Raw genomic sequence first — 57,671 nt, forward strand, 5'->3', positions numbered from 1 at the left:
CTCGCGCTCGTGCTTCTTACGCTCGTGCTCCTCGCGGTCGTGCTCCCTGGGCTCGTGCTTCCCGCGCTCGTGGTCCTCGCGCTCGTGCTTCCTGCGCTCGTGCTCCTCGCGCTCGTCCATACGGCCGTCTCCGTAGCCGTGCCCGTAGCCGTCCTTGTGGCCGTGCCCGTAGCCGTCCCAGTAGACGTGCTGCACCTTGCCGTGGTGGTCTCGCCAGTCCGCCGCGCCCGAGACGCCGGCGTTGGCCGCCATGGCGGTCGGCGTCACCAGCAGGACACCGCCGAGAGCGGCGGACAGGACACCGGTGACGGCCATTCGTTTCATCATCTGAGCCTCCCAGCTCATTTCGGGAAAGTTTGCATTCCTGCGAGGCGCAGGGCACGACTAGAGATAGCCCGGTCTTCGGAGAGTCATGCCACCGGCCGGGGAACGAACTTCGCCCTTGGCGAGAACATTACCGCTTTCCGGACGCGGAGCGCGAAAAAACGCGGAATGTCCACTTTTGGAAAATGGTGGAACCATGGATCATGAGTGCCATTCGCCCCGGCCCGATCAGGGGAATGACGCTTTTTCGACGAAGCCGGGTGCGGCGGCCGGGGCGAGGCCGGCGGCCGCGTCCGCAGCCTGCCGCCGTACATCGTCCGGGCCCTCGGTGGATGCGTCGCCCGGCTCGGGCGGCGCCCACGCGCCCTGCGGCACGCCCCCGGACCCGGACCGCAACAGGGCCGTCATTCGCGCCGCCCCGATTCCGATGGCGCCCGGCGATGACCGGGAGAACCTCACCGCCGATCCTTCGTGTCGGCCAGTTTCACCGGGGCGGCACGGATCCCCACCAGGGCGAAATGTGGCCGGCTACCCGGCCCGGTGTGGGAGAACATCTACCGATAGCACTCATATACTCATGACCCGGGTCCGTCCGGGAATCCGGTGAATTCCCCGGCGGTCCGTATATTTGGATTCCATCGGGCATTCTTCCCGTCTTTCCTGACGCCCTTTCCCGGCCGGCCGCCGCATGTCCGGCAGGTCCGTCTGGCCGGGCACGCTCATCGCGTGTGGCCGGCCCCGCCCCACGCGATGAGCGACGTCTCGGAGCGCGCGTACGGGCGACCCCGGGGCCAGGCCGTACGGAACCGTTGGCGGTGGCTTCCGACACTGGGGCGCGCGGGGACCGGACGCGCCCACGAGCCGGCCGGCCAGTCCTGCTCCGAGCGGCTGTTCCGGGTACGGGGGACCGGGCACCCACGAGCGCGAGCGGCCTGGCCAGGCCGCTCGCGCTCGTGGGGCGGCTTCGCCGCGGTCCTCAGATGCCGGGTCCTCGGATGCCGCGGTGCTCAGATACGGCGTTGGGCGATCCAGGAGGCGTGCAGGTCGGCGTAGACGCCGGGTTCGGCGACCAGTTCGGTGTGCGGACCCCGCTGGACGATGCGGCCGTGATCGAACACGATCACCTCGTCGGCGGCCTCGGCGGTGGACAGCCGGTGGGCGATCGAGATGGCGGTGCGGCCCCGGGTGACCCCGTCCAGCGCCCGCTGCAGGCGCACCTCGGTGGCCGGATCGACCGCGGAGGTGGCCTCGTCCAGCACCAGCAGGTCGGGGGCGGCCAGGTAGGCGCGGGCCAGCGCGACCAGTTGCCGCTCGCCCGCCGACAGCGACTCCCCGCGCTGCCCGACCGGGGTGTCCAGCCCGCGCGGCAGGCCCTCCAGCCAGTCGGCCAGCCCCAGCTCGGTCAGCGCCAGCAGCAGGTCCTCGTCGGTGGCCTCCGGGCGCCCGTAGCGAATGTTGTCGCCCAGCGAGGCGTCGAACAGGAACCCGTCCTGTGGCACCATCACGATCCGCTCCCGCAGCGAGGAGAACCGCACCCGGTCCAGCGGCACCCCGTCCACCAGCACCCGGCCCTCGACCGGGTCCATCAGCCGGGTCAGCAGCTTGGCGAACGTGGTCTTGCCCGACCCGGTCTCGCCCACCACCGCGATGCGCGAGCGGGGCGCGATGTCCACCGACACTTCGTGCAGCACGGTCGGCCCGCCCGGATAGGCGAACGAGACGTCCTCGAAACGCACCTCGATGGGCCCGCGCGGCAGCTCCCGCCCGGCCGGGCCGGGATCGGCCACGTCCGGTTCGGTGTCCAGCACGCCCAGCACCCGCCGCCAGCCCGCGACGGCGTTCTGCGCCTCGTTGAGGACCTCGGTGGCGACCTGCATCGGCCCCACGAACAGCGTCACCAGGAACAGGAACGCCACCAGCTCACCGGCCGTCAGGTGCCCGCCCACGCCCAGCAGCGTCCCCGCCACCACCACGGCGGCGGTGGCCAGCGCAGCCACCAGCTCGCTGGAGGGGAAGGTCAGCGCCACCAGCCCCTGCGCCCGGGTTTGCGCCCTGCGGTAGGACTCCACCGACTCGTCGATGCGCCGCGCGGTGCGCTCCTCGGCGGCGTACGCCCGGATGACCGACGCCCCCACCACCGACTCGCCGACCGCCGCCAGCATGTCGCCGACCCGCTCGCGCACCGTGGTGTAGGCGCCCGACAGCAGCCGCTGGAAGTACCGCAGCGCGAACGCCAGCGGCAGGAACGAGGCCCACACCAGCAGCGCCAGCTGCCAGGAGTAGACCGCCATCAGCACGCTGGCCACCACCAGCTGCCCCATCGACACGATGATCATCAGCCCGCCCCACTGCATGAACTGGCTGATCTGGTCCACGTCCCCGGTCACCCGCGACACCAGCGAGCCGCGCCGCTCACCGCTCTGGGTCAGCATGGACAGGTCGTGCACATGCCGGAACGCCTTGATCCGCAGCGTGGCCAGGCCGCCCTCGCTGGTGCGGTACAGGCGCACGTTCATCAGGTACGCCGCCAGCGCCGTCACCAGCACCACGGCCGCCGACAGCAGCACGGCGGTGCGGATGAACGCCACGTCCGGCCCGCCCTCGGCCTGCAGCCCTCGGTCGATGGTCTGCTGGACGGCGATCGGCACGACGACCCGGCCCACCGTCGCCACCAGCCCCAGCAGCAGCGTGACCGGCAGCCCCACCCGGAACTCCGGGCTCAGCCGCAGCCCCCGCCGCAGTGTGGCCAGCGCCCCGTCCCGGTTGGCGGCGCCCTCGTCCAGCCCCGTGCCCACCTTCTCCACCGTGCTCACGGCGCTCACGCCGTCACCTCCTCGCCCTCGATGGCGTCCCGGCCGTCCTCGACGGCGTCGCGTTCGGCCTCGGCGCGCTCGTAGGCGTTCACCAGGTTCCGGTAACCCTCGGAGCGTTCCAGCAGCTCGGCGTGGGGGCCGCGGTCCAAGACGCGGCCGTGTTCGATGTAGACGACCTCGTCGGCCAGCGAGATCGTGGCCTTGCGGTAGGCCACCACGACCACCGTCGAGCCGCCGTCCTCGCCCTGGGCGGCCCGCAGCCCCTGCAGGATCCTGGACTCCACCTGCGGGTCGACGCTGGAGGTCGCGTCGTCCAGTACCAGCAGCCGGGGACGGCGCACCACCGCCCGGGCCAGCGCCAGCCGCTGCCGCTGCCCGCCCGACAGGGTTGCGCCGCGTTCCCCGACCCGGGTGTCCATACCGTCCGGCAGCGCCGCCACGAACCCGTCGGCCTGCGCCAGTCGCAGCGCCTGCCACACCTGTTCGTCCGGGATGTCGGCGCCCAGCGTCACATTGCCGCGGACGGTGTCGTCGAACAGGAACGTCTGCTGCGGCACCAGCGCCGCCGTGGCGGCCACCGCGCCGCGCCCGGCCTGCCGGGCGTCGATCCCGTCCAGCAGCACCGCCCCACCGGCCGGATCCACCAGCCGCACCAGCAGACCGGTGAGCGTGGACTTGCCCGACCCGGTCGGCCCGACCACCGCGACCGTGCGGCCGGGTCCGGCGGCGAACGACACGTCGTGCAGGACGTGCGTCTTGCCGTTCCCAACGCCGTTCCCGACGCCGTCCCCGTCCCCGTCCTCGTCGGTGGGCTCCTCGTAGGCGAAGCGCACCTCGCGGACCTCCAGCCCGGCCGGGCCGTCGCCGTCCAGCGGATGCTCCCCGTACGGCAGCGAGCCGGAGGCGTCCAGCACGGCCCGCACCCGGTTCCAACCGACCACGCTGCGCGGCACCTCCGCCAGCACCCAGCCCAGCGCCCGGATCGGCCAGGCCAGCAGGGTGAACAGGAACGACACGCTCACCAGGTCACCGGCGTTCAGCGCGCCCGCCTCCAGCCGCATCGAGCCAACCAGCAGCACCGCCAGCACGCCCAGGTTCGGCAGCGCCTCCAGCAGCGGGTCGAACAGCCCCCGCACCCGGCCCACCGCCACGTTGGCGTCGCGCAGCGCGCGGGCCCGCTCGGCGAATCGCTCGGTCTCCGCCCGCTCGCGGCCCAGCGTCTTGACCACCAGGCCGCCCTCGAAGCTCTCGTGCGCCACCTCGCTGACCTCGGCCCGCAACTGCTGCGCGCGGGCCGCCAGCGGTGACAGCCGGCGCTGGTACACCACGTTGATCAGCGCGATCGCCGGGAACACGCACAGGCCCACCAGCGCCACCGGCACGTCCACCAGCAGCAGCGACACTGTGGCCACCACGAGCATGAACACCACGCCCACGGCCATCGGCAGCGGCGCGATCGGCGCCCAGGCGGCCTCCACGTCGGCGTTGGCGTTCGACAGCAACTGGCCGGTGGGATGCCGGTGGTGCCAGGCCAACGGCAGCCGCAGGTACTGCCGGGTCACCGCCCGGCGGTAGCGCGCCTGCATCCGGTACTGCATGAGCCCGGCGAAGAACCGCCGTCCGCCCACGCCCAGCGCCTTGAGCACCGCCACCCCGACGATCGCCAGCGCTCCGGCGGTCAGCGTGCCCGCGGTCGTGCGGCCCTCCCGGAACGCGGGGAGCACGACGTGGTCGGTGGCCCAGCCCAGCACCCACGCGCTGGCCACGGTCATCGCCGCGTACAGCCCGCTGGCCGCCACCGAGAGGGTGAACACGGCGGGCTCGGCCCTGACCGCGACCCACAACACCCGCATGCCCTCGCGCAGGATATGGGGCTCGACCTTCGGTGGCCCTGCTGGCACGATGTCCTCCCATCGGATGGCGGAGCCCAGGACGGGCCCGTTCGGCCGGACCGCGGGGATGCGGATGGTTCGGCCCGATCATCCCTACCATCTGGGGGTGACGGATTATTCCCCGGAGCGGTCTCGGCCGTCCCCGCCCCGCGACAGTGGGAGCGTGACCAGGCGTTCGTCCCCGGGCGCGGTGGGAGCGCGCCCACCGCGACGTCCGGACGCCGCGCCGGGGCCGCGTTGGCGTCCCGCTGTGCGGGGTGCGCCGTCGAGCGCCGGATTCAGCGCCGTGCCCGCGGCCGGGCCACCGGATCCGTCAGCAGTGGACCGGGATGTCACCGTTCACGCGGGCCGGGATGGAGGCCGGGGCGGCCGCTACATTTGTCGTCGGTCGTAGTTGAAAACTGCACGGTTTCCCCTGCGTAAAGTTTCGGTCGAGATGTCGCGTCCGTGCCCTGCGGAAACACCATACGCATGACAAACGATGACAACAGGGGACACCAGGGCACCTGTGTCGAGGGCTGTGCGGACCGGCGGGGAACGCCCGCCGCAGGGCGCCCGCGGCGCCCTGGCGGCGTTCCTCGGGCGGCGGAATCCGGCCCCCTTGTGTCCTCCGCTTTGCTCCCGACCGGTGATACGGTGGGGGCGTCGGTTGCAGTCGTGGTTCTCGATCGTTTTGTATGAACGCCCGCGGACTGATGGCAGCGGGCGTTTTGGCTTTTCCGGGACGGTGCCGGAGGCGAGAACGTACCGCAGTGACCGCACCGGGCCCGCGAGGTGCGGACCCGAGTTTTGCCGCAAGGAGAAAGACATGCCCCAGCAGGGCACCGTGAAGTGGTTCAACGCCGAGAAGGGCTACGGCTTCATCGCCGTGGACGGTGACGGTCCGGACGTGTTCGTGCACTACTCGGCGATCCAGAGCTCCGGTTACCGGACCCTCGACGAGAACCAGCGCGTCGAGTTCGAGGTGACTCAGGGTAACCGGGGTCCGCAGGCCGACCAGGTCCGCCCCCTGTAACACCTGAAGACGTTCCGCGGGACCCGCACCCTCCAGGTGCGGGTCCCGTCGCGTTCGCACGGCTTCGCCGCGCCCGGCGGCGGGCCGTCCGCCCCGTGCGTTCCGGCTTCCGGCGCCGGAGGCCTCGCGAGTCGGCATGCCGGGCCGCGCCGCAGGGATCCCGTACGCCAAGGCAGGCCCGCCGCTTGGTGAAGTGAGGCCATGCACACGCGTGTGCCGACGTGGGCATGCGAGGGTGCGGGCACAATGGGGGCATGTCCCAGCGACCGTCCGATCTGGACCCGAAAATCGCCGCGCGCCTCAAGCGCGACCCCAACGGGCTCGTGCCCGCCATCGCCCAGCAGTACGACACCGGTGAGGTGCTCATGATGGGCTGGATGGACGACGAGGCCCTGCACCGCACCCTCACCACCGGCCGCTGCACCTACTGGTCCCGCAGCCGCCAGGAGTACTGGGTCAAGGGGGAGACCTCCGGCCACCAGCAGTGGGTGAAGTCGGTGGCGCTCGACTGCGACGGCGACGCCATCCTGGTGAAGGTCGACCAGGTGGGGGCCGCCTGCCACACCGGCGACCGGACCTGCTGGGACGCCGACGTGCTCGACGCCGTCATCGGTGAACGTCCCGAGAACTGACCGTGAACCCTGGCCGTGAGCGAGCCGTCGCCGCGCTGCTGTGCGCGGTCGGCGCCGGGCTGGTGCTGCTCGCCGGAGGGCGGGAGTGGGCCACCGTCCGCGCCTCCGGCGCCATCACCCCGATCGGCCGGACGCTGACCGGCGGCGACCTGGCCGGCGCGACCACCGCCCTCGGCTGGGCCGGGCTGGCCGCGCTCGCCGCGCTGTTCGCCACCCGGGGACGGGTCCGCGCCGCCGTCGGGGCGCTGCTGGTGCTGCTCGGCGCGGGGGCGGCCTACACGGCGGCCACCGGGATCGGCCGCGCCCACGTCCTGGCCGTCGCCGAGGAGCGCAGCACCCTGCTGAGGCTGGGCGGCGACCTGGTGGTCGCCACCTCCTGGTGGTGGGCGGTGTCGGTGGCCGGCGGGGTGCTGCTGGCCGTGGCCGGCCTGCTCACCTTGGCCCGGGGCGGCCGCTGGCCGGGCATGTCGGCCCGCTACGATCGCCCCGGCACCGGCCGCGCGCCCGCCGGAGCCTCCGGTGCGGCGGGGGCCGCCCCCGGTGATCCGGCAAGCCTGTGGAAGTCGCTGGACCGCGGCGAGGACCCCACCCTGGACGGTGACCCGCCCGGGCCGGGCCGGGCAACGAACGACTAGGAGCCTCGATGTCCCCCCATCCCGGCGGCGCCCCCGCGGCCTGGGCCGCCGTGACGATCGTCCTCCCCGGCCCGCACCCGGCGTGCCCGGCGTGCCCGCCCACGGCCGCGGCCCCCCGGAACTGCCCGCCATGAGGGAGGGCGGCGGCGGACTGATCCTGGTGGCCGAGCACGAGCCCGGTGTGGCCGAGCTCGGGCGCCGCTACCTCGTTCGGGCGGGTTTCGAGACTGAGATCGAGCCGGACCCGGCCCGGGCGCCCGCCACCGTCGCCCGGCTGCGGCCCGACGCCGTCGTGCTGGACCTGTCGGCTGTGCAAGGCCCGCCCGGCGAGTTGTACCGCAGGGTGGCCGAGGCGGCCGGGGGCGCGCCCGTGGTGTGCGTTGTCAACGGCGGCCAGGCCGCCGAGGCGGGCGATCCGCGGATCCCGGCGCTGGTCCGCCCCTTCGGGCCTCGGGTGCTGGTGGACGCGGTCGTCCTGGCGCTGCGCGGGCGCGGCCGCGTCGACGACTCGCACGTGCTGCACGCGGGAACGGTCAGCCTCGACCCGCACGCCCGGTCCGTCACCGCCGGGGACCGGCCGGTGGCGCTCACCGCCACCGAGTTCGACCTGCTGCAGTTCCTGATGGGCAGGCCCGGCCGGGTGTTCACCCGCGAGCAGCTGCTGGGGGCCGCCTGGGAGCCGGGGGCCAGCGCCGGCAACCGCACCGTCGATGTCCACATCGCCCAGCTGCGCGCCAAACTCGGCGACGCCAGCCCGATCCGCACCGTGCGCGGCGTCGGCTACGCGGTCGATCCTTGATCCAACCGTGGACCCGCCCTGAACCGGCCGTGCGCCGGCCCTGGGCCGGCCGTGACGTTCCGTAGGCTGGGGGCATGACTCAGGTCGCGGGCCCGCGGAACGGCGCCGCGCGCAGGCTGCTGGGGCCGGCCGCGGTGCTCGGCGCGGTGGCGGCCGGGGTGACGCTGGTCGCCGTCGTGGACCCGCACGAGCCCGGCCACTACCCGACCTGCCCATTGCTGTGGGCGACGGGGCTGTACTGCCCCGGCTGCGGCACCCTGCGCATGGTCAACTCCCTGGCGCACGGGCACCTGGCCACGGCCTTCGGGCACAACCCGCTGGTGTTCGCCCTGCTGCCGGTCTTCGGCTACTTGTGGGGCCGCTGGACGGTCCGTTCGGCACGGGGCGAGCCGATGACCTCGCTTTTGCTGCGGCCACGGGCGGCCTATGCCCTCGTCATGGTCGTGACGGCGTACTGGGTCCTCCGGAATCTCCCCTTCGCGGCGGTTCTCGCTCCGTGAACGGCTCCGTTCCCGGGTCGGGTGACGAGGCGGGGGACGGCTCGGGCTACGATCGGATCACGCGCAGTCCGCAGACGAGGGGGCCCTACCCGTGAGTGTGCTCGAGGAGATCCTGGAAGGGGTCCGAGCCGACCTCGCCGAACGGCAGGCGGCGGTCCCTCTCGAAGCACTCAAGGAGAAGGCGGCCGCCGCGCCGCCGCCCCGCGACGCGCTCGGCGCGCTGCGCTCCGACGGTGTGTCGGTGATCGCCGAGGTCAAGCGCAGCAGCCCGTCCAAGGGCGCGCTGGCGGCCATCGCCGACCCGGCCGCGCTGGCCCGCGACTACGAGGCCGGCGGCGCCAAGGTGATCAGCGTGCTGACCGAGCGCCGCCGCTTCGGCGGCAGCCTGGCCGATCTGGCCGAGGTACGCGCCAACGTCGACATCGCGGTGCTGCGCAAGGACTTCATCGTCACCGCCTACCAGCTGTGGGAGGCCCGCGCGCACGGCGCCGATCTGGCCCTGCTGATCGTCGCCGCGCTGGAGCAGGACGCGCTGGTGTCGCTGGTGGAGCGCGCCGAGTCGATCGGCCTGGTCCCGCTGGTGGAGGTGCACACCGAGGAGGAGGTCGCCCGGGCGCTGGAGGCGGGCGCCAAGGTCGTCGGGGTCAACGCCCGCGACCTGAAGACCCTGCGGGTGGACCGGGGCGTGTTCGCCCGGCTGGCCCCGCTGATCCCCCGTGACGTCGTCAAGATCGCCGAGTCCGGGGTGCGTGGCCCGCACGACCTGCTGGCCTACGCCTCCTCCGGCGCCGACGCGGTGCTGGTGGGGGAGAGCCTGGTCACCGGGGGCGACCCGCGCTCGGCCGTCGCCGACCTGGTGGCGGCGGGCGCGCACCCGGCGCTGCGGCAGGGAAAGTAGGCTTTGCGACATGCTCAGTGAGCCGTTGCGCGAACGATGGCGCGCTTATCCGATCCTGATCCAGCACGGGTAAGCCCACCTACTTTCTCGACAGGAACGACCGATGACCATCGACGCCGCGCGCGGCGCTGCCAGCGATCCCGCGAACCTGCCCGACCCGACCGGACACTTCGGCCGCTTCGGCGGCAGGTTCGCCCCCGAGGCCCTGACGGCCGCCCTCGACGAGCTGACCCGCGAGTTCGAGGCCGCCAAGACCGACCCGGCCTTCACCGGCGAGCTCAACGAACTGCTGGCGAACTACGCGGGCCGGCCCAGCCTGCTCACCGAGGCCCGGCGCTTCGCCCAGCACGCCGGGGGCGCCCGGATCCTGCTCAAGCGCGAGGACCTCAACCACACGGGCTCGCACAAGATCAACAACGTGCTGGGCCAGGCGCTGCTGACCCGCCGGATGGGCAAGCGGCGGGTGATCGCCGAGACCGGCGCCGGCCAGCACGGCGTCGCCACCGCCACCGCCGCCGCCCTGCTCGGCCTGGAGTGCACCGTCTACATGGGCGAGGTCGACACCCGGCGCCAAGCCCTCAACGTCGCCCGGATGCGGATGCTCGGCGCCGAGGTGGTGCCGGTCAAGACCGGCAGCCGCACCCTCAAGGACGCCGTCAACGAGGCGTTCCGCGACTGGGTCGCCACCGTGGACGACACCCACTACTGCGTCGGCTCCACCATGGGCCCGCACCCGTTCCCGATGATGGTCCGCGACTTCCAGCGGATCATCGGGGTCGAGGCCCGCGCCCAGGCGCTGGAGCTGACCGGTCGCCTGCCGGACGCGGTGGTCGCCTGCGTCGGCGGCGGCTCCAACGCCATCGGCACCTTCCACGCGTTCGTCCCCGACGAGGGCGTCCGGTTGTACGGGTTCGAGGCCGGCGGCGACGGCGTGCAGACCGGGCGGCACGCCGCCACCCTGAGCGGCGGCTCCCCCGGCGTCATCCACGGCATGCGCACCTTCCTGCTGCAGGACGCCGACGGCCAGACCATGGAGACCCACTCGGTGTCGGCCGGCCTGGACTACCCGGGCGTCGGCCCCGAGCACTCCTGGCTGTTCGACACCGGCCGCGCCGCCTACCGGGCGATCAGCGACTCCGAGGCGATGGACGCCTTCGCGCTGCTGTGCCGCACCGAGGGCATCATCCCGGCCATCGAGTCCGCGCACGCCCTGGCCGGCGCGCTGCAGCTCGGCCCCGAGCTGGTCGCCGAGCTCGGCGGGGAGGCCACCCTCCTGGTGTGCCTGTCCGGCCGCGGCGACAAGGACATGCACACCGCGGCGCAGTGGTTCGGATTCATGACCGGCGAGGAGAGTGCCCAGTGACCACGGCCATCGCGTTCGAGAAGGCGAAGGCCGACGGCCGCTCCGCGCTCGTCGGTTACCTGCCCGCCGGATTCCCCTCCCTGCAGGGCGCCGTCAAGGCCGCCACCGCCATGGTCGAGGCCGGCTGCGACGTCATCGAGATCGGCCTGCCCTACAGCGACCCGATGATGGACGGCCCCACCATCCAGGACGCCGTCCACCGGGCGCTGACCGGCGGCGTCCGCGTCGCCGACGTGTTCCGCACCGTCGAGGCCGTGGCCGCCACCGGCGTGCCCACCCTCGTCATGACCTACTGGAACCCGGTCGACCACTACGGCGTGGACGCCTTCGCCCGCGACCTGAAGTCCGCCGGCGGCGCCGGGCTCATCACCCCGGACCTGACCCCGGAGGAGGCCGGGCCCTGGCTGGCCGCCTCCGACGCCCACGACCTCGACCGGGTCTTCCTGGTCGCGCTCAGCTCCACCACCGAGCGCATCGCCAAGATCGTCGACGTCTGCCGGGGATTCGTCTACGCCGCCTCGCTGATGGGCGTCACCGGTGCCCGCCGCGCCGTGGACACCGGGGCCCCGGCCCTGGTGGAGCGGACCCGCGAGGTGATCTCCCGGCGCCTGGAGGGCGCCGCCCCGCTGCCGGTCGGGCTGGGCCTGGGAGTCGGCAGCGGCGCGCAGGCCGCTGAGGTCGCCGGGTTCGCCGACGGGGTGATCGTCGGCTCGGCGTTCGTCCGGCGGCTGCTGGACGCCCCGGACGAGGCGGCCGGAATCCGGGCGATCCGGGAGTTCACCGCCGAACTGGCCGAAGGCGTACGCCAGGGCGGGTGAGCACCGCCACCGGCGGGTGCCCGTGGCAGGATGGGGCCCGCGCTGACGGCCGGTTTATACCGGGCGGGCTAGCGTGCGGTCGCAGGACATTCGCACCCGGCCACAGGGGGGACGACGCCAAGGTGGTCACAGACAGGGTCCACGACGAGGTGAAGGACGCGTCCGTCACCTCGTCCTCGCCGGCGGGCGGCCTGCCGCGGTGGCTGCTGCCCGCCGTGACGTTCGCACTGCCGGTGCTGCTGGCCTGGACGGCCTGGGCCAAGGTCACCCAGCAGTGGGTCGGGATCGCCGGGGGGCTGGCGATCGCCGCCCTGCTCGGCTGGGCCGCGGCCACCGGCCGCACCGATCCGTGGACCACCACCGCCGCCCGGGCCGGGCTGGCGGTGGTGCTCGGCTGGGCCGGCCTGGCCAAGGCCACCGAGCCGCCGGCGCTGCAGGAACTGGCCGTCGAGGCCTACCGGCTGCTGCCGGACGCGATGATCACCCCGGTCGGCGTCGGGCTGCCGATCGTGGAGATCGTGCTGGCCGTTCTGCTGCTGGCCGGATTCGCCACCCGCTTCACCGGGGCGCTGTCCGGGCTGCTGATGGTGGTGTTCATCGCCGGAATCGCCTCCGCCTGGGCCCGCGGGCTCAAGATCGACTGCGGCTGCTTCGGCGGCGGCGGCGAGGTCGCCGACCCGCCCTACCTCAGCGAGATCGTCCGGGACCTGGGCTTCCTGGCCCTGGCCGCCTGGATCACCGTCCGGCCGCCCGGCCGGCTCGCGCTGGACCGCAAGATCGGCCTGTACGAGGACTGACCGCCGTCCGCACCGCGGCTGCGCCCCGGCGGGAGCCGCAGGCCACGTCCGATGCCATGAGCGTTCGAAGGAGACGTCGATGAGCAAGGCCACGCGCCACCGCAACGCACGCGAGCGGCTGGCCGAGGAGCGCAGGCGCCAGGAGCAGCGCGGCAGGCGACTGCGCGCCGTCCTGGTCAGCGGGGGCGCCGTCCTGGTGATCGGCATCGTGGTCGCGGCGGTGGTGCTGATGCGCTCCGGCGGGGACGACGGCGAGGCGACGGCCACCGCGCCGCTCACCCGGCAGGCCGACGGCTCGGTCGTGATGGCCCAGCCCGGGGTGAGCGGCCCGGTGCTGGAGATCTACGAGGACTTCCAGTGCCCGGCGTGCCAGAAGTTCGAGGAGGCCACCGGCAAGACCATCAAGGAACTGGCCGCCGAGGGCAAGGTCAAGGTCGTCTACCGGCCGTTCTCGCTGTTCCGCGAGTGGCCCGAGCCGACCAAGGGCAACTCCGCCCGCGCGCTGAACGCCTCGCTGTGCGCGCCGGCCGACAAGTGGATCGCCTACCACGACAGGCTGTTCGCCGAGCAGGGTCCGGAGAACTCCAAGGGCTTCGAGAACGACGACCTCGTCGGCTGGGCCAAGGAGGTCGGCATCACCGGCGCCGCCTTCGAGGGGTGCGTCCGCGGCGCCGAGAAGGAGCCGATGATCGCGCAGGCCAACGCCGCCGCGACGAAGGCGGGCGTGCAGAGCACCCCGTGGGTGACGTTGAACGGCCGCAAGCTCGACCAGAACGAGGCCTTCACCGCGGCGGGCCTGCGCAAGGCCGTCGAGAACGCCCCCGACACCGCCACCACCTCCCCGGCCACCTCCTCGGGCTGAGGCCGCGCCCTACCGTTCCCCCGGCCGCCCGACAGGCCCCTACCTGCGAGAACATGGACCAGGGGGAGCCATGGGCAGGAACAGGCGGGACAGCGCGCGGAAACGGATGGCCGAGCTGCGGGCGCGGGAGGCGGCCCGCGCCCACCGACGACGGGCCCTGGCCACGGTGCTGGGCGCCCTCGTGGTGATTGCGGTGACCATCCTGGCCGTGGTGCTGCTGCGCGGCGGCGAGAACTCCCGAAGCGGTTACCGGGGAAGCTTGGCCCCGCTCACTCGGCAGGCCGACGGCTCGGTGGTGATGGCTCGGCCCGGGGTGAGCGGCCCGGTGCTGGAGATCTACGAGGACTTCCAGTGCCCGGCCTGCAAGAGCATGGAGGAGGCCACCGGCAAGACCGTCAAGGAGCTGGCGGCCGCGGGCGAGGCGAAGGTCGTCTACCGGCCGTTCTGGCTGTTCCGCAACTCCCCGGAGCCCACCCGGGGCAACTCGCTGCGGGCGCTGAACGCCTCGCTGTGCGCGCCGGCCGACACGTGGATCGCCTACCACGACAGGCTGTTCGCCGAGCAGGGCCCGGAGAACTCCCCGGGCTTCCGCGACGAGGACCTGATCTCCTGGGCCCGGCAGGTGGGCATCGGCGACGGCGGCTTCGCCTCCTGCGTGACCGGAGTGCGCAAGAGCGCGCAGATCGACCAGGCCGACGCCGCCGCCACGAAGGCGGGTGTGCAGAGCACCCCGTGGGTGACGCTGAACGGCCGCAGGCTCGACCAGAAGACGGTCTTCACCCCGGACGGACTGCGCAGGGCCGTACGGGAGGTCGCCCGTTGATCAGTTCCCGCGGAGCGGCCCTGACCACCGCGCCGGAAGCGGTAACGTCAGGGCTCATGCACCCGGTTGCGACGATTCCCAGCCCCGCCGAGGGGGTCTGGCACCTCGGTCCCTTCCCGCTCCGCGCCTACGCCCTGATGATCATCGCGGGCATCGTGGTGGCGGTCTGGTTGGGCGAACGGCGCTGGGCCGCGCGGGGCGGCACCCCCGGCACGGTCATCGACGTGGCGGTGTGGGCGGTGCCGTTCGGCCTGATCGGCGGACGGCTCTACCACGTCGTCACCGACTGGCAGCGCTACTTCGGCGAGGGCGGTGACCCGGCCCGCGCCCTGCGGATCTGGGAGGGCGGCCTGGGCATCTGGGGCGCCATCCTGCTGGGCGGTGTGGGCGCCTGGATCGGCTGCCGCCGCCGCGGCATCTCCGTGCTGGCGCTCGGCGACGCCATCGCGCCGGGCCTGGCGCTGGCCCAGGCCATCGGCCGCTGGGGCAACTGGTGGAACCAGGAGCTGTACGGCCGCCCGCTGGACACCTGGTGGGCGCTGGAGATCGACCCCGAGCACCGGCCGCACATTCCCGGCACCGGCGTGATCGACCCCCGGTACGCCGACGTCGCCACCTACCACCCGACGTTCCTGTACGAGTCGCTGTGGTGCGCGGCCCTGGCGATCGTGGTGATCTGGGCGGGCCGGCGTTTCGCGCTCACCCACGGCCGCACCTTCGCCCTCTACGTGGCCGGCTACACCCTGGGCCGCTTCTGGATCGAGTGGCTGCGCATCGACGAGGCGCACGTGATCCTGGGGCTGCGCCTCAACGACTGGACGTCCCTGATCGTCTTCACCGGAGCGGTGGCCTATCTCTGGCTGGCCCGCAACAGGACGTCGCCGGAGTCCGTCACCGTGAGGGACGCCGCCGACCCGGACGCCCCGGCGGTGCCCGGCCCCGAGGCCGCCCAGGAGGGCGCCGCCACGGCACCCGCGCCCGAGCCCGAGGACACGGCCGAGCCTGTGTCGGTGGCCAAGGCGGGAGCGGAGCCCGCAGCGCAGGCCAAGCCCGCAACGGAGCCCTCGGCAGGAGCCGAGCCCCCGGCGAAGACCGAGCGTGACGCCGGGCCTGTGTCGGTGGCCGAGCCCGAGGCGAAGCCCGCGAGTGAGACGGAGCCTGAGCCCGTAACGGAGCCTTCGGCAGGGGCCGAGCTCCCAGCGGGGACCGAACGCGATGCGGGACCTGTGTCGGTGGCCGAGCGCGAGGCAAAGCCTGCGGTAGAGGCGGAGGCCAAGTCCGTGACGGAGCCTTCGGCAGGGGCCGAGTCCCGAGCGGAGGCCGAGCGCGATGCCGGGCCTGTGGCGGTGGCCGAGCCCGAGGTGAAGCCCGCGGGGGAGACAGGGCCTGAAACCGTGGCGGAGGCAGGGGCCGAGACGGAGCCTGCGGCAGAGGCGGGGGCGGATCCCGAGGCGGAGCCTGCTGCGGTGGGCCAGCCCGAGCCCGCGGCCGAGGTCGACGCCGAGCCTGAGCCCGTGTCGGCGGCGGCCGGGGCCGGCGACGCCCCCGGCGAGGCGGAGCCGGCGGCGGCGGCCGGTTCCGAGGAGGCCGTGGAGAAGGCGGAGGAGGGCCCCGGCGTCGGGGTCAGCTCACCGTGGTGGGCCACGGAGAAGGTCGAGCCCTGGCCCGAGCCCGCCGGGCAGGAGCCGCAGCCGGGCTCCGACGCCACCGACGAGACTCGTGACCAGCCGGCCGACGAGGGCAAGGACGAGGGCAAGGAGGACGAGACGGCGGCCGGCCGGCAGGCCCGGCCCGCCGGGGACTCCCGATGACCTCCACGGAGGGCGCCGTGACCTCATCTGACCCTCATCACGTGCATCGTGATGTCACCGGTGGCTGGCTGCGGCCGGCGGTGTTCGGCGCCATGGACGGGCTGGTGTCCAACTTCGCGCTGATCGCCGGGGTCGCCGGCGGCGGCGCGGGCCGGTCGGTGGTCGTGCTGGCCGGGCTGGCGGGGCTGGCGGCCGGCGCGTTCTCCATGGCGGCGGGGGAGTACATCTCGGTGGCCTCCCAGTCGGAGCTGGCCCGGGCCGAGATCGAGGTGGAGCGGCGCGAGCTGCTGCGCCACCCCGAGGCCGAGCAGGCCGAGCTGACCGAGCGGCTCAGGGCGCGCGGGCTGGAGCCGGGACTGGCCGCCGAGGCGGCCCGGCAGATCTCCGGGGACATCGACGACGCCCTGCGCGTCCATACCCGCGACGAGCTGGGCGTCGACCCGGCGAGCCTGCCGTCCCCGGTGCTGGCGGCCGGCTCGTCCTTCCTGGCGTTCGCGGTGGGCGCGGTGCTCCCGGTGATCCCCTACCTGGTGGGGGCCACCGCCCTGTGGCCGGCGGCCGGGGTCGCGGCCGTCGGCCTGTTCTCGGCCGGGGCGCTGGTGTCGCGGGTGACCGCCCGGCCCTGGTGGTTCTCCGGGCTGCGCCAGCTGGCGTTCGGGGCGGCCGCCGCCGCGGTCACCTACCTCGTCGGCGCGCTGATCGGCACCGGCGGGATCTGATGGCGGGATCCGGCGGGAGCCGATGGAGTACGGCAACCGGATGTAACGGCCTTTTCGGCACGCCGAGGCCCCCACTGCCGCTAGGCTCACCGCTGCTGATCCACGTTCGCGAACCGGAGGCGAAGTGAGCGAGTCGGGCTCGCGCATGACGACACGCAAGGCCGAAGAGGACTTCTGGCCGGCCGACCGGCCCCAGCCGTCCCGACCGGCCCGGTCCAGGAAGCTGCTGATCGGCGTCGTGGTCGCGGTGGTCGTCATCGTCGCCGCGGTCGCCACGGCGGTGCTGGTGATGGGCGGTGAGGAGGAGACGGGCGGCGGACGGTCGACCGCCCTGCCGACCGTCTTCACGCCCTCCATGGCCAACAGGGACACCGCCGGGCTCGCCAGGCGCACCGCCGATCCCCGGCCGCTGGCCGAGGGGGAGGTGTTCACGCCCGCCATGAAGTCCGTCGGCTACCGCAAGTACGCCTTCACGCTGGCCGGCTCGGACGTGTCGGCCGACTGCAAGGCCGTGACGTGGGGGGCCCGGCTGCAGGCGGACCTGGCCAAGCACGGCTGCAACCAGGTCGTCCGCGGCGCCTACGTCAGCCGCGACAAGGCGCACGTGGGGCAGTTCATCGCGATCAACCTGGCCGACCAGGAGGGCGCCGTCCAGATCGTCCGTGACCTGAACCCCGAGGCCGAGACCGGGTTCGTGGTGCCGCTGCAGGCCCCCGGCGTGCAGGACTTCGGCCGCGGCTTCAGCGCCGCCTACGCCCAGGTCTACGGCCACTACGTGGTGGTCGCGTGGGTGCAGCGGGCCGGTGGCGCCCAGCCGGCCAACCTGAACGAGATGATCGACGTCAGCCTGGCGGTGGAGAAGCCCGGCGACTTCGTGTGGGGCCGGCTCCAGTTGCTGCCCGACGCCAGAAGGACGAGCTGACGGTGCCGGCGCCCGCCCCCCGTACCGCGCGCACGTGAGGAACGACGAGTCCGGCGCACGCCGCGACAGGCCCACCGGCCCGCAGCGGGCCAGGCCCGCCGCGCCGGGTCCCCGGCGTACCCCGGACGGACGCCCCAGACCCCCCGGCGGGCAGCCCCGCCGCGGCGGTCCCGTGCCCGACCCGAGGCCAGGCGCGCCCCGGCGCAGTACGGACGGGCGCGGCACGGACGGGCGCGGTCCCGCCGAACGCCCCGTGGAGCGTCCCGCCGAGCGCGGGCGCGTCGAACGGCCTTCCAGGCAAGGCGGCGCCGGGCGTCCTGCCGAGCGCGGCGGCGCCAGGCGTCCTCCCGAGCAGCGCTCTTCCCCGCAGCGCCCCTCCGAGCGCGGCCGCGCCGGACGCGGCGCGTCCCGAGGCCCCGGCTCCGAACGACCCGCTGGACGCGGTGGGGCGCAGCGCCCCCGGGCCAAGGACCGCAAGGCCAGGGAGTCCGAGGACAGGGCCAAGACCACGGGCGGGTTCAAGGGCGGGATGCGGGGCGGACCCGAACCGGTCCGGCGCGACCACGACCCGGCCGGCCCCGGCGAGCCCCGGCCCCGGCCGGGTCGCCGGGGATTTCCGCCGGTGGTGCTCTTCGGCGCGGCGGCGGTGATCATCGTGGTCCTCGTCGCCGGGATCGCCGTGCTGACGGCCGGCGCGGGCGAGGAGGACACTGTCCGGCGGGCCGGGGGACCGCAGGCGTCGGTCGGGCGTCCCGCCGACAGCGGTTCGTCGCCGTCCTCCTACTCCAGCTCCCCGTCCACCGACGCCTATGCGGGGATCGACCAGCGCGGCGAGGACGGCAGCCCGCTCACCGAGGAGGAGGCGTTCCCCAGCTCGGCCCGCAGCCTCACCGTCAAGGAGGCGGGGAGCAGGCTGAAGCTGGTCGGTAAACGTCTGGACGGCGACTGCGCGCACGCGGTGTGGGGGCGGGCGGTCGGCGACGAACTGCGCCGGGGCGGCTGCCTGCAGGCGGTCCGCGGCATGTACGCCGACACCGGGCGGGGCTACGCGCTCAGCGTCACGATCTTCAATCTGGCCTCGTCCGCCGACGCCGACCGGCTCGTGGACGCGCTCGGCCGGGGCCGGGGCGGCGGCTTCGTCCGCCCGCTGACCGGCGCCGACGACGGCGTCACGGTGCGCCCCACGGCGTCGGCCACCGCGGGCGCCTCCGCTCTGGAGGGCTTCGGGCAGGGCTTCAGCATGGCCCGCGGGCTGGCGATGGGCCACTACGCGGTGATCTCCTGGGCGCAGCGCCTGGACGGAGAGGGCGACGAGACCGACGAGGCGCTGCTGGCCCTGCTGATCGAGGGCGGCAAGGCCCCAGCGGTGCTGGGCCGCGCGGCCGCCGCCGGGTGAGGAACGTCCGGTCCGCCCCCTCCGGTGAGGATGATCACCGGAGGGGGCGATTTGCACCGCTTCGCTCCCGGCTATGCTGGTCTAAACCACTTGTCGATGGTGCCGCCTGGATGCGCGGAAACGGGCCGATGCGCGCGATGTGGCGTGGGCTTCCGTGGAACCGGGTATATCGGGCGGGCCGGGACATCGCTGGCCGGTCGGGAGAAGCCTCGCGATCGTGGTCGATCGGGAGGAGTCTCGCGATCGTGCCCGGTCGGGATGATCTCGACATTGAGATAGTGTTCGTGTAAGGAAAGCAGCAGGGCCAACGCCGTCCCGGACTGCACTGACATCAGCAGTGACACGATGACGGGAGGGTTGATGACGGCTGCCGCCCTCACACCTGGCTTGCCCCCGCGCCAGGGCCTGTACGACCCCGCGAACGAGCATGACGCGTGCGGCGTCGGCATGGTCGCGGACCTGCACGGCCGCAAGAGCCACGACATCGTCGGCAGGGCCCTGACCGTCCTGCGGAACCTCGACCACCGCGGCGCGGTAGGGGCCGAACCCGACGACGGGGACGGCGCGGGCATCCTCACCCAGCTCCCGGACGCCCTCTTCCGCGAGGTCACCGGCTTCGAGCTGCCTGCGGCCGGCGCCTACGCCGCCGGGACCGCGTTCCTGCCCACCGACGGCACCGAACGCGCCGCCGTGGTCGCCCACGTCGAGGCGCTGTGCGCCGAGGAGGGCCTGACCGTGCTGGGTTGGCGCGAGCTGCCCACCGACCCGGCCTTCTGCGGCCCGGCGGCCCGCCGCACCATGCCGCACTTCGCCCAGCTGTTCGTCACGGCCGCGGCCGACGGGCCGCACGCCGGCAAGACCGGCCTGGAACTGGACCGCGTGGTGTTCTGCATGCGCGAGCGCGCCGAGCAGGACGTGGCCGTCTACTTCCCCAGCCTGTCGTCGCGGACCATCGTCTACAAGGGGATGCTGACGACCCCGCAGCTGGAGCCGTTCTTCCCCGACCTGTCGGACCGCCGCTACGACACCGCCATCGCGCTGGTGCACTCGCGCTTCTCCACCAACACCTTCCCGGCGTGGGAGCTGGCGCACCCGTACCGGTTCATCGCCCACAACGGCGAGATCAACACCGTCAAGGGCAACCGCAACTGGATGCGGGCCCGCGAGGCGCTGCTGAGGTCGGACCTGATCCCCGGCGACCTGTCGCGGATCTACCCGGTGATCGACATCGAGGCCAGCGACACCGCCTCCTTCGACGAGTGCCTGGAACTGCTGCACCTGGGCGGCCGGTCGCTGCCGCACGCGGTGCTGATGATGATCCCCGAGGCGTGGGAGAACCACGCCGAGATGGACCCGGCGCGCCGCGCCTTCTACGAGTTCCACTCCACCCTGATGGAGGCGTGGGACGGCCCGGCCAGCGTCACCTTCACCGACGGCACCGTGGTCGGTGCCGTGCTGGACCGCAACGGGCTGCGCCCGGGCCGGTTCTGGGTGACCGATGACGGGTTCGTGGTGCTGTCCAGCGAGTCCGGCGTCCTCGACGACATCCCCGCCGACCGGGTGGTGCGCAAGGGCCGGCTGCAGCCGGGCCGGATCTTCTTGGTGGACACCGCCGCCGGCCGCATCATCGAGGACGACGAGATCAAGGCCGAGCTGGCCGCCGAGCACCCCTACGCCCAGTGGCTGGCTGACGGGCTGGTGCGCTTCGGGGAGCTGCCCACCCGCGAGCGCAAGGTCGCCGACCACGAGGCGCTGGTCCGCCGGCAGCAGACCTTCGGCTACACGCTGGAGGAACAGCGGGTCATCCTGGCCCCGATGGCGCGCACCGGCGCCGAGCCGATCGGCTCGATGGGCACCGACACTCCGCTGGCGGTGCTGTCGGCACGCCCGCGGCTGCTGTTCGACTACTTCAAGCAGCTGTTCGCACAGGTCACCAACCCGCCGCTGGACGCCATCCGCGAGGAGCTGGTCACCTCCCTGCAGTCCACGCTGGGCCCGGAGGGCAACCTGCTGGAGCCGGGGCCCGACTCCTGCCGCCGGCTGGTGCTGCCCACCCCGATCCTGGACAACGACGAGCTGGCCAAGATCGTCCACATCAACGACGAGGGCGCGCTGCCGCACCTGCAGGCGCACGTCGTGCACGGCCTGTACGAGGTGGCCGGCGGCGGCCAGGCCCTGCAGGCGCGGCTGGAGGAGGTCTGCGCCGAGGTCTCGGCGGCGATCTCCGACGGCGCGCGGATCATCGTGCTGTCGGACCGCGGCGCCGACCGCACCCGCGCGGCGATCCCGTCGCTGCTGCTGACCGGGGCCGTCCACCACCACCTGATCCGGGAGAAGTCCCGCACCCGGGTCGGCCTGGTGGTGGAGACCGGCGACGCCCGCGAGTGCCACCACATGGCGCTGCTGATCGGCTACGGCGCCTCCGCGGTCAACCCGTACCTGGCCCTGGAGACCGTCGAGGACCTGATCGCCACCGGCACGCTGACCGGGATCGAGCCGGCCAAGGCCGTGCGCAACACGGTCAAGGCCTACGGCAAGGGCGTCCTGAAGATCATGTCCAAGATGGGCGTGTCCACGGTCGCCTCCTACACCGGCGCCCAGATCTTCGAGGCCATCGGGCTCGGCGGGCACGTCGTCAAGCGCTGCTTCACCGGCACCACCTCCCGGCTGGGCGGGGTGGGCTTCGACGTGATCGCCCGCGAGGTCGCCGAGCGGCACGCCCGCGCCTACCCGGCCGGCGGCAACGGCCCGGCGCACCGCACCCTGGAGGTCGGCGGCGAGTACCAGTGGCGCCGCGAGGGCGAGCCGCACCTGTTCAACCCGGAGACGGTGTTCAAGCTCCAGCACGCCACCCGCACCCGCCGCTACGAGATCTTCAAGGACTACACCCGGCTGGTGGACGGCCAGTCCGAGAAGCTGATGACGCTGCGCGGGCTGTTCCGGCTCCGGGAGGGCGAGCGTCCGCCGGTGCCGATCGAGGAGGTGGAGCCGGTCGAGTCGATCGTCCGGCGGTTCTCCACCGGCGCCATGTCCTACGGGTCGATCTCGGCGGAGGCGCACGAGACCCTGGCCATCGCGATGAACCGCCTCGGCGGCAAGTCCAACACCGGCGAGGGCGGCGAGGACCCCGCGCGGTTCACCCCCGACGACAACGGCGACCTGCGGCGTAGCGCCATCAAGCAGGTGGCCTCCGGCCGGTTCGGGGTGACCGCGGAGTACCTGACCAACTCCGACGACATCCAGATCAAGATGGCCCAGGGCGCCAAGCCCGGCGAGGGCGGCCAACTGCCCGGCCACAAGGTCTATCCGTGGATCGCCAGGACCCGGCACTCCACCCCGGGCGTCGGCCTGATCTCGCCGCCCCCGCACCACGACATCTACTCCATTGAGGATTTGGCCCAGCTCATCCACGACCTGAAGAACGCCAACCCGGCCGCCCGCATCCACGTGAAGCTGGTCGCCGAGGTCGGGGTCGGCACGGTCGCGGCGGGCGTGTCCAAGGCCCACGCGGACGTGGTGCTGATCAGCGGCCATGACGGCGGCACCGGCGCCTCCCCGCTCACCTCGATCAAGCACGCCGGCGCGCCCTGGGAGCTCGGCCTGGCCGAGACCCAGCAGACGCTGCTGCTCAACGGGCTGCGCGACCGGATCGTGGTGCAGACCGACGGGCAGATGAAGACCGGCCGTGACGTGATCATCGCCGCCCTGCTGGGCGCCGAGGAGTACGGCTTCGCCACCGCCCCGCTGGTGGTCTCCGGCTGCGTCATGATGCGCGTGTGCCACCTGGACACCTGTCCGGTGGGCGTGGCCACCCAGAACCCCGAGCTGCGCAAGCGGTTCAGCGGCAGGCCGGAGTTCGTGGTCAACTTCTTCGAGTTCATCGCCGAGGAGGTCCGCGAGTACCTGGCCGCCCTGGGCTTCCGTTCCCTGGACGAGGCCATCGGCCGCCTCGACCTGCTCGACACCGAGCGGGCCGTCGACCACTGGAAGGCCGCCGGGCTGGACCTCACCCCGATCCTGCACCGGCCCGAACTGGCCGACGGCGCGGCGCTGCGCTGCGTCACCGGCCAGGACCACGGGCTGGAGAAGGCACTGGACAACACGCTGATCCAACTCGCCGAAAGCGCCATCACGGGCGGCGAGAAGGTCACGCTGGAGGTGCCCATCCGCAACGTCAACCGCACCGTCGGCACGATGCTCGGGCACGAGATCACACTGCGGCACGGCGGCGCCGGGCTGCCGGCCGACACCGTCGACATCACCTTCACCGGGTCGGCGGGCAACTCCTTTGGCGCGTTCGTCCCGCGCGGCGTCACGCTGCGGCTGATCGGCGACGCCAACGACTACGTCGGCAAGGGCCTGTCGGGCGGGCGGATCTCGGTGCGGCCCGACCCGGCCGCCCCGTTCGAGGCCGAACGGCAGATCATCGCCGGCAATGTGATCCTGTACGGGGCCACCTCGGGCGAGTTCTTCGCCCGCGGCATCGTCGGCGAGCGGTTCTGCGTGCGCAACTCCGGCGCCACCGCCGTCGTCGAGGGCGTCGGCGACCACGCGCTGGAGTACATGACCGGGGGCCGGGCGGTGATCCTCGGCGGCACCGGCCGCAACCTGGCGGCCGGCATGTCCGGCGGCATCGCCTACGTGCTGGACCTGGTGCCGGCGCGGGTCAACACCGAGATGGTGGAGATCGAGCCGCTGGACGACGGCGACCGCGCCTTCCTGCGCGAGATCGTCGAACGGCACCTGGCCGAGACCGGCTCCACCGTGGCCGACAAGCTGCTGGTCGACTGGGAGGGCTCCCTGGACCGCTTCTCCAAGATCATGCCGCGGGACTACAAGCGGGTCCTGCGGGCCAAGGCCAGGGCCGAGGCCGAGGGCCGCGACGTCGACGAGGCCATCATGGCCGCCAGCCAGAGCTGAAAGGGGGGCTCCACATGGCCGACCCGAAGGGTTTCCTGACCGTCCCGCGGGAGCTTCCCGAACGCCGCCCGGTGGACGTGCGCATCAAGAGCTGGAGCGAGGTCTACGAGAGCTTCGGCCGCGACCGGCTGGAGAAGCAGGCCAGCCGCTGCATGGACTGCGGCATCCCGTTCTGCCACCAGGGCTGCCCGCTGGGCAACCTCATCCCCGAGTGGAACGACCTGGTCTACCGCACCGACTGGCGGGAGGCCGTCGAGCGGCTGCACGCCACCAACAACTTCCCGGAGTTCACCGGGAAGCTGTGCCCCGCCCCGTGCGAGACGGCGTGCGTGCTGGGCATCAACTCCGACCCGGTGACGATCAAGCGGGTGGAGGCCGAGATCATCGACCGGGCCTGGGCCGAGGGCTGGGTCGCCCCCCGGCCGCCGGCGGTGCGGACCGGCAGGAAGGTCGCCGTCGTCGGCTCCGGCCCCGCCGGGCTGGCCGCCGCCCAGCAGCTCACCCGCGCCGGGCACGAGGTGACCGTCTACGAGCGCGACGACCGCATCGGCGGGCTGCTGCGCTACGGCATCCCCGAGTTCAAGATGGAAAAGCGCCATCTGGAGCGGCGGCTGGAGCAGATGCGCGCCGAGGGCACCGAGTTCAAGACCTCGGTGAACGTCGGCGTCGACGTCACCGCCGAGCAACTGCGCGAGCGCTACGACGTGGTGCTGCTGGCCGGCGGCGCCACCGTCCGCCGCGACCTGCCGGTGCCCGGCCGTGACCTGGCCGGCGTGTACCAGGCGATGGAGTACCTGCCGGACGCCAACCGGGTGCAGGAGGGCGACTACGCCGAGCCGAAGATCACCGCCGCCGGCAAGCACGTGGTGGTGATCGGCGGCGGCGACACCGGCGCCGACTGCATCGGCACCGCGATCCGGCAGGGCGCCGCCTCGGTCACCCAGCTGGAGATCATGCCCAGGCCGCCGCAGACCCGCCCGGACAGCCAGCCGTGGCCGACCTACCCGATGCTCTACAAGATGGAAAGCGCCCACGAGGAGCTGGCCGGCCTCGGCGGCGAGCGGCTGTACGCGCTGAACACCGTGGAGTTCCTCGGCGACGAGGACGGCAACGTGCGGGCGCTCAAGGTGGTCGGCGTGGAGGGCCCGCAGACCGGGTTCAAGCCGATTCCCGGCACCGAGCGGGAGCTGCCGGCGCAGCTGGTCACCCTCGCCATGGGCTTCCTCGGCCCGCAGCGCGAGGGCCTGCTGGAGCAGCTCGGAGTCGAGCTGGACCAGCGCGGCAACGTGGTCCGCGACGCCTCCTACGCCACCTCGGTCGATGGCGTCTTCGCCGCCGGGGACATGGGTCGCGGCCAGTCGCTGATCGTGTGGGCCATCGCCGAGGGCCGCGCCGCCGCCGCCGGCGTGGACGCCTACCTGTCCGGGACGACGGCCCTGCCGTACCCGATCCCGCCGACGGCCCGCCCCATCGCCTGACCCACCCGCCGGGGCGCCCCCGCGGCACCGCGCCCGCCGTGATCTCGCTGTCACGACGAGATCACGGCGGGCGTTCGCCGTGCACGGCGCCCGCCGAGCCGCCCGCTCGGCGGGTGACGCCTCGGCCCTGTCAGCGAGGTGACAACGGCGTTCGCAAACCTTTGGGATCATGGACGGTCCTTCGCGCCGGGGGACGAGTACGGTGCAGCGAGTGCTGTGACCGGCCCACCGAGCGCGGGGGTGAGCAGCTTGGGCTCCCTGGAGGCAGACGACGGCAGGCAGCCGTGGCGCAACGTGCCGCGGGAGGTCGCCCTGAACTTCCGCCCGTTCGTCCCGCTGGTTGCCGAGGAGGCCGTGGCCGCCATCCGGCGGCAGGTGCCCGAGTACGTCCGGCCCGCCGACCCCAAGTACGACGAGGTGCTGCGCGGCGCGGTGGAGAAGGCCATCGGCCACTTCGTGGACCTCATCGCCGACCCCGACACCCCGTGGGACGACACTCTGGAGTTCTTCCGGGACGTCGGCTACGGGGAGGCCAGGGAGGGCCGCACCCTGGATCCCTGGGAGGTGGCGCTGCGGCTGGGTGCCCGGCTGGCGATCCGCGCGCTGGGGGAGCAGTCCGGCCGACTCGGCATCTCCCGGCAGACCCTCGGCCACCTGGCCGAGGGTGTCTTCGCCTACCTGGAGGTGCTGTCGGCCGCCGCCGTGCGGGGGCACGCCGAGGCCACCGCACGGGCGGCCGGGGAACTGCAGAACCGGCGCCGCCGGCTGATGGAACTGCTGCTGACCGACACCGCCGCCCCCCAGGCCGTGGAGGACCTGGCCCGGCTGGCGCGCTGGCCGATCCCGCGCACCCTGTGCGTGGTCGTCTTCCACGAGCGGGGGGAGATCGGGTTCCGCCCGCCGGCGCTGCCGCCGGAGGTGCTGGTCGACATCGACCGCGGCGACCCGTGCGCCATCGTCCCCGACCCGGACGGTCCGGGCCGCCGCGCGATGCTGAACGGCGCGCTGCACGGCTGGGTCGCCGCCGCCGGCCCCACCGTCGACCCCATGGCCGACCCCGCGCAGACCGCCCGCTCGCTGCGCTGGGCCCGTGCAGCGCTCGCCCTGGCCAGACGCGGCCTGCTGCCCGACGACCGGCTGGTGGTCGCCACCGAGCACATGCCGGCCCTGGCTGTCATGCGCAGCGAGGAACTGGTCGCCCTGGTCGCCGCGCGCCGGCTGGAACCGCTGACCGGCGTGCGCCCCTCCCAGCGGGTCCGGCTGGCCCGCACCCTGCTGGAGTGCCTGCGCTGTGGCTTCAACGCCACCGAGGTGGCCGGCCGGCTGCAGGTGCATCCGCAGACCGTCCGCTACCGGCTGCACCAGCTCCAGGACCTGTTCGGGGAGGAGCTGTACGACTTGGAGCGGCGGCTGGAACTGGAGATGACCCTGGTCGCCTGGCTGGCCCGCGCACTCCCCGGGGCCGCCTCCGCGGACTCTGAGGCGGACCCTGTCACATGACCGTTATTTGACGAATAATGTTTCATGTAACAGTCTTGGGTCATCTCAGGTCCGCCCGCCGACCAGGAAGGGATACCGCGCCCGTGCTCGCCGACCCGACCACACCGCAGTCCGCGCCGCCCGGCACCGATCTGCTCGTGGGCGGCGCGTCGGCCGAACGGCCCGCGGCGGGCCCGGTGGTCGGGTCCTTCCGGCGGGGACCGTTCACCGTGCTGAAGATGGCCGGTCCGCTGCAGGCCGGCACCGTGGTCACCGCCGAGGCCGAACTGCTGTCCACCATCGTGCTGGCCCCGCCGCCGCTGCACCTGGCGCTGGATCTGACCGAGGTCACCGCCATCGACGCCCGGGGCGCGGTCCTGCTGGCCAAGACCCGCTTCGCCGTCCGCGCCGCCCGCGGCACCCTGCACCTGGTCGCCCCCACCGACAGCCCCGTCTACACCGCCCTGCACCTGGGGACGACGGGGTCGGTGATGCGCTGGGCGACGGACCTGACCGACCTCCTCGCCCGGCACGCCGGCCAGGATCACCCGGCTCCGGCCGAACGCCTCGCCGAGGACGCCCGCGCCGCCGACCGAAATCCCGGCCCGCAGGCCGTTCGCCCGGTCCCGCCCCCGTCCACGGGACCGCGGGCGGGGGCGGCCGCGTCCGGTCTCTAGGCGCTCAGCTCGGTCAGCCCGGGATCCTCGCCGGAGAGGCCGTCACGGACGCCGATCTCCGGAGATAGGCCGGTCATCTCCAGCACTTGCCTCACGTACGGATGGGGCCGCAGGAGGACGAACCTCCCCGCGCGCCGCTCGACGTCCTGCCGCAGGTGGACGAAGGTGGTCAGGCCACTGGAGTCGCAGAACTCCACGCCTGCCAGGTCCAGCGCCAGCCGAGGTTCGTCGACTCCTTTCAGGGCGGCCTTGACCGCGGACTTGAGCTGGTCGACGGACGACAGGTCGAGCTCGCCGCTCACCTCGACGACGATCCAGCCCTCCCGCCGGCCGATGGTGATGGTGAGCTGGTCGCCTGGACCGTGGGGCACTACGGAGACCACTTGCCCCTCCTGTCGACTCGTCCTCTTGGTGACCCCAGTATGGCCGCAACATCCCGGGCGAGGTAAGGCGCCGGATGGCGGGCATACGGCGGTGAGCACGCCGACACCCCGAGTTCCCGACCGCCTTCCGGGTGCGGCGGCCCCCGGGGAAAGGGCGGTGGGAAAGGCGTCAGGTCACGGATGCGGCCGAACACCCGGCCGCGGAGAAAACATTCCTGCCCTGACCGTCCCGGAACGAATGACGCCCATGATTCATCGTCCGCTTATCTCCAAAAGGAGACATTCCGCGTTTTTCGTGCTGCGCGACCGGCACGTGGTAATGATCTCGCCAAGCATGGAGCTTGTTCCTCGTACCGCCGCATGAGTTTCCACGGGCCGGGTTATCTCTAACCGTGCCCTGCACCTCGCAGGAATGCGAACTTTCCCGATGATGAGCTGGGAGGCTCAGATGATGAAGCGACTGGCCGCGGCCGGTGTCGTGTCCGCCGCCCTCGGCGGTGTCCTGATGACGGCTCCGGCCGCCATGGCGGCCGGCACCGACGTCTCGGTCACGGCGGACTGGAGCGGCCACCACAAGGACCCCGGCTACTGGGAGGGCTACGGCGCCGGCTACGGCAACGGCCACAAGGACGGCCGCGAGGAGGGCTACGGCGCCGGCTACGGGGACGGCCGCCAGGACGGCCGCGAAGAGGGCTACGGAAAGGGCTACGGGGACGGCCGCCAGGACGGTTACGGGCAGGGCTACGGGGACGGCCGCAAGACGGGCCACGAGGAGCACGAGAAGCAGGAGAAGAAGGAGAAGGAAAAGAGGGAGAAGAAGGAGGAGCGCCACGAATACCGCTGACCGAGGCGGCTCCCGGCGCAATACTCGGCCGCGCCGATCGTGATGTGCCCCGTCCGCCCGCATGAGGACGGACGCCGAGGGGCAGGGACCGCGGGTCCTCGGCCCCTCGGCCATGCGGCCGGACCCGGCACACCCCCGGGAACACGCCGCCGACCCGCGGCCACCCTTCCCCCGCGGGGCCGGCGAAGACCGCCGGAAACGAGCGGCCCGCGCCGCGACGAGACGAGACCGCGCGACCTCAGGCCCGCGGACCGCCGCGCCGCGGGCGCGGCGAGGGACGCGCCAGTGACAGCAGATCGCGGGCCGGACCGGACGGGCGCCGCCCGGCCGGCCACACCGCCCGCAGCGGGCGGCGCAGATCCAGGTCGGCGACCGGCACCGCGACCAGCCGGCCCCCGGCCACCTCGTCGGCCACCGCCAGCTCGCTGACCACCACCGGACCGGCCCCCGACACCGCGGCCGCCTTGAGCGCCGTCGTGGAGGCCAGCTCCAGCAGCGGCGCCGCGGCCCCACCGAACGCGGCCAGCGCCCGGTCCAGCACCTCACGGGTGCCCGACCCCTGCTCCCGCAGCACCAGGGGAGTGCCCGCCAGCTCCCCGGCGGTGACGGCGCCGCGCCGCCGCGCCCACGGATGCCGGGGCGCCACCACCACGACCAGGCTGTCGGTGGCGACCACCGTCCCGCCCAGCCCGGCCGGGGCGCCGATGCCCTCCACGAACCCCAGATCGGCCTCGCCCGCCAGCACCCGCTCGGCGACCGCCGCGGAGTTCGCCGTGCGCAGCGTCACCGCCGTCCCCGGCCGGACCTCGTGCAACGCCAGCAGCCAGCCCGGCATCAGATACTCGGCGACGGTGAGGCTGGCCACCACCCGCAGCCGCCCGTCCCGCCGCTCCCGCAGCGCCCGGGCGCCCGCCTCCAGCGCCTGCGCCGCCTCGACCACCTGCGCCGCCCACCCGGCGACCAGCGCACCCGCCTCCGTCGGCCGCGACCCGCGCGGGGACCGCTCCAGCAGGGCCACCCCGAGCCGCCGCTCCATCGAGCGGATACGGGCACTGGCGGCGGGCTGCGTGATCTCCAGCTCGGCCGCCGCCCGGCCCACGCTGCCCAGCCGCACCACCGCCAGCAGCAGCTCCAGCGCGGCCAGGTCCGGGACACGACGGGACACCGGGGTCATAAACCCAGCTTATGACCTCATAGCGCGATGACCTCTACCGGCGGCCCCGGCGCGCTCCGACGATGGACCCCATGACCGCCCTGCGCCCCGCGCCGCCGCACGCCCCGGCCCGCCCCGCCGGAACGCTCCGGCACCTGGGACCCAACTGGTACGCCTGCGTGATGGGCACGGCGATCGTGGCGAACGGCGCGCACGCACTGCCCCTGAACCCGCCCGGCCTGCACACCGCCGCCGTGGCCTTCTGGGCGCTGTCGGCCGTACTGCTGCTCACCGTCATGACGGCCCGCGCGCTCCACCTCACCCGGCACTGGACCCAGGCCCGCGCCCACCTGCTGGCCGACCCCTCCACAGCGGTCTTCTACGGCTGCCCGCCGATGGCCCTCCTCGCGGTCGGCCACGGAACCCTCGTACTCGGCCGCGACATCCTCGGCCCGGCCACCGCCACCACCGCCGCCACAGCACTGTGGACGACCGGCGCCCTGTACGCCGTGGCCGTGGCGACCGGCATCCCCTACCTGCTGATCACCAGACCCGCCACCCGGACGGCCTCGCCCACCCCCACCTGGCTGCTGCCCGTCGTGGCGCCCGTGGTGGCCGCCGCGCTCGGCCCGCCGCTGATCCCGCACCTGCCGCCCGGCCAGGCCCGCGAGACCATGCTGTACGCCTGCCAGGCGCTGCTGGGCGCCGGAGTCCTGGCCACCCTGGCGCTCCTGCCCGCCGTCCTGGCCGCCACACCACGGCTCCCACAGCCGCTGACCCCCACCCTGTTCCTGGTGCTCGGCCCCCTCGGCCAGTCCACCACCGCCGTCGCCCACCTCGCCGACGGCGCCACCACCGCCGCCCCCCAGCACGCCGCCGCCACGCACACCCTGGCGATCGTCTACGGAGTGCCCGTCCTCGGCTTCGCCATGCTCTGGCTCGTCATCGCCGCAGCCGCCAACCTGCGCGCCCTGCACCACGGCATGCCCTTCACGATGACCTGGTGGGCCTACACCTTCCCGGTCGGCACCTGCGTCACCGGCGCCGCCGCCCTGGCCCGGCACACCGGCCACCCCGCCTTCACCGCCCTGGCCGCCGCCCTCTACCTCCTGCTCGTCACCGCCTGGACGACCGCCGCCCTGCACACCGCCCGCGGCACCGCCACCGGCAGGCTCCTCCAGCCGCCCACCCCATGACCGATTCCTACAAGACCCCCACCCGAGGAATCCCTAAGGTCGAGGTCATGAAGACCCTCACCACCGACCGGCTCACCGCCGCCGAACGATTCCTGTGGCTGAACGCACGAGTGCTCGAACGCCGCCGCTTCCAACTCCTGTTCCAAGGAGGAGCGGCCGAGCCCCTCACCGCGGCGCTACGCCCGTACGAAAACCCCGACGGCGGCTACGGCAACGCCCTCGAACCCGACCTGCGAGGCGACGGCAGCCAGCCCGTACCCGCCCAGCACGCCCTCGAACTCCTGCACGAGGCCGGACAACACGACGACCCGGCCATCGACCGCCTCTGCGACCACCTCACCACGATCACCGCACCGGACGGGGGAGTGCCGTTCGTGCTCCCCAGCGTGCGCGACACACCTCACGCTCCCTGGTGGCAGACCCCCGACGTCCCTCCAGGCTCCCTGGTCCCCACCGCCACCCTCGCCGGGCAACTCCACCGCATCGGCTCCCGCCACCCCTGGCTCCCACGCGCCACCGCCTTCTGCTGGACGGCCATCGACGCGCTGAACGAAGTGCCCCCCTACATCGCGTACGCCGTCCTGACCTTCCTCGACCACGTCCCCGACCGGGCCAGAGCCGAAGCCGCCTTCGAACGACTGCGCAAACCGATCCTGGACTCGGTCACCCTGGACCCCCACGCCACCGGCGAGGCGCACTTCCCGCTCGACTTCGCCGCCACCCCGCACGGATTCGCCCGCCGCCTGTTCGACGACGACCTCATCGACGACCACCTCGACGCGCTCATCGACGCTCAGACCGAAGACGGCGGCTGGACCGTCAACTTCCCGATCTGGACACCGATCACCGGACACGAATGGCGCGGCGTCATCACCGTCGACCGCCTCAAGACCCTGCGCGCCTACGGCCGCCTCGGCTGACCCGCCCCACGGCACGGCCGGACCGCCGGCTCACGCCGTACGGCGACCGACCCCGGGGAACTGCGCGACACGGCCACGCACCCGTCACACCCCGGCGGCCCGGCCGGTCAGCTCCCCGAACGTCACCCCGGCCAGCGACCGCACCTCATGCGCCAGATGCGCCTGATCGGCATAACCCGCCGCACCCGCCGCCTCCGCGGCCCCCACACCCGAACGGGCCAGCCCCAGCGCCCGCTGGAAACGCAGAATCCGCTGCAACGTCTTCGGGCCGTACCCGAACGCCGCCACCGCCCGCCGCCGCAACTGCCGCTCACCCAACCCCAGCCGCCCGGCAGCCTCCCGCACCGGCCACCTCGCCAGCGCCGCCACCATCGCGGCTGCACACGGATCAGGCCGCAACCCCGACCCGCGCACCCGCCCGGCCACAGCCTCCGCCAGCACCCCCACCGGATCGGCCGCCGACACCAGCCGCTCCGCCAAAACCTCCGCCGTGTCCCCCCACAACTCCGCCAACGGCACCCGGCCGTCCCGCACCGCATCGGCGGGCACCCCCAACGCCGGAGAAGCCAGACCCGGCCGGAACCTCACCCCCGCCATCCGGCCGCCCGCCGGCACCACGGCCCGCTGCGGACCGGTGTCCGGCCCGGCCACCAGCAACCCGCCCCCATCCGACCAGACCACGTCCACACAACCATCCGGAACGACCAACTGGACGAACGCCCCGTCCCCCCGCCCACGCTCATGCGTCCACAGGCAGGCGAACCCGAACCCCTCCGGCGCCGGCCGCTCCCGATAAGCCGAACGTGACATGCCCCCATGCATACCATCCGCCTGTGCGGGCAGGGCGAAAGAAGGCACACCGCTTATCGACGAAGGAGTTTGCCATGGCCGATGAACTACGCGGCAAGACCGTCGCCTTCCTCGTCGCCCCCGAAGGCACCGAACAGGTCGAACTGACCGAGCCCTGGCGCGCCGTCGAGGACGCCGGCGGCCGGCCCCTGCTGGTGTCCACCCAGTCCGGACGCGTCCAGGCGTTCAACCACCTCGACAAGGCCGACACCTTCGCCGTCGACACCACCGTCGAGGTCTCCGGCGCCGACGAGTTCGACGCACTGGTACTGCCCGGCGGCGTCGCCAACCCCGACTACCTGCGGACCCAGCCCTCCGCCGTCGCCTTCATCAAGGCCTTCTTCACCGCCGGCAAGCCGGTCGCCGCCATCTGCCACGCCCCCTGGACCCTCATCGAGGCCGACGTCGTCCGCGGCCGCACCCTCACCTCCTGGCCCAGCCTGCGCACCGACCTGCACAACGCCGGCGCCCACTGGGTCGACCAGGAGGTCGTCGTCTGCCACGACGGGCCCAACACGCTCGTCAGCAGCCGCAAGCCGGACGACCTCAAGGCCTTCTGCCAGGCCACCGTGGAAGCGCTGCGCGGCTGATCGTCACCCTGCGTCGATTGGTCTAGACCCCAGGGCTAGACCAATCGATGAATCTTTCGGGACGGTGTCCTGCATAAATACCCCTACCGAATGGTAACTACGTAGGGTTGAGGCCGTGACCCGTCGAGCGAAGATAGTCAGCACCATCGGCCCCGCCTGCTCCAGCGACGAGCAGATCCACGCCCTCGTCGAGGCCGGCATCGACGTCGCCCGGCTCAACATGAGCCACGGCGACCACGCCGACCACGAGGCCGTCTACCACCGCCTGCGCGCCGCCTCCGACGCCACCGGACACGGCGTCGGCATCCTCGCCGACCTGCAGGGCCCCAAGATCCGCATCGGCCGCTTCGCCGAAGGACCCGTACGCCTCACCCTCGACGACGAGTTCACCATCACCACCGACGACGTCCCCGGCACCCGCAAGGAGGTCTCCACCTCCTACCAGGGCCTGCCCGGCGACGTCGCCCCCGGCGACACCATCCTCATCGACGACGGCCGCGTCGCCCTCGAGGTCACCGACGTCGACGGCCCCCGCGTCCGCACCCGCGTCGCCGTCGGCGGCATGGTCTCCGACAACAAGGGCCTCAACCTGCCCGGCGTCGCCGTCAGCGTCCCCGCCCTCACCGAAAAGGACGAACACGACCTGCGCTGGGCACTGCGCCTGGGCGTCGACATGATCGCCCTGTCCTTCGTGCGCACCCCCGCCGACGCCGAGATCTGCTACCGCGTCATGGAGGAGGAAGGCGTCCGCGTCCCCCTCATCGCCAAGATCGAAAAACCCCAGGCCGTCGACGCCCTCCCCGAGATCGTCGCCGCCTTCGACGGCATCATGGTCGCCCGCGGCGACCTCGGCGTGGAACTGCCCCTGGAACAGGTCCCCATCGTCCAGAAACGCGCCATCGAACTGTGCCGCGAAAAGGCCCGTCCCGTCATCGTGGCCACCCAGATGCTGGAATCGATGATCTCCGCGCCCCGCCCCACCCGCGCCGAGGCCTCCGACGTCGCCAACGCCATCTTCGAGGGCGCCGACGCCGTCATGCTCTCCGGCGAGACCAGCGTCGGCCAGTACCCCATCGAATCCGTCCAGACCATGAGCCGCATCGCCCTGGCCGCCGAGCGCGCCAGCCTGCGCGCCGTCCACTCCCTCGAACGGATGCCCGAAACCGTCGGCGGCGCCATCGCCCGCGCCGCCGCCGAGGTCGGCGCCATCGTCGGAGCCAAGGCCCTGGTCGCCTTCACCATGTCCGGCGAGACCGCCCGCCGCCTGTCGCGCTACCGCTCGCCCATCCCGCTGCTGGCCTTCACCACCCTCCAGGCCACCCGCAGCCAGCTCGCCCTGGTGTGGGGCGTGGAGACCTTCATCGTCCCCCACGTCGACCACACCGACGACATGGTCCGCCAGGTCGAACAGTCCCTGCTGGAGATCGGCCGCTGCCAGAAGGGCGACCGCGTCGTCATCGTCGCCGGCTCACCCCCCGGCACCCCCGGCTCCACCAACGCCCTGCGCGTCCACCGCATCGGCGACGCCATCGCCATCCGCCACTGACCCCCGCCCCGGGCCACCAGCCCCGCCCCGGCACCCCGGCCAGAGCCCGGACCAGGCGCGTACGCGGTGGAAGTGCCCCGCCACCGCGCACGCGCCTGAACGCTTCCGGCCACCGGCTGGCGACACCACGACGGACGGCACGCTCACCGCCCCACCGGCAAAGACCCGGACGCGCCCAGCGCCACGGCCGCGCTTTACCGGGACCGGCCCCATGGTCTCCGGCAATACCGTGCGAGCGAGCGGCGGACCGGCGAGGACCGGTTCGCGACAGGCATGCCGTACCCGGTGGACGAAAACGCGGCCACCGCATCGGCCCGGTCCGCGCCGCCCCGGGCCGTCACGAAGCCGGAGACATCCCGGACACCGGCGGCACCGATCAGTACTTCGGCCCCACGAACTCGTCCAACCGCGCCACCGCGTCCTTCCGGGCGACGGAGATCTCCCGGGGCTTGTTCTGTTTCCATGCGATACCGAGCCGGTCGAGCGCGCCGGTGTAGATGTTGCGGATGTCGTCTGACAGGTTGGTGAAGAGGTAGCGCGAGTACTCGTACCAGCGTTCACCCCCTTTGAGAGGGCGTCGAATCCGATTGGCCACCCGGCATCCGTCCGAGTGAAGCAGTCCCCGGACGAGTTCTTCGGCGTGCTCGTCGACGATCTCCTGTTGCCAGAGCGACAGCTCAATTTTACGGGTGTGCTTCATGCCGGGGCCGTGCTGGGGAAACAAGCAGGGCCAGTGCCGGGACACGCTCTTGACCTCGGTACAGCCGGTGCACGGTATGCGGCGGACCTTGTTGTCTGGACGGATCGAACGGATCGCCCGCTCGCATTCGTCGATCAAACCGGGCCATGAGTTCGCGCACATGATGCGGAGAGCCCAGACGGCCTTCGTGGGGTCTCCGGCCGGACTGATGCAGCCGTCCCCCAGGTACAGGCCGAGGAGGTAGGCGTAGTCGGCGCGGGGCTCGGGGACGGACGGATTTTCCTGGCAGCGCGGACATGAGGCAACGAGTTTCGGGGCCAGGGTCCTTGTCGGATCGTCACGCCACTCTTTCACGGTCGCACGTGAAACGCCTGTGCGTCGGCTCACTTCCGAGACGGTGAGTCCCTCTCGGAGGAGTCCGAGCGCTGCCCGGCGAGTTGCGATGCCATGCATGAAGTAAGCGTTGCAGACCAATGAGAAAACCACCGCCGATATCGGCGGTGGTCATATAAATGTGCCCCGGGTGGGACTCGAACCCACACTGTTCACCTTTTGAGGGTGCTGCCTGTCTGCCGATTGGGCTACCGGGGCTTGCCGGCGTCAGTCTGGCTTACCGGGACCGCGCCTGACGCTAGCTTAGCGGGTCCTAGTAGTCTCGTGCGCGTGACCGAGAGCGTTCGACGTGTTGTGATCGCAGAGGACGAGGCCCTGATCCGCCTGGACCTCAAGGAGATGCTGCAGGAGGACGGCTACGAGGTCGTCGGCGAGGCCGGGGACGGGGAGACCGCCGTCCGGCTGGCCACCGAGCTCAGGCCGGATCTGGTGATCCTGGACGTGAAGATGCCCGTGCTGGACGGGATCTCGGCCGCCGAGCGCATCACTGCGGAGCGGATCGCGCCGGTGGTGATCCTGACCGCCTTCTCCCAGCGGGAGCTGGTCAAGCGGGCCACCGAGGCGGGCGCGATGGCGTATCTGGTCAAGCCGTTCACCAAGACCGACCTGGTGCCGGCGATCGAGATGGCGGTGAGCCGGTACGAGGAGATCCGGGCGCTGGAGGCCGAGGTCAGCACGCTGACGGAGCGGCTGGAGACCCGCAAGGTGGTGGATCGCGCCAAGGGCCTGTTGCAGGAGGCCAACGGCTGGAGCGAGGCGCAGGCGTTCCGGTGGATCCAGAAGACGTCGATGGACCGGCGGCTGACGATGCGCGCGGTGGCGGACGCGGTGCTGGCCGGAGGTCTCGGCGGGAACGCGGGGAACGCCGGGGACGGTGGGGGCGAGAGCGCCGCGGGCGCCGCCGGGGGGTGAGCGGGGCGGTCCCAATCCCTATTTGGGCCGGGGCCTGCCCCTTACTGGGACTGAGGGCCCAATTTGCTTACTTTCCGTAGTGGAATATGCCGCAAGCTGGTGTTCTTCGGGCACGGAGCTGTAACGAAGAAGTAACCCTTCTGTCCGAGAGTGCTGATCTTGACGGGGTGGACGGTGTACTACGGGTGCTGTCCGTACGGTTCGCCCCGCACGCCGGGGTGATGCCGCGGACGTCATGGGCATCCGATCCTCGGATCTTGATCGAAAGGTTGGGCACCTTGCGGCGCAACATACTGAGGGTGACTGGCGCTGTGGCGCTGAGCGCTGCGCTCGCGCTGAGCGCGGCCGCGTGCGGCGGGGACGATGAGGGCTCCGGCGGGGACGATGGCGTCGTCATCGGCTTCATGGGTGACCTGACTGGAGAGAACTCCGGCATCGTGATCCCGCCCAAGCAGGGCGCGCAGATGGCGATCGATGAGTACAACGCCACGAACCCGAAGACGAAGATCACCCTCAAGACCTACGACAGCCAGGGCCGGGGTGAGCAGGCCGTTCCGCTGGCCAAGAGCGCGATCACCAAGGACAAGATCGTCGGCCTGATCGGCCCGGCGTTCTCCGGTGAGTCGCAGCAGGTGGCGCCGGTGCTGGAGGAGGGCAAGATCCCCAGCATCTCGCCGTCGGCCACCAACACCGCGCTGGGCAAGAACGGCTGGAAGTACTGGCACCGCATCGTCGGTAACGACGAGATCCAGGGCGGTGGCGTCGGGGAGTTCATCACCCGGGCGCTGAAGGCCAAGAAGGTCTTCGTGATCCACGACAACTCCGAGTACGGCAAGCCGCTCGGTGAGAAGGTCGAGGCCACGGCCAAGACCGGTGGGGCCACCACCCAGGTCGACGCGATCAACCCGGAGGGCTCGGACTTCGCCGCGACGGTCAACAAGGTGAAGTCGTTCGCGCCGGACGCGATCTTCTACGGCGGGTACTACGCCGAGGGCGGCAAGCTGCTCAAGCAGCTGCGTGAGGGCGGCGTGAAGGCCCGGTTCCTGTCGGGCGACGGTTCGCTGGACAAGGGCCTGGCGGCGGGTGCCGGCGTCGAGAACGCCAAGGACTCGGTGATCGCCTGCCCGTGCCTGATCGACCCGCAGGGTACGGCCAGCCCGGCGTCGAAGAAGTTCTCCGAGGCCTACAAGGCCAAGTTCAACGCCGACACCGCGATCTACTCGGCGGAGGGCTACGACGCGGCGACCGCGTTCATCGAGGCGATCAAGGCCGGCAACACCACCCCCGAGGACATCAACTCGTTCCTGTCGAAGGTGGACGTGGCGGGTGTGTCCAAGCAGGTCAAGTTCCTGCCGACGGGTGAGCCGGCGGCTGCGGACGTGTACGTCTACAAGGTGGAGGGCGAGACGCTGCCGCTGATCGGCAAGGCCTCCGAGGCGACGGTCTGACGGCTGCCTCGTTCAGGCCTGACGGCTGCTTCTTCCCGGCCTGACCTCGGCCTGACCCGGCCTGGTCCGGTGTTCGGGTGACCTCAGGAACGCTCAGGAGCGGGAGTGCCCCGGCGCTCCCGCTCCTTGACGAAGGCGACTAAATGTTCGGTAACTTCATCGATCAGTTCTGGCCGTCCACCATTGACGGCCTGTCGCTGGGCGCGATCTACGCGCTCGTCGCCCTGGGCTACACAATGGTCTACGGCGTTCTGCGACTCATCAACTTCGCGCACTCAGAGATCTTCATGATCGGCACGTTCGCCGCGCTGGCGACGCTCAACGCGATCGGCCTGTCGGCCCCGGTGGGGGGTCTGGCGCTGATCGGGCTGGTGTTGATGCTGGCGGTGGTCGCCGGGTTGGTCTCGGGGGCCAGTGCGGTGGCCCTGGAGTTCGTGGCCTACCGGCCGCTGCGGCGGCGGGGGGCCTCCCGGCTGGCGGCGCTGATCTCTGCGATCGGCGCCTCTTTGTTTTTGCAGCAGCTTTTCGCGCGGGTGCTGATCCCCTGGTGGTTCGACCTGCCGAAGGAGAAGGGCGCGCTGCCGATCCCCAAGCACTTCACCGAGACCGTCGACCTGTTGTCGATCGGTGACTTCATCATCCGCAACGACAAGCTGTTCGTGATCCTGGGGGCGATCGTGATGATGATCGCCCTGGACCAGTTCGTGAACCGTACCCAGCTCGGCCGGGGCATCCGGGCCACCGCCCAGGATCCCGAGACCGCGGTGCTGATGGGTGTGAACATCGACCGGGTGGTGTCGGCCACCTTCATGATCGGTGGCGTGATGGCCGGGGTGGCCGCGGCGCTGTACCTGATGCGGTTCGGGGAGACCAACTACTTCGTGGGCTTCCTGCTGGGCATCAAGGCGTTCACGGCCGCGGTGCTGGGCGGCATCGGCAACCTGCGCGGGGCGCTGGTCGGCGGGCTGACCCTCGGGCTGATCGAGATGTACGGGTCGGTGATCTTCGGTTCGGCCTGGCAGGACGTGGTGGCCTTCTCGGTACTGGTCCTGGTTCTGATGTTCCGTCCCACCGGAATCCTCGGTGAATCTCTCCAGCAGGCGCGCGCATGACAGACAACGGCAACGGTAAGGGCAACGCGGTCCTGACGAAGACGGCCGCGGCGGAGAACGGCGGTAACGGCGGTAACGGCGGGTCCCGGGGACGGTTCGCCGGGCTCGGGGAGCGGGCGCGGCTGCGTGCGGCGCAGTCGCCGGTCTGGGCGCGGCCTGTGGTGATGGCCCTGAACCTGGTGTTCGCGCCGTTCGGCGTGGTCGCGGACGTGCTGCGCGACTGGTGGTCGGTGCAGGGCCGCGGGATGCGCTGGGTGGTCTACGGGCTGCTGGTGCTGTTCGCGCTGGTGCTGCCGTCGGATGTGATCGGTGACGTGATGTCGCCGCACACCGAGTGGCAGACGCTGCTGTTCTTCCCGATCGGCGGGTACATCCTGCTGGCGATCGGGTTGAACGTGGTGGTGGGCCAGGCCGGGCTGCTGGACCTGGGCTATGTGGCGTTCTTCGCGGTCGGCGGCTACACGATGGCGATCTTCGGCAAGTACCACGGCTGGAACTTCTGGGAGATCCTGGTCGTCGGGGTGCTGATCGCGGCGCTGTCGGGCATCGTGCTGGGCGCGCCGACGCTGCGGCTGCGTGGCGACTATCTGGCGATCGTGACGCTGGGGTTCGGTGAGATCATCCGGATCAGCGCGCAGAACTGGGACTACGTCAACGGCCCGAACGGCATCTCGGGCATTCCGCATCCGCCGAACCTGTCGGAGTGGTCCTTCCCCGACGGGCAGCCGTGGGAGTTCCTGGGGGTGGCGGGGATGAGCCCGTTCACCTACGGGGCGCTGGACGGGCGGCCGTACTACTACCTGATGCTGGTCGTCATCATCGCGGTGATCATCTTCTGCAAGCGGCTGGAGAACAGCCGGGTGGGCCGGTCGTGGGCGGCGATCCGGGAGGACGAGGACGCGGCCGAGCTGATGGGCGTGCCGACGTTCAAGTTCAAGCTGGCGGCGTTCGCGATCGGTGCGGCGATCGGCGGTGCGGCCGGGGTGGTGTACGGCAGCCAGGCGACGTCGATCATTCCGAACAACTTCCCGTTCATCCTGTCGGCGACGATTCTGGCGGCGGTGGTGCTGGGCGGTTCGGGCAACCTGCCGGGGGTGATGGTGGGCGCGTTCCTGGTGGCGTGGCTGCCGGAGTACTTCCGCGGGCTGGCCGAGTACCGGATCCTGATCTTCGGTGGGGCGCTGGTGGTGATGATGGCGCTGCGGCCGGAGGGCATCCTGCCGTCCCGGCGCAGGCAGGCCGAGCTGGCCGAGGGCACGGGCGGCATGGGCAGCCTGGGCGCCGAGGTCGGTGGGCCGGACACGCACGCGGCGGCCGTCGAGGGGGCGAAATGAGTGAGGAGAAGCCGACCTCGGTCGCGTCGGCGGAGCCGGCGGAGGCGGCGTCGATCGGCGCTCCGCTGCTGGAGTTGCGTGAGATCACCATGCGCTTTGGTGGTGTGGTGGCCATCAACGGGCTGTCGCTGGAGGTCCGGGAGGGTGAGATCTTCGCCCTGATCGGCCCGAACGGCGCGGGCAAGACCACGGTGTTCAACGTGATCACCGGTGTCTACCGGCCGACCGAGGGGCAGGTGCTGCTCGGTGAGCAGCGCATCGACGGCCAGAAGCGCTACAAGGTGACCAAGCTCGGGATCGCCCGCACGTTCCAGAACGTCCGGCTGTTCCACAACATGTCGGCGCTGGAGAACGTGATGGTGGGCGCGGACGCGCACCACCGGACGGGACTGGCCGGGGCGGGGCTGGGGCTGCCCTGGCACCGCCGCGAGGAGCGCGAGGGCCGGGAGAAGGGCCGGGCGCTGCTGGAGTTCGTGGGTGTCGGGAACCGGGGCGGGGAGATGGCCAAGAACCTGCCGTACGGCGACCAGCGCAGGCTGGAGATCGCCCGTGCGCTGGCCACCGATCCGAAGCTGCTGCTGCTGGACGAGCCGGCGGCCGGGATGAACCCGGCGGAGAAGGAGTCGCTGCAGGAGCTGATCCGCAAGATCCGCGACTCCGGGCGCACGGTGCTGCTGATCGAGCACGACATGAGTCTGGTGATGGGCATCAGCGACCGGCTGGCGGTGCTGGACTTCGGCCAGAAGATCGCCGAGGGGCTGCCCGCCGAGATCCAGAACGACCCGCGGGTCATCGAGGCGTACTTGGGGGCTCCCGCCGATGCTTCTTGAGATCAGGGACGTGCACGTCCACTACGGCAAGATCGCGGCGCTCAAGGGCATCACGGTGGAGGTCGAGGAGGGCGAGATCGTCACGTTGATCGGCGCCAACGGCGCCGGCAAGACGACCACGCTCAAGACGATCTCCGGGCTGCGTCCGCTGAGCTCGGGCCGCATCCTGTTCAACGGGCAGGACATCAGCCGGATGCCGGGGCACAAGCGGGTGCTGGCCGGGATCGGGCAGGCGCCGGAGGGCCGGGGGATCTTCCCGGGCATGACGGTGACCGAGAACCTGCACATGGGCGCGTATGCGCGCAAGGGGGACGTCAGCAAGGACCTGGCCGAGGTCTTCGAGCTGTTCCCCCGGCTGGCCGAGCGCAAGAACCAGGCCGGCGGCACGATGTCGGGCGGTGAGCAGCAGATGCTGGCGATCGGCCGGGCGCTGATGAGCCGGCCGAAGGTGCTGCTGCTGGACGAGCCGTCGATGGGTCTGGCGCCGATGCTCATCCAGCAGATCTTCACGATCATCGAGGAGATCAACCGGCGGGGCACGACGGTGCTGGTGGTCGAGCAGAACGCGCAGCAGGCGCTGCAGCTGGCGCATCGGGCGTATGTGCTGGAGACGGGGCGGGTGCTCAAGAGCGCCCCGGCGAGCGAGCTGCTGGACGACCCGGAGGTGCGTGCGGCCTATCTGGGCGGCGGCGCCGGCGCCGCCGGTGGTTCCGGTGGTTCCGGTGACTCCGGTGACTCCGGTGGCAAGGCGGCCGCGGTCGCCTCCGCTCCCGGCGAGGCCGCGGTCGTGGACGAGCCGGTGCAGAAGACCGCTCCCGACGACCGCGACTGAGCCGCCGTCCCGGGGTGGTTCCCGGGACTTGTGTGGTGCGGGCCGGGCGACCTGTGTTCCGCCGTGGTCGCCCGGCCCGCCCGCGCGCCCTCGCCCGGGGCGTGCGGGCGGATTCGTTCTCAGGGCTTGCCGTTCTCAGGGCTTCAGCGGGATGTCCACGGTGTCGGGCGTGCCCGCCGGCACGCCCTTGAGCTGGTCGCCGAGGGCGGAGGAGGAGACGTCACCGTTCACGCGCAGGGCGCGTACGGGCGCCGTCTTGGGGATGTCGAACCACAGGTCGAGTTCGCGGCGTTCCTCGCGGGCGACGATCTGCGTCCCGGAGACGGCGCGTGAGATCGACATGGCGTCGTGGTTGGGTTTGTGGGCCCGCCCGTCCGCGGTCACCAGCATCTGGGCGGAGGGCACGAACTCGTGCCGGTCCCGGCCGTGGTTCTCGATCAGCAGCCTGACCCGGACGTACTGGCCCTTCGGGGTCCAACTGCCGTGGCTGCCCACCACTTCCTTCAGGCCGGTACGGATGGCCAGGACGGTGTAACGCATCTCGCCCAGCCGGGTCTGCCGGTACGGCAGCGGCGTCTCCGACTCGCGTACGGGCCGGGGCCCGAGGTCGTAGGAGGGCGGACCGTCCTGGTCCGAACACGCCGCCGGCAGGAGGGCGAGGAGGCCGAGGGCACCGGCCGCCAGGGTCCGTCGCATGCCGTGACCCTAGGACGGCGGCGTTCCGGGCGACAGGCTCCGGAAGAGATCGCAACCCAACCGCGACCGGCTGTCGTTCCGCGCCGGCGGCACCGGGTGGGTGGACGGGTACGGGGCCGCCTTTGGGGCCGTACACCCCTTCCCCGGACGTACGTTGTCTACTCAGCGGCCCCGGACCCTCTGTGGCAACGCTAGCGACGCATGGGCCCCACTTGCAAAGGATGTTCTGTTTGCGCAGGTGGTCTCCGCGGCGTTCGTCCCGCCGGCGGGGTGCTAGGCGGGGGGACGGTCGCGCAGCATGCAGGTCAGCCGGGCAGTGCAGACCCGCCGGTCCTGGTCGTCGGTGATCACGATGTCGTAGGTGGCCAGCGTCCGCCCGCCGTGCACCCGGGTGGCGACGCCCGTGACATGGCCCTCGGTGGCGGACCGGTGGTGGGTGGCGTTGATCTCCACGCCGACCGCGATCCGGTCCGTGCCGGCGTGCAGGAACGCCCCGGTGGAGCCCAGCGTCTCGGCGAGCACGCAGGACGCGCCGCCGTGCAGCAGGCCGAACGGCTGGGTGTTGCCCTTGACCGGCATTCGTCCCACCACCCGTTCGGGGGACGCCTCCAGCATTTCGATGCCCATCGAAGTGGCCAGGTCGCCCTTGGGGTCGCCGCCGAACGCCCCGGTGAGCCCGCGCTCGCCGCCCGGGGGGGTGCCGCCCAGGTCCGTCACGTATGCCTCCCTCAAATCGTCGTAACGGAAGGCTAGGCTCAAGCCGTGGAGACGACAGCACCGACCCCTGACAACTCCGACCGGCTGCTGCTGCTGGACGGGCACTCGCTGGCCTACCGGGCGTTCTTCGCGCTGCCGCTGGAGAACTTCTCGACCACCGACGGCCAGCCCACCAACGCGGTCTACGGCTTCACCTCGATGCTCATCAACGTGCTGCGCGACGAGCAGCCCACGCATATCGCGGTGGCCTTCGACCGTTCCGAGCCGACTTTCCGGCACGAGCAGTACGTGGAGTACAAGGCGGGCCGCGCCAAGACCCCCGACGAGTTCCGCAGCCAGGTCAGCCTGATCTTCGAGGTGCTGGACGCGCTGCGCATCCCGCGGCTGTCGGTGGCCGGCTACGAGGCCGACGACATCATCGCCACGCTGTCGTCGCAGGCGAGCGAGCTCGGTATGACGACGCTGGTGGTGACAGGGGACCGGGACGCGTTCCAGCTGGTGAACGAGCATGTGACGGTGCTGTACCCGGTGCGGGGCGTGTCGGAGCTGGTGCGCTACGACCCGGACGCGGTCGCCAAGAAGTACGGGGTGCCGCCGGAGCGGTACCGGGAGCTGGCGGCGCTGGTGGGGGAGACCAGCGACAACCTGCCGGGGGTCCCCGGGGTGGGGCCCAAGACCGCCGCCAAGTGGCTGACGCAGCACGGCGATCTGGACGGGCTGGTGGCCAACGTGGACCAGCTCAAGGGCAAGGCCGGGGCGAGCCTGCGCGAGCATCTGCCGCAGGTGCTGCGCAACCACCAGATCAACAAGCTGGACTGCGCGGTCCCGCTGGAGGCCGCGCCGCGGGACCTGCGGCTGGGGCAGTGGGACCGCGACGAGATCCACACCCTGTTCGACGCGCTGCAGTTCCGGGTGCTGCGCGAGCGGCTGTACGCGACGCTGTCGTCGGTCGAGCCGGAGGCCGAGGAGGGCTTCGAGGTCGAGCTGTCGCGGCCCGACCCCGGCGAGCTGGAGACGTGGCTGGCCGAGCACGCGAGCACGCCGGGGGAGCGGGTCGGGCTGGCCGTCACCGGCGGCTGGGGGCGCGGCACCGGTGAGCTGACCGGCCTCGCGCTGGCCACCGGCCGCGGCCCGGCCGTCTTCGTCGAGCCCGCCGAGCTGGCGGAGGCCGACGAGCGGGCGCTGGCCGGCTGGCTGGCCGACGCCAAGCGGCCCAAGGCGATCCACGAGGCCAAGGGGCCGATGCTGGCCCTGGCCGCCCGCGGCCTGACCCTGGACGGGGTGACCAGCGACACCGCCCTGGCCGCCTACCTGGCGCTGCCCGGCCAGCGCACCTTCGACCTGGCCGACCTGGTGCTGCGCTATCTGCACAAGGACGTCTCCGGCGGGGCCGACACCGGTGGGCAGCTGACCATCGACGGCTCCGCCGAGGCCGACGCCGCCCGCGACCTGGCGGTGCGCGCCCGCGCCGTGCTGGAGTTGGCCGAGGCCCTGGACCGCGACCTGGAGCGCCGCGGCGCCGCCCGGCTGCTGCAGGAGGTGGAGCTGCCGCTGGTCACGGTGCTGGCCGAGATGGAACGGGCCGGCATCGCGGTGGACACCGACCACTTCGCCGAGCTGTCGTCGTCGCTGGGCGCCCAGGTCAGGGACACCGAGCAGCGCGCGCACGAGGTCGTCGGGCACGAGTTCAACCTGGGCTCGCCCAAGCAGGTCCAGCAGGTGCTGTTCGAGGAGCTGGGGCTGCCCAAGACCAAGCGCACCAAGACCGGCTACACCACCGACTCGGAGGCGCTGACCGGCCTGCTGGCCAAGGACGGACACCCGGTGCTGGCGCACATCCTGCGCTGGCGGGAGGTCGCCAAGCTCAAGAGCATCGTCGACTCCCTCATCCCGATGGCCGCCGAGGACGGCCGCATCCACACCACCTTCAACCAGATGGTCGCCGCCACCGGCCGGCTGTCGTCCACCGACCCCAACCTGCAGAACATCCCGATCCGCACCGCCGAGGGCCGGCAGATCCGCGAGGGCTTCGTGGTCGGCGAGGGCTTCGAGTGCCTGCTGACGGCCGACTACAGCCAGATCGAGCTGCGCATCATGGCGCACCTGTCCGGCGACGAGGCGCTGATCGAGGCGTTCACCTCCGGGGCCGACTTCCACACCATCACCGCCTCCCGGGTCTTCGGCCTGCCGCCCGAGCAGATCGACGGCGAGCTGCGCGCCCGGATCAAGGCGATGAACTACGGCCTGGCCTACGGCCTGTCGCCGTTCGGGCTGGCCGCCCAGCTCGGCATCCCGGCCGAGGAGGCCCGCCTGCTCATGGCCGAGTACTTCGAGCAGTTCGGCGGTGTCCGCGACTACCTGCAGGGCGTGGTCAGGCAGGCCCGCAAGGACGGCTACACCGAGACCATCCTCGGCCGTCGCCGCTACCTGCCCGACCTGACCTCCGACAACCGCCAGCGCCGCGAGATGGCCGAGCGGATGGCCCTCAACGCCCCCATCCAGGGCTCGGCCGCCGACATCATCAAGGTCGCCTCCCTGAACGTCGACCGCGCCCTGCGCGAGCGCGGCCTGGCCTCCCGGATGCTCCTGCAGGTCCACGACGAGCTGGTCTTCGAGGTCGCCCCCGGTGAGCTGGCGGAGCTGCAGGACCTGGTGCGCACCCAGATGAGCGCCGCCTACACGCTGCGCGCCCCCCTGGAGGTCTCCATGGGCACCGGCCGCACCTGGCAGGACGCCGGCCACTGACCCGCCCGGCCACCGTTCCCGCGCGCCACGGCCCGCAGGGCTGCACGGCCTGAGGCGCCCTACGGACTGCGGCGTCGCACGGTCCGCAGCGCCGCATGGCCCGTAGCGCTGCACGGCCTGAGGGGCGCCACGGACTGCGGCGCCGCATAGTCCTCGGGGCTGCGCCGCCCTCCCTCGGCCGCCGGCCGGGCGGGGACGGAGCGCGGGAAGGTGCCGGGCCGGCCGGCAGGGGAGCGCGGTCGGCCGTCCGCTACCCGCGGCGGGGCGCCGGGCCGTACGCTGAGCGCGACCTCTTTGATGATCGACGGGAGGGCCGTGCCACCCCTGCACAAGCTCGCCGGTGTCCTGATCGTTCTGGCGGTGGTCGTCGGGCTGGTCGCCCCGGACGCCGGGCGGCCGGGCCCGGCCGAGGCGAAGCCGGCGGCCGCGCCCGGCGGGACGGCCGCGCCGTCCACGCCGTCCGCTGCGCCGGTGGCCGGCCGGAGCGGCGCGGGCGGCTCCGCGACCGCCGCGCCCGCGCCCTCCGGCACCGCGCCCGCACCCGTCATCGGGGCGGCCTCGGCCGTCGCCCGGCAGGTCAAGGCTAACGAGCTGGGGCAGATCCCGGTGCTGATGTACCACCGGATCACCGCCGAGACCACCGCGTCGCTGGACCGCACCCCCAAGCAACTGCGCGAGGAGCTGACACGGCTGGCCGAGGAGGGCTACGTGCCGATCACCGCGGCCGACTTCGCCCGCGGCTGGATCGACGTGCCCGCCGGCCGGCACCCGGTGGTGCTGACGTTCGACGACGGCACCCCCGGCCACTTCGCCCTGGACGAGCGGGGCGTCCCCGCAGCGGACACGGCGGTCGGCGTCCTGCTGGAGGTGGCCCGGCGGTACCCGGGGTTCCGGCCGGTGGCCACGTTCTACGTCAACGCCGACCCGTTCCAGCTCGGCGACCGGGCCGCCGACGGGCTGCGGTGGCTGCAACGCAACGGGTTCGAGATCGGCAACCACACGTTCACGCACGCCGACCTGTCGACGCTGTCCAAGGCGGGCGTGCAGCGGGAGATCGCCCGGGACGAGGCGCAGATCGTGGCGCTGACCGGCGTCCACACCAGCACGCTGGCGTACCCGTTCGGCTCCCGGCCGGACCGGGACTCGTGGGCGCGGCACAAGGAGGGGGAGTACTCGTTCCGGGGAATCTTCCTGGCCGGCTGGCGGCCGTCGGTGTCGCCCTTCCACGAGGACTTCGACCCCGAAGCGATCATGCGGATCCGCTCGGAGGGTAAAATCCGGGAAAACGACTGCCGGCGCTACTGTTCCCAGGCGTGGCTGGAGTGGCTGCGGGAGAATCCTGGCGAACGGTACGTCTCCGACGGTGATCCGGGTACCGTGGCCTTCCCCGCGGACGTTTCCGGGGACCTGGCGGGCGGGTATCGGGGATACGGCAGGTCCTACTAGACTGGGATCCACAACACGTGTGGGGGGCCGGCGGTCGCAGGCCCCGTCCCGTCGCCGCGATTGACCCTCGCGGACATGTCCCATATGCTGATCGCTGCGCTGTGGGCTTGCGCGTGCTTCGGACGGAGCAGGCTCGCGCTCGGTCAGGTCGACATCGGTCTTCAGGCGGGACCTCCGCCGTCTCCGGTTCCGGCAGGGACGAAAAGGGCCCTCTGCGCTGCATAGACAACGATCCATGTCCGTACCCGGAGCCAGCCCACACATGACGAGCAGCACCGACACCTCGACCACCACTCCTCAAGTAGCGGTCAACGACATTGGCTCGGCAGAGGAGTTCCTCGCCGCGATCGATGAAACGATCAAGTACTTCAACGACGGCGACATTGTCGAGGGCACTGTCGTCAAGGTCGACCGAGACGAGGTCTTGCTCGACATCGGTTACAAGACCGAGGGCGTCATCCCGTCCCGCGAGCTGTCGATCAAGCACGACGTCGACCCCAACGAGGTCGTCAAGGTCGGCGACCACGTTGAGGCCCTTGTCCTGCAGAAGGAGGACAAGGAGGGACGGCTGATCCTGTCCAAGAAGCGCGCCCAGTACGAGCGCGCCTGGGGCACGATCGAGAAGATCAAGGACGAGGACGGCATCGTCACCGGGACGGTCATCGAGGTCGTCAAGGGCGGCCTCATCCTCGACATCGGCCTGCGCGGCTTCCTGCCCGCCTCGCTGGTGGAGATGCGCCGGGTGCGCGACCTGCAGCCGTACGTCGGCCGCGAGCTCGAGGCCAAGATCATCGAGCTGGACAAGAACCGCAACAACGTGGTCCTGTCGCGGCGCGCCTGGCTGGAGCAGACCCAGAGCGAGGTCCGCCAGACCTTCCTCAACACCCTGCAGAAGGGCCAGGTCCGCAAGGGCGTGGTCTCCTCCATCGTCAACTTCGGCGCCTTCGTCGACCTCGGCGGCGTGGACGGCCTGGTGCACGTCTCCGAGCTGTCCTGGAAGCACATCGACCACCCCTCCGAGGTCGTCGAGGTGGGCCAGGAGGTCACCGTCGAGGTCCTCGACGTGGACATGGAGCGCGAGCGGGTCTCCCTGTCGCTCAAGGCGACCCAGGAGGACCCCTGGCAGCAGTTCGCCCGCACCCACCAGATCGGCCAGGTCGTGCCGGGCCGGGTCACCAAGCTGGTGCCCTTCGGCGCGTTCGTGCGGGTCGAGGAGGGCATCGAGGGCCTGGTGCACATCTCCGAGCTCGCCGAGCGGCACGTGGAGATCCCCGAGCAGGTCGTCCAGGTCGGCGACGAGATCTTCGTGAAGATCATCGACATCGACCTTGACCGGCGCCGGATCAGCCTGTCGCTCAAGCAGGCCAACGAGGGTGTCACCGGCATCGAGGACGAGGACTTCGACCCGACGCTGTACGGCATGCCGGCCGAGTACGACGAGCAGGGTAACTACAAGTACCCCGAGGGCTTCGACTCCGACACCGGCGAGTGGCTGCCCGGCTTCGACGAGCAGCGCGAGACCTGGGAGCGGCAGTACGCCGAGGCCCGCCAGCGCTTCGAGGCGCACCGCCGCCAGATCGAGGAGGCCCGCCGGGCCGAGGCCGAGGCCGCGGGCGGCCCGGCCGGCGGCGGCGGCGACACCTCCTACTCCGGTGGCGGCGAGGCCGAGTCCGGCGGCGCCCTGGCCTCCGACGAGGCCCTGGCGGCCCTGCGCGAGAAGCTGTCGGGCGGCCAGTGACCGACCGGCCGCACGGCCCGAGGTGATGAGCCACTGACGACCGGCCGTCCGCACGGATCCCCTGAGGGGAGCCCGGCGGGCGGCCGGTCGCCGTTCGGCCGGGCCTCGTAATCGCCTCCCGCCGGCGTACCGCCCTTGAACGGCCCGCCGGGGCCGGGCGTCCGATGGCCTCCGGCCGCCGGAACGCCCCGTACGGCCCGGCCGCCTGACGGCTTCACCTAGGGAGATCGGCATGGTCGGGCCGGTCGACCACCGGCGGGTCCCCGCACCGGGATCCGCCTGGCGGACGCCGGTCCCCCTCATGTCGCGCAGTCCGCGCTTGAGCTCCTTGATCTCGTCGCGGAGCCGAGCGGCGAGACCGTGCGGACCTTCGCCGCGAAGAGACGCCGGGGCGCGCCCGCTTTTTGGCCGGACGCGCCGTCCGGTGACGGCGGGGTTGGTCGATCTTCGCCGGTAGGCGATGACATAATGTCCCCGGCCGGATGACGGCCCTGCCCAGGGTCCGTTCTCCGGCCGTGGTCGTTTTCCCCGCGGCTCCAGGGCCGGAGCAGGCACGACCCGCCAACCTCCCCGCAGTCAGAGAGCGACGTCACGTGACCACCACCCATCCAGGAACCAGGCCCGAGGACGCGCCGCCGATCGTCCCGCAGGGCCCGGCGCGGCTGGCGCTGATCGCCATCACGATCGCGGTGCTCGCGCAGATCCTGCGCCTGTCGGGCCCCCAGTTCGCCCATCTCGCCGAGTCGGCCGGCAACGCCACCTCGATCGCCCTGATCCTGGTGGTGTTCCTGGCCGGCTTCGCCGCCCCGGCGATCCGCGCCGCGGCCGGCCCCGGCGGACTGCTGCTGGCCGGGGCCGGCGGGCTGCTGGCCGTCCGGCTGGTGGTGCAGGCGCTGTCCCCGCAGCCGTGGCTGGCCCTGCTCGGCACCGCCGTCGGCATGATCGCCGTGGTGGCGCTGTACGAGGCGGCCCGGGGACTGTCGGGCGTCGGGTTCGCCACCGCGACGGTCGCCGGGCTCGGCGTCGACACCGCGCTGCGGATGGCGTTCGGCACCTGGGACCCGGTCTGGCGGTCGGGCCCGGTCGAATGGGCGATCTGCCTGCTGCTGGTCGGGCTGGGCGCCGCCGCGCTGGCCCGCGAACTGTCCTCCGGCCCGGTGGGCGCGCCCGGCATCTCCTGGCGCGACGCCCTGGGCGCGGCGGCGTTCGGGCCGTTCCTGGCGCTGCAGATCCTGGTGCTGTCCAGCCCGGCGTTCGTGGCCTCCTCCGGCTGGCAGTCGCTGACCGTCGCGCACATCGCCGTGGCCACCGGCCAGGGCCTGGCGCTGGCGTTCCTGGCGTCCGGGCTGGCCGTGCGGGCGGTGCCCGGCGGGGTGTGCGTGCTCGGCGGGACGGTGCTGGGCGTGGGCGCCGGCGCCGCCGCGGGCGCGTACGCCATCTCCGGCGTGGCCGTGGTCGGCATCGTGATCGTCGGCCAGGTGCTGGCGGCCTGGCTGCTGGCGGTGGCCTGCCGGGCCCCGCTGCGCCGGGCCGGGGACGGCGGGCCGGTGTGGCGGATCGACGTCGGCGCCGCGCTCGGCGGGTTCCTCATCGCCGTGATGCTGGTGCCGTACCAGCTCAGCGCGGTCGGCGCGCTGCCGTTCCCCAACAACGTGCTGCCCGGGGTGGCCGGGATCGGGCTGGGCGCGCTGGCCGCCATCGCCGCCGCCCGGGGCGGGCCGCTGCCCGCCCGTGCTCCGCTGCGGGCCCTGGTCGGCGGCGCCGCCGCCCTCGTGCTGCTGCTGGGCACGCTGGCCTTCACCCTCACCAAGCCGTCGCCTGACACGCCCGCCGCGGACCCGTCCAGACTGCGGGTCGTCACCTACAACGTGCACCACGGCATCGACACCCGCGGCCGGCTGGACCTGGCGGCGCTGGCCCGCGACATCCGCAGGCAGCGCGCCGACGTGGTACTGCTGCAAGAGGTCGGGCGCGGCTCCCTGCTGTCGGGCACCACCGACGTGGGGGTGTGGCTGTCGCGCGAACTCGGCATGCACCTGATCTGGGGGCCGGCCGCCGACGGCCAGTTCGGCAACGCCATCCTGACCTCCCGGCGGGTGCTGTCGTCGGGCAGCGCCCGCATGCCCAAGGGCGACTGGTCCCAGATCCGCGGCTACGTGTGGGCCCGCCTGGACGTGGGCGGCCGCCCCGTGTACGTGTGGTCGACGCGCCTGGACGGCGGTGCCGACCGGGTGGCGGACCGGCAGCGGGAGATCGCGGCGCTGCTGCGCGCCTGGGGCGGCGCGCCCCGGACGCTCATCGGCGGTGACATGAACAGCGAGCCCGGCAGCGCCGAGATGAGCCGCTTCCTGGACGGCACGGGACTGCGCGCCTCGGCCCTGGGCGACTACGGGCCGACCACCCCGGAGGGCAAAAAGATCGACTGGATCCTCGGCACGGACGACCTGGTGTTCTCCGACCACGGCGTGCACCCTTCCAAGGCGTCCGACCACTACCCGGTGGCGGTGACCGTTCGGATCGGGGAGTGACCGCCGCGGAACGGGCGGGCCGGGACGAACACCGCGAGCGGGCGGCGCCCGGCCGGTAGGGTGCAGCGGTGAGCGCGGAAGATGTGGAGATCGGGCCCGCGGCCGAGCGGGACTCCGGAGAGATCTTGACCGTGCAGCGGGCGGCGTACCTGGCCGAGGCGCAGCTGTACGGCGACCCGTTCATCTCCCCGCTGGTGGAGTCCCATGAGCAGCTGCGCAAGGTGCTGGCCGGGGACGCCGTGGTGCTCAAGGCGACGCTGGGGCACCGGCTGGTCGGCGCGGTGCGCGCGCAGTTCAGCGGCCGCACGTGCCTGATCGGCCGCCTGGTGGTCGCCCCCGACGTCCAGGGGCGCGGCATCGGCGGGCGGCTCATGCGGGAGCTGGAGGAGCGGGTCGCCGGCCGGGTCGACGCGTGCGTGCTGTTCACCGGCCACCTCAGCGAGGGCAACCTGCGGCTGTACCGGCGGCTGGGGTACGCCGAGACGCACCGGGAGCGGATCGCGGCCCACCTGACGCTCGTCCACATGCGCAAGCCCCTGCGGCCGGCGTCCGCCCCGGGCTGAAGGGGCGGTCCGCCCCGCACCGCGGGGATGGGCACCGGTTAGGCTCGGCCCGTGCTGCGAGTGGGATTGACCGGTGGAATCGGTTCCGGCAAGAGCGAGGTGTCCGCGCGGCTGGCCGCCCGCGGGGCCGTTGTCATCGACGCCGACAAGATCGCCCGGGAGGTGGTCGAGCCCGGCACGCCGGGGCTGTCCGCCGTGGTGGCCGAATTCGGCCAGGAGGTGCTGCTGCCCGACGGCTCCATGGACCGCGAGAAGGTCGGCTCGATCGTGTTCGCCGACGCCGGGCGCCGCGCCGCCCTCAACGCGATCGTGCACCCCCTGGTGGGGGAGCGCATGCAGGAACTCATGGCGGCCGCCCCCGGCGACGCCATCGTGGTCTACGACGTCCCGCTGCTGGCCGAGAACGGCCTGAAGGAGATGTACGACGTGGTCGTCGTGGTGGACGTGCCGGAGGAGACGCAGCTCGAACGGCTCACCGGCCGCCGCGGCATGACCGAGCGGGACGCCCGCGCCCGGATCGCGGCACAGGCGTCCCGGCAGGACCGGCTGGCGATCGCCGACCACGTCATCGACAATTCCGGGACGCTGCGGGACCTGGACGCCCGGGTCGAGGCGCTCTGGGCGGACCTGGCCGAGCGGGCCGCGGCCGCCTGATCTCCACCTCGGTCACGTGAGGCGATACCTCGCTACGCTCTGTCAAAAATGCGATATGTCGAGTGTCAGCTCCCTTAGGCTCGCCTCATGTTCAGGGGTCCGCGGCCGGCGAGGTGGCCGACGAAGCGATCACGGGTGCTGGACGTCTCGCTGGCCGTCGGTTCGGCCGCCGTCGACGGGCTGGCGCTGTGGTTTCTGACCCTGGACTCCTTCTGGGCGCCGCGCGGAGTGGCCGCCGTGGCGGCGTTCCTGGTCGGCCTGGCCCTGGTGGTGCGGCGCCGGCATCCGGTCGCGTTGGCCGGGCTGACGATCGTCGCCGGGGTGGGCCTGGGCTCCGGCCTCACCTCGGGGCTCATCGCGCTGTACTCGCTCGGCGCGTACGCCGCCTCCCGCCGGGCCGTCACCTGCCTGGCCGCAGTGGCGATCACGGGGTTCACGCTGCAGCCCGAGCCCGGCCTGAGTCATGACGAGCCGCTGCTGCTGCGGCTGGTCGTCGCGGCTGTCTTCGTCGCGCCGCCGGTGCTGCTGGGCCTGTACATGGGCACCCGCAAGCAGCTCATCGCCTCGCTGCAGGAGCGCACCCGGCGGCTGGAACGCGAGCGGACCCTGCTGGCCGAGCGCGCCCGGGTGGAGGAGCGCGCCCGTATCGCCCGAGAGATGCACGACGTGGTGGCCAACCGGGTCAGCGTCATGGTGGTGCACGCCTCGGCGCTGCGGGCGATCGTGGCCCGCGATCCCGAGCGTGCCGCCGAGACCGCCGCGGTCATCGGCGACATGGGACGGCAGGCGCTGGAGGAGCTGCGCCAGGTGATCGGGGTGCTGCGGCTCGGCGAGGACAGCGGCCCGCAGGCGACGCCCACCCTGGCGGACCTGCGCGAGCTGGTCGACCAGTCCGGGGCGGCCGGGCTGAAGGTGTGCCTGACCACGGAGATCGAGGACGGGGCGCTGCCCCCGGAGGTGGCCCGCACCGTCTACCGGGTGATCCAGGAGGCGCTCACCAACGTCCACAAGCACGCCGGCGACGCCGACACCCACGTGCTGATCCGGCAGACGCCGGACGTGATCGAGATGTCGGTGGAGAACGCCCCGGCCGACGCCGAGCCCGGCCACGCCCTGCCCGGCGGCGGCAACGGCCTGGTGGGACTGCGGGAACGGGTCACCGCGCTGGGCGGCTCCCTGCAGGCCGGTCCCCGGCCCGGCGGCGGCTTCGCCGTCCACGCCCGCATCCCGCTGCCCGTCACCTCCTGACCGCCGTCCCGTGGCGCGCCGCTCCTGACCCTCCTCGGCCGGCCGACCGGCAGGACGCCCGTCCGGACACGGCGCATTCCGCGGCACGGTGGGCGGTGGTGGCCTGCGGAAATACCGTAGGGGCCGGAATTGTCATACCGGCTGCGTACAGTGGGAAAGCGCGGGGGAAACCGCCCGCGTGGTGGAGCAGGGGAGGAACGACGTGCGGCCGGTCACCGATCTGCAGCGCAAGGTGGCGCCGTTCGAGGTCGTCACGGAGATGACGCCCTCGGGCGACCAGCCGCAGGCGATCGCCGAGCTGGAACAGCGGGTACGGCAGGGCGAGAAGGACTCGGTGCTGTTGGGCGCCACCGGCACCGGCAAGACCGCCACGGTGGCCTGGCTGATCGAGCGGGTGCAGCGGCCCACGCTGGTCATGCAGCCCAACAAGACGCTGGCCGCCCAGTTCGCCAACGAGCTGCGGGAGATGCTCCCGAACAACGCGGTGGAGTACTTCGTCTCCTACTACGACTACTACCAGCCCGAGGCCTACATCCCGCAGAGCGACACCTACATCGAGAAGGACTCCTCGATCAACGAGGAGGTCGAGCGGCTGCGGCACTCGGCGACCAACTCGCTGCTGACCCGGCGCGACACCGTCGTGGTCGCCTCGGTGTCGTGCATCTACGGCCTGGGCACCCCGCAGGAGTACGTGGACCGGATGGCGCGGCTGCGGGTCGGCCAGGAAATAGATCGCGACGAGCTGCTGCGCAAGCTGGTCGACATGCAGTACACCCGCAACGACCTGGCCTTCACCCGGGGGACGTTCCGGGTCCGCGGCGACACCGTCGAGATCATCCCGCAGTACGAGGAGCTCGCCGTCCGGATCGAGATGTTCGGCGACGAGATCGAGAAGCTGGCCACCCTGCACCCGCTGACCGGCGAGGTGATCACCGAGGACGAGGAGCTGTACGTCTTCCCCGCCTCCCACTACGTCGCCGGCCCCGAGCGGATGGAGCGCGCGATCGCCGGCATCGAGGCCGAGCTGACCGGGCGGCTGGCCGATCTGGAGGCCCAGGGCAGGCTGCTGGAGGCGCAGCGGCTGCGCATGCGGACCACCTACGACATCGAGATGATGCGCCAGATCGGCACCTGCGCCGGCATCGAGAACTACTCCCGGCACATCGACGGCCGAGAGCCCGGCAGCGCCCCCAACACCCTGCTGGACTACTTCCCCGAGGACTTCCTGCTGGTCATCGACGAGTCGCACCAGACCGTCCCGCAGATCGGCGCGATGTACGAGGGGGACGCCTCCCGCAAGCGGATGCTGGTCGAGCACGGCTTCCGGCTGCCGTCGGCGATGGACAACCGCCCGCTGAAGTGGGAGGAGTTCTGCGAGCGCATCGGCCAGACCGTCTACCTGTCGGCCACCCCCGGCTCCTACGAGCTGGGCCGGGTCGGCGGTGACGTGGTCGAGCAGGTGATCCGGCCCACCGGGCTGGTCGACCCGGAGATCGTGGTCAAGCCCACCAAGGGGCAGATCGACGACCTGATCCACGAGATCCGGCTGCGCACCGAGCGCGACGAGCGGGTCCTGGTCACCACCCTGACCAAGAAGATGGCCGAGGACCTCACCGACTACCTGCTGGAGCTGGGCATCCGCGTCCGCTACCTGCACAGCGAGGTCGACACGCTGCGCCGCATCGAGCTGCTGCGCGAGCTGCGCACCGGCGAGTTCGACGTGCTGGTCGGCATCAACCTGCTGCGGGAGGGCCTGGACCTGCCCGAGGTCTCCCTGGTCGCCATCCTCGACGCCGACAAGGAGGGCTTCCTGCGCTCGGAGACCTCCCTGATCCAGACCATCGGGCGGGCCGCCCGCAACGTCTCCGGCCAGGTCCACATGTACGCCGACCAGGTCACCCCGTCCATGGCCCGCGCCATCGACGAGACCAACCGGCGGCGCGCCAAGCAGCAGGCCTACAACACCGAGCACGGCATCGAGCCGAGGGCGCTGCGCAAGCGGATCGCCGACATCCTCGACTCCCTGGCCCGTGAGGACGCCGACACCGAGACCCTGCTCGGTGGCGCCGGCCGCCAGCTCAGCCGCGGCAAGGCCCCCGTTCCCGGCCTGGCCAGCCGGGCCCGGGAGACTGGCCGCCACGCCGCGGACCTGGTTGGCGAGCGCCCCCGCGAGGAGATGGAGTCGCTCATCGAGCAGATGACCGCCCAGATGCACCAGGCCGCCGCCGACCTGCAGTTCGAGCTCGCCGCCCGGCTCCGCGACGAGATCAAGGAGCTCAAGCGCGAGCTGCGCGACATGAAGGAGGCCGGCGTCCGCTAGCGCGGCGACCACCGGCGTTCGCCGCGGCGGCCTTGAGCCGGGCCGCCTCGACGGTGACGGCGAGCTCCTGACCAGTCAGGCCGGCGGCGCGACCCAGCCTGGTCGCCGCGTCCGCGATGCCGCGCTCCTGAGCCCCTCCGGGCGCGGCGGTCCGCGCCCGGAGGGGCTGTCGCGGAACGAGTCCTGGTGTACGCGCCGCGACACCGGGATCGCCCGCGGACGCGCGAAGTGCTGAGGCGCTGTCCGTTCCGCTCGGCGTCACATCCGGCGGCACGGTCATCGCGTGACCGGGCCCCGTGCAGGGGAATTCCGTTGCCCGTGGATCTCCACGGTGCTTGGGTGGGCGGAATGGGGATGGCGGTACGGGAGGCACAGGCGCGGGATCTGGCGTTGCTGCCGGA

General features: G+C 72.3%; 48 protein-coding genes and 1 tRNA gene (1 of these 49 cut by a window edge). 39 read left to right on the top strand and 10 right to left on the bottom strand.

Going from position 1 to position 57,671, the window contains the following annotated elements; genetic code table 11:
* The 3 genes from C4U03_RS40970 to C4U03_RS01580 all read right to left on the bottom strand — a co-directional run.
* On the bottom strand, nt 1-327 hold a 327-nt coding region (locus C4U03_RS40970), incomplete at its 3' end, for a hypothetical protein (protein WP_200826962.1).
* Between the two features lie 1,004 nt (nt 328-1,331).
* Nucleotides 1,332-3,137, bottom strand: a complete 1,806-nt coding sequence (locus C4U03_RS01575) for an ABC transporter ATP-binding protein (protein WP_235017626.1) — start codon at nt 3,135-3,137, stop codon at nt 1,332-1,334.
* Between the two features lie 5 nt (nt 3,138-3,142).
* A complete protein-coding gene (locus tag C4U03_RS01580) occupies nt 3,143-4,990 on the bottom strand; it encodes an ABC transporter ATP-binding protein (RefSeq protein WP_103935781.1) in 1,848 nt (615 codons plus the stop codon).
* Nucleotides 4,991-5,837: 847 nt separating this feature from the next.
* Between C4U03_RS01580 and C4U03_RS01585 the strand changes: the two genes are divergently transcribed.
* The 19 genes from C4U03_RS01585 (at nt 5,838) to C4U03_RS01675 (ending at nt 27,573) form a co-directional block, all read left to right on the top strand.
* Nucleotides 5,838-6,044: a cold-shock protein gene (locus C4U03_RS01585; RefSeq protein WP_103935782.1), complete on the top strand. Its 207-nt coding sequence runs from the start codon at nt 5,838-5,840 to the stop codon at nt 6,042-6,044.
* A 254-nt stretch (nt 6,045-6,298) separates the two neighbouring features.
* Nucleotides 6,299-6,676 (top strand): phosphoribosyl-AMP cyclohydrolase, encoded by a 378-nt coding sequence (gene hisI / locus C4U03_RS01590; protein ID WP_103935783.1) that lies wholly within the window; start codon nt 6,299-6,301, stop codon nt 6,674-6,676.
* 2 nt (nt 6,677-6,678) lie between these two features.
* The gene (locus C4U03_RS01595) at nt 6,679-7,311 is read left to right on the top strand and encodes a Trp biosynthesis-associated membrane protein (protein ID WP_103935784.1); all 633 of its coding nucleotides are present in this window, start codon (nt 6,679-6,681) and stop codon (nt 7,309-7,311) included.
* 130 nt (nt 7,312-7,441) lie between these two features.
* Nucleotides 7,442-8,110 carry a response regulator transcription factor gene (locus C4U03_RS01600; protein ID WP_103936264.1) on the top strand — a complete coding sequence of 223 codons (669 nt, stop codon included), beginning with the start codon at nt 7,442-7,444 and terminating at the stop codon, nt 8,108-8,110.
* A 74-nt stretch (nt 8,111-8,184) separates the two neighbouring features.
* On the top strand, nt 8,185-8,610 hold the full coding sequence (locus C4U03_RS01605) for a DUF2752 domain-containing protein (RefSeq protein ID WP_103935785.1): 426 nt from the start codon (nt 8,185-8,187) through the stop codon (nt 8,608-8,610).
* 91 nt (nt 8,611-8,701) lie between these two features.
* Nucleotides 8,702-9,508, top strand: coding sequence for an indole-3-glycerol phosphate synthase TrpC (trpC, locus tag C4U03_RS01610; protein WP_200826963.1), 807 nt, complete (start codon nt 8,702-8,704; stop codon nt 9,506-9,508).
* Between the two features lie 103 nt (nt 9,509-9,611).
* The gene (trpB, locus tag C4U03_RS01615; RefSeq protein ID WP_103935786.1) at nt 9,612-10,871 is read left to right on the top strand and encodes a tryptophan synthase subunit beta; all 1,260 of its coding nucleotides are present in this window, start codon (nt 9,612-9,614) and stop codon (nt 10,869-10,871) included.
* A complete protein-coding gene (gene trpA / locus C4U03_RS01620; protein ID WP_103935787.1) occupies nt 10,868-11,689 on the top strand; it encodes a tryptophan synthase subunit alpha in 822 nt (273 codons plus the stop codon). The genes trpB and trpA overlap by 4 nt, the downstream gene beginning before the upstream one ends.
* A 122-nt stretch (nt 11,690-11,811) precedes the next feature.
* Nucleotides 11,812-12,486, top strand: coding sequence for a MauE/DoxX family redox-associated membrane protein (locus C4U03_RS01625; protein ID WP_235017564.1), 675 nt, complete (start codon nt 11,812-11,814; stop codon nt 12,484-12,486).
* Between the two features lie 79 nt (nt 12,487-12,565).
* On the top strand, nt 12,566-13,348 hold the full coding sequence (locus C4U03_RS01630; protein ID WP_103935788.1) for a DsbA family protein: 783 nt from the start codon (nt 12,566-12,568) through the stop codon (nt 13,346-13,348).
* 70 nt (nt 13,349-13,418) lie between these two features.
* On the top strand, nt 13,419-14,171 hold the full coding sequence (locus tag C4U03_RS01635) for a DsbA family protein (protein WP_103935789.1): 753 nt from the start codon (nt 13,419-13,421) through the stop codon (nt 14,169-14,171).
* A gap of 56 nt (nt 14,172-14,227) precedes the next feature.
* Nucleotides 14,228-15,982, top strand: coding sequence for a prolipoprotein diacylglyceryl transferase (gene lgt, locus C4U03_RS42775; protein WP_103935790.1), 1,755 nt, complete (start codon nt 14,228-14,230; stop codon nt 15,980-15,982).
* A gap of 41 nt (nt 15,983-16,023) precedes the next feature.
* Nucleotides 16,024-16,701: a VIT1/CCC1 transporter family protein gene (locus C4U03_RS01645; RefSeq protein WP_235017566.1), complete on the top strand. Its 678-nt coding sequence runs from the start codon at nt 16,024-16,026 to the stop codon at nt 16,699-16,701.
* A 145-nt stretch (nt 16,702-16,846) separates the two neighbouring features.
* Nucleotides 16,847-17,623: a hypothetical protein gene (locus tag C4U03_RS01650; protein WP_103935792.1), complete on the top strand. Its 777-nt coding sequence runs from the start codon at nt 16,847-16,849 to the stop codon at nt 17,621-17,623.
* Nucleotides 17,624-17,657: 34 nt separating this feature from the next.
* On the top strand, nt 17,658-19,019 hold the full coding sequence (locus C4U03_RS39740) for a hypothetical protein (protein ID WP_146087229.1): 1,362 nt from the start codon (nt 17,658-17,660) through the stop codon (nt 19,017-19,019).
* Between the two features lie 360 nt (nt 19,020-19,379).
* On the top strand, nt 19,380-23,939 hold the full coding sequence (gltB, locus tag C4U03_RS01660; RefSeq protein WP_103935794.1) for a glutamate synthase large subunit: 4,560 nt from the start codon (nt 19,380-19,382) through the stop codon (nt 23,937-23,939).
* Between the two features lie 14 nt (nt 23,940-23,953).
* Complete coding sequence (locus tag C4U03_RS01665) at nt 23,954-25,417, top strand: glutamate synthase subunit beta (protein ID WP_103935795.1); 1,464 nt, start codon at nt 23,954-23,956, stop codon at nt 25,415-25,417.
* 249 nt (nt 25,418-25,666) lie between these two features.
* Nucleotides 25,667-26,917, top strand: a complete 1,251-nt coding sequence (locus C4U03_RS01670) for a helix-turn-helix domain-containing protein (protein ID WP_103935796.1) — start codon at nt 25,667-25,669, stop codon at nt 26,915-26,917.
* Nucleotides 26,918-27,000: 83 nt separating this feature from the next.
* Nucleotides 27,001-27,573 (top strand): STAS domain-containing protein, encoded by a 573-nt coding sequence (locus tag C4U03_RS01675; RefSeq protein WP_103935797.1) that lies wholly within the window; start codon nt 27,001-27,003, stop codon nt 27,571-27,573.
* On the opposite strand, the gene C4U03_RS01680 is transcribed toward C4U03_RS01675, so the two are convergent.
* Entirely contained in the window at nt 27,570-27,956 is a 387-nt protein-coding gene (locus C4U03_RS01680; protein ID WP_160146882.1) for an STAS domain-containing protein, read from the bottom strand. The two genes, C4U03_RS01675 and C4U03_RS01680, sit on opposite strands and share 4 nt — an antisense overlap.
* Before the next feature lie 448 nt (nt 27,957-28,404).
* Here C4U03_RS01680 and C4U03_RS40975 point away from each other — a divergent pair, with 448 nt between their 5' ends.
* Nucleotides 28,405-28,800, top strand: coding sequence for a hypothetical protein (locus tag C4U03_RS40975; protein WP_200826964.1), 396 nt, complete (start codon nt 28,405-28,407; stop codon nt 28,798-28,800).
* A gap of 238 nt (nt 28,801-29,038) precedes the next feature.
* On the opposite strand, the gene C4U03_RS01690 is transcribed toward C4U03_RS40975, so the two are convergent.
* The gene (locus tag C4U03_RS01690; protein WP_103935799.1) at nt 29,039-29,974 is read right to left on the bottom strand and encodes a LysR family transcriptional regulator; all 936 of its coding nucleotides are present in this window, start codon (nt 29,972-29,974) and stop codon (nt 29,039-29,041) included.
* 71 nt (nt 29,975-30,045) lie between these two features.
* Between C4U03_RS01690 and C4U03_RS01695 the strand changes: the two genes are divergently transcribed.
* Together C4U03_RS01695 and C4U03_RS01700 are read left to right on the top strand one after the other, a co-directional pair.
* Nucleotides 30,046-31,149 (top strand): SLAC1 family transporter, encoded by a 1,104-nt coding sequence (locus tag C4U03_RS01695; RefSeq protein ID WP_103935800.1) that lies wholly within the window; start codon nt 30,046-30,048, stop codon nt 31,147-31,149.
* 47 nt (nt 31,150-31,196) lie between these two features.
* Entirely contained in the window at nt 31,197-32,069 is an 873-nt protein-coding gene (locus tag C4U03_RS01700) for a hypothetical protein (RefSeq protein ID WP_103935801.1), read from the top strand.
* A gap of 84 nt (nt 32,070-32,153) precedes the next feature.
* Here C4U03_RS01700 and C4U03_RS01705 read toward each other — a convergent pair whose 3' ends face one another.
* Nucleotides 32,154-32,879 carry a DUF6597 domain-containing transcriptional factor gene (locus C4U03_RS01705; protein ID WP_103936267.1) on the bottom strand — a complete coding sequence of 242 codons (726 nt, stop codon included), beginning with the start codon at nt 32,877-32,879 and terminating at the stop codon, nt 32,154-32,156.
* Nucleotides 32,880-32,953: 74 nt separating this feature from the next.
* Between C4U03_RS01705 and C4U03_RS01710 the strand changes: the two genes are divergently transcribed.
* Nucleotides 32,954-33,508 carry a type 1 glutamine amidotransferase domain-containing protein gene (locus C4U03_RS01710; RefSeq protein ID WP_103935802.1) on the top strand — a complete coding sequence of 185 codons (555 nt, stop codon included), beginning with the start codon at nt 32,954-32,956 and terminating at the stop codon, nt 33,506-33,508.
* A 115-nt stretch (nt 33,509-33,623) separates the two neighbouring features.
* The gene (gene pyk, locus C4U03_RS01715; protein WP_103935803.1) at nt 33,624-35,054 is read left to right on the top strand and encodes a pyruvate kinase; all 1,431 of its coding nucleotides are present in this window, start codon (nt 33,624-33,626) and stop codon (nt 35,052-35,054) included.
* A gap of 376 nt (nt 35,055-35,430) precedes the next feature.
* On the opposite strand, the gene C4U03_RS01720 is transcribed toward pyk, so the two are convergent.
* Nucleotides 35,431-36,207 carry a helix-turn-helix domain-containing protein gene (locus C4U03_RS01720; protein ID WP_103936268.1) on the bottom strand — a complete coding sequence of 259 codons (777 nt, stop codon included), beginning with the start codon at nt 36,205-36,207 and terminating at the stop codon, nt 35,431-35,433.
* Between the two features lie 62 nt (nt 36,208-36,269).
* Nucleotides 36,270-36,345, bottom strand: a tRNA-Leu gene (locus tag C4U03_RS01725).
* A gap of 66 nt (nt 36,346-36,411) precedes the next feature.
* Between C4U03_RS01725 and C4U03_RS01730 the strand changes: the two genes are divergently transcribed.
* The 6 genes from C4U03_RS01730 to C4U03_RS01755 all read left to right on the top strand — a co-directional run bounded on the left by C4U03_RS01730 (nt 36,412) and on the right by C4U03_RS01755 (nt 42,615).
* The gene (locus tag C4U03_RS01730) at nt 36,412-37,059 is read left to right on the top strand and encodes an ANTAR domain-containing response regulator (protein ID WP_103935804.1); all 648 of its coding nucleotides are present in this window, start codon (nt 36,412-36,414) and stop codon (nt 37,057-37,059) included.
* Nucleotides 37,060-37,358: 299 nt separating this feature from the next.
* Nucleotides 37,359-38,507, top strand: coding sequence for a branched-chain amino acid ABC transporter substrate-binding protein (locus C4U03_RS01735; protein ID WP_235017568.1), 1,149 nt, complete (start codon nt 37,359-37,361; stop codon nt 38,505-38,507).
* Between the two features lie 143 nt (nt 38,508-38,650).
* Entirely contained in the window at nt 38,651-39,619 is a 969-nt protein-coding gene (locus tag C4U03_RS01740) for a branched-chain amino acid ABC transporter permease (protein WP_103935806.1), read from the top strand.
* 164 nt (nt 39,620-39,783) lie between these two features.
* Complete coding sequence (locus tag C4U03_RS01745) at nt 39,784-40,953, top strand: branched-chain amino acid ABC transporter permease (protein WP_103936269.1); 1,170 nt, start codon at nt 39,784-39,786, stop codon at nt 40,951-40,953.
* Nucleotides 40,954-41,042: 89 nt separating this feature from the next.
* A complete protein-coding gene (locus C4U03_RS01750) occupies nt 41,043-41,783 on the top strand; it encodes an ABC transporter ATP-binding protein (protein WP_235017628.1) in 741 nt (246 codons plus the stop codon).
* Complete coding sequence (locus C4U03_RS01755; RefSeq protein WP_103935808.1) at nt 41,773-42,615, top strand: ABC transporter ATP-binding protein; 843 nt, start codon at nt 41,773-41,775, stop codon at nt 42,613-42,615. The genes C4U03_RS01750 and C4U03_RS01755 overlap by 11 nt, the downstream gene beginning before the upstream one ends.
* A 135-nt stretch (nt 42,616-42,750) precedes the next feature.
* Here C4U03_RS01755 and C4U03_RS01760 read toward each other — a convergent pair whose 3' ends face one another.
* Together C4U03_RS01760 and C4U03_RS01765 are read right to left on the bottom strand one after the other, a co-directional pair.
* Nucleotides 42,751-43,311, bottom strand: a complete 561-nt coding sequence (locus tag C4U03_RS01760) for a DUF4352 domain-containing protein (RefSeq protein ID WP_103935809.1) — start codon at nt 43,309-43,311, stop codon at nt 42,751-42,753.
* A gap of 273 nt (nt 43,312-43,584) precedes the next feature.
* Nucleotides 43,585-43,938 (bottom strand): PaaI family thioesterase, encoded by a 354-nt coding sequence (locus C4U03_RS01765; protein ID WP_327372378.1) that lies wholly within the window; start codon nt 43,936-43,938, stop codon nt 43,585-43,587.
* A gap of 135 nt (nt 43,939-44,073) precedes the next feature.
* On the opposite strand from C4U03_RS01765, the gene polA reads away from it, so the two are divergent.
* From polA to C4U03_RS01810, 9 genes are all read left to right on the top strand, one after another.
* Nucleotides 44,074-46,773, top strand: coding sequence for a DNA polymerase I (gene polA, locus C4U03_RS01770; RefSeq protein ID WP_103935810.1), 2,700 nt, complete (start codon nt 44,074-44,076; stop codon nt 46,771-46,773).
* A gap of 315 nt (nt 46,774-47,088) precedes the next feature.
* Nucleotides 47,089-48,219 (top strand): polysaccharide deacetylase family protein, encoded by a 1,131-nt coding sequence (locus C4U03_RS01775; protein WP_103936271.1) that lies wholly within the window; start codon nt 47,089-47,091, stop codon nt 48,217-48,219.
* Between the two features lie 262 nt (nt 48,220-48,481).
* Complete coding sequence (rpsA, locus tag C4U03_RS01780) at nt 48,482-49,957, top strand: 30S ribosomal protein S1 (protein WP_103935811.1); 1,476 nt, start codon at nt 48,482-48,484, stop codon at nt 49,955-49,957.
* A 593-nt stretch (nt 49,958-50,550) separates the two neighbouring features.
* Nucleotides 50,551-52,485: an endonuclease/exonuclease/phosphatase family protein gene (locus C4U03_RS01785; protein ID WP_103935812.1), complete on the top strand. Its 1,935-nt coding sequence runs from the start codon at nt 50,551-50,553 to the stop codon at nt 52,483-52,485.
* A 68-nt stretch (nt 52,486-52,553) separates the two neighbouring features.
* On the top strand, nt 52,554-53,048 hold the full coding sequence (locus C4U03_RS01790; protein ID WP_103935813.1) for a GNAT family N-acetyltransferase: 495 nt from the start codon (nt 52,554-52,556) through the stop codon (nt 53,046-53,048).
* 51 nt (nt 53,049-53,099) lie between these two features.
* The gene (gene coaE / locus C4U03_RS01795; RefSeq protein ID WP_103935814.1) at nt 53,100-53,702 is read left to right on the top strand and encodes a dephospho-CoA kinase; all 603 of its coding nucleotides are present in this window, start codon (nt 53,100-53,102) and stop codon (nt 53,700-53,702) included.
* Nucleotides 53,703-53,789: 87 nt separating this feature from the next.
* A complete protein-coding gene (locus C4U03_RS01800; protein ID WP_103935815.1) occupies nt 53,790-54,950 on the top strand; it encodes a sensor histidine kinase in 1,161 nt (386 codons plus the stop codon).
* Nucleotides 54,951-55,152: 202 nt separating this feature from the next.
* Nucleotides 55,153-57,270, top strand: a complete 2,118-nt coding sequence (uvrB, locus tag C4U03_RS01805) for an excinuclease ABC subunit UvrB (protein ID WP_103935816.1) — start codon at nt 55,153-55,155, stop codon at nt 57,268-57,270.
* Between the two features lie 348 nt (nt 57,271-57,618).
* Nucleotides 57,619-57,671: the 5' end (the start) of a GNAT family N-acetyltransferase gene (locus C4U03_RS01810; RefSeq protein WP_103935817.1), read on the top strand. Its footprint extends 430 nt past the window's final position; only the first 53 of its 483 coding nucleotides appear in the window; it begins with the start codon at nt 57,619-57,621; its stop codon lies beyond the right edge, outside the window.

This window comes from Thermomonospora echinospora, assembly GCF_900108175.1.
Classification (GTDB): domain Bacteria; phylum Actinomycetota; class Actinomycetes; order Streptosporangiales; family Streptosporangiaceae; genus Thermomonospora; species Thermomonospora echinospora.

What these genes read in the sequence shown, in the direction of transcription:
- lgt (WP_103935790.1), top strand. Translation starts at nt 14,228, where the DNA reads ATGCACCCGGTTGCGACGATTCCCAGCCCCGCCGAGGGGGTCTGGCAC.
- C4U03_RS01600 (WP_103936264.1), top strand. Translation starts at nt 7,442, where the DNA reads ATGAGGGAGGGCGGCGGCGGACTGATCCTGGTGGCCGAGCACGAGCCC.
- C4U03_RS01690 (WP_103935799.1), bottom strand. Translation starts at nt 29,974, where the DNA reads ATGACCCCGGTGTCCCGTCGTGTCCCGGACCTGGCCGCGCTGGAGCTG.
- C4U03_RS01635 (WP_103935789.1), top strand. Translation starts at nt 13,419, where the DNA reads ATGGGCAGGAACAGGCGGGACAGCGCGCGGAAACGGATGGCCGAGCTG.
- C4U03_RS01700 (WP_103935801.1), top strand. Translation starts at nt 31,197, where the DNA reads ATGAAGACCCTCACCACCGACCGGCTCACCGCCGCCGAACGATTCCTG.
- C4U03_RS01580 (WP_103935781.1), bottom strand. Translation starts at nt 4,990, where the DNA reads ATGCGGGTGTTGTGGGTCGCGGTCAGGGCCGAGCCCGCCGTGTTCACC.
- C4U03_RS01720 (WP_103936268.1), bottom strand. Translation starts at nt 36,207, where the DNA reads ATGCATGGCATCGCAACTCGCCGGGCAGCGCTCGGACTCCTCCGAGAG.
- C4U03_RS01630 (WP_103935788.1), top strand. Translation starts at nt 12,566, where the DNA reads ATGAGCAAGGCCACGCGCCACCGCAACGCACGCGAGCGGCTGGCCGAG.
- C4U03_RS01605 (WP_103935785.1), top strand. Translation starts at nt 8,185, where the DNA reads ATGACTCAGGTCGCGGGCCCGCGGAACGGCGCCGCGCGCAGGCTGCTG.
- C4U03_RS01800 (WP_103935815.1), top strand. Translation starts at nt 53,790, where the DNA reads ATGTTCAGGGGTCCGCGGCCGGCGAGGTGGCCGACGAAGCGATCACGG.
- rpsA (WP_103935811.1), top strand. Translation starts at nt 48,482, where the DNA reads ATGACGAGCAGCACCGACACCTCGACCACCACTCCTCAAGTAGCGGTC.
- gltB (WP_103935794.1), top strand. Translation starts at nt 19,380, where the DNA reads ATGACGGCTGCCGCCCTCACACCTGGCTTGCCCCCGCGCCAGGGCCTG.
- C4U03_RS01695 (WP_103935800.1), top strand. Translation starts at nt 30,046, where the DNA reads ATGACCGCCCTGCGCCCCGCGCCGCCGCACGCCCCGGCCCGCCCCGCC.
- C4U03_RS01585 (WP_103935782.1), top strand. Translation starts at nt 5,838, where the DNA reads ATGCCCCAGCAGGGCACCGTGAAGTGGTTCAACGCCGAGAAGGGCTAC.
- C4U03_RS01760 (WP_103935809.1), bottom strand. Translation starts at nt 43,311, where the DNA reads ATGCGACGGACCCTGGCGGCCGGTGCCCTCGGCCTCCTCGCCCTCCTG.
- trpB (WP_103935786.1), top strand. Translation starts at nt 9,612, where the DNA reads ATGACCATCGACGCCGCGCGCGGCGCTGCCAGCGATCCCGCGAACCTG.
- C4U03_RS01665 (WP_103935795.1), top strand. Translation starts at nt 23,954, where the DNA reads ATGGCCGACCCGAAGGGTTTCCTGACCGTCCCGCGGGAGCTTCCCGAA.
- C4U03_RS01745 (WP_103936269.1), top strand. Translation starts at nt 39,784, where the DNA reads ATGGCCCTGAACCTGGTGTTCGCGCCGTTCGGCGTGGTCGCGGACGTG.
- C4U03_RS01750 (WP_235017628.1), top strand. Translation starts at nt 41,043, where the DNA reads ATGCGCTTTGGTGGTGTGGTGGCCATCAACGGGCTGTCGCTGGAGGTC.
- C4U03_RS01755 (WP_103935808.1), top strand. Translation starts at nt 41,773, where the DNA reads ATGCTTCTTGAGATCAGGGACGTGCACGTCCACTACGGCAAGATCGCG.
- C4U03_RS40975 (WP_200826964.1), top strand. Translation starts at nt 28,405, where the DNA reads ATGATGAAGCGACTGGCCGCGGCCGGTGTCGTGTCCGCCGCCCTCGGC.
- C4U03_RS01710 (WP_103935802.1), top strand. Translation starts at nt 32,954, where the DNA reads ATGGCCGATGAACTACGCGGCAAGACCGTCGCCTTCCTCGTCGCCCCC.
- C4U03_RS01650 (WP_103935792.1), top strand. Translation starts at nt 16,847, where the DNA reads ATGACGACACGCAAGGCCGAAGAGGACTTCTGGCCGGCCGACCGGCCC.
- C4U03_RS01765 (WP_327372378.1), bottom strand. Translation starts at nt 43,938, where the DNA reads ATGGGCATCGAAATGCTGGAGGCGTCCCCCGAACGGGTGGTGGGACGA.
- C4U03_RS01740 (WP_103935806.1), top strand. Translation starts at nt 38,651, where the DNA reads ATGTTCGGTAACTTCATCGATCAGTTCTGGCCGTCCACCATTGACGGC.
- C4U03_RS01705 (WP_103936267.1), bottom strand. Translation starts at nt 32,879, where the DNA reads ATGTCACGTTCGGCTTATCGGGAGCGGCCGGCGCCGGAGGGGTTCGGG.
- hisI (WP_103935783.1), top strand. Translation starts at nt 6,299, where the DNA reads ATGTCCCAGCGACCGTCCGATCTGGACCCGAAAATCGCCGCGCGCCTC.